This window comes from Pseudomonas veronii, assembly GCF_001439695.1.
GTDB lineage: Bacteria > Pseudomonadota > Gammaproteobacteria > Pseudomonadales > Pseudomonadaceae > Aquipseudomonas > Aquipseudomonas veronii.
The window spans coordinates 1-52,264 of sequence record NZ_JYLL01000039.1 but is presented as its reverse complement, the minus strand read 5'-3'; the positions used below and the strand labels follow the sequence as shown (position 1 = coordinate 52,264).

Here is a 52,264-nt window from a genome sequence, read left to right as displayed (position 1 = left end):
CGGCGGTAGCCAAGGCTGCGGAGGTCATGATGTCGAGGTTGCCAGCGTAGGCCGGCAGGTAATGGGCGGCGCCTTCGACTTCGAGGAACACCGAGGTTTTCAGGCCGGAGAATTTGCCCAGGCCAGGAATGTTCAGCGGCGCATCTGCCGGGATCACGTCGAACTGCACGTTTTGCTTGAGGCGATAGCCCGGCACATAAGCCTGCACGGCCGCCGCCATTTCGACGATGGAGGCTTCGACCAGCGCCTGATCCGCCGCTTCGGACAGCACAAACACTGTGTCGCGCATGATCAACGGCGGCTCGGCCGGGTTCATCACGATGATCGCCTTGCCCTTGGCCGCGCCGCCGATGACTTCGATGGCCTTGGACGTGGTTTCGGTGAATTCGTCGATGTTGGCGCGAGTGCCGGGCCCGGCGGATTTACTCGCGATCGAGGCGACGATTTCGGCGTAATGCACCTTGGCCACGCGCGACACCGCGGCGACCATCGGAATGGTCGCCTGGCCGCCGCAGGTGACCATGTTGACGTTGAGCTGATCGAGGTTCTGCTCCAGGTTCACCACCGGCACGCAGTACGGGCCGATGGCTGCCGGCGTCAGGTCGATCAGGCGGATGCCGGGCTTGATCGCGCGCAGGAACGCATCGTTCTGCACATGCGCGCCGGCCGAGGTGGCATCGAAGACGAAATCGATGTGCTGGAACACGTCCATGCGGGTCAGGCCTTCGACGCCTTCGTGGGTGGTAGCCACGCCCATGCGCTGGGCGCGGGCGAGGCCGTCGGAAGCCGGGTCGATGCCGACCATGACCGCCATTTCCAGATGTTTGGCGTTGCGCAGGATCTTGATCATCAGGTCGGTGCCGATGTTGCCGGAACCGATGATGGCGACTTTGAGTTTATTCATTGTTATTGCCTCATATGCACGCAAGTCGCCGATTACTCGGCGCGACTGTCTACCGAGAAGTTCACGCCGACCCGGCCGATGCCGTCGATCTCGGCCTCGAACCGATCACCGGCAGCGACCGCCACCATCGGCCCCAGCGCGCCGGTGAGAATGATGTCGCCGGCCCGCAGCGGATCGCCCAGGCGCGCCATGGCGCAGGCCAGCCAGACCGCCGCATTGAGCGGGTGACCAAGGCATTCGGCGCCACTGCCGCTGGACACTTCTTCAGCGTTGCGGGTCATCCGCATGCTGGCCTGGCGCAGGTCGAGCCCATCGAGACGTCGAGCCGGGCCACCGAGTACGAAGCAGCCGCTGGACGCGTTGTCAGCCACGGTATCGACGAAGCGGATGTTCCAGCCCTGGATGCGACTGCCGACGATTTCCAGGGCCGGCACGACCCAGCCGGTGGCCGCCATTACGTCGGCGAATGTGGTGTCGGCGCGGGGCAGGTCGCGTTCGAGGATCAGCGCGATTTCAGCCTCGATCTTCGGTTGCAGTACGCGGCCGCTCGGCACGGTGGCGTTGTCGCCGTAGCACATGTCGGCAAACAGGGTGCCGAAGTCCGGCTGGTCCACGCCCAGCTGGGCCTGGACCTTGGGGTTGGTCAGGCCGATCTTGCGCCCGACCACGCGGCGCCCGTTGGCCACGCCGTGGTCGACGTTGAGGCGCTGGATGGCATACGCGGCGGCGTTGTCTGCACCGATCCGCTCGCGCAGCGGCCCGATGGCTTCGCCGTGGTCTTCGGCCTGGCGCAGGTCGGCGGCGAGTTGTTGCAGGGTGTCTTGAGTCAGCGTCATGTCAGCCTCGATGATCAGTGGGTCAGGAAGTCCAGGACCATGCGGTTGAACTTCTCGGCGTGTTCCCACTGCGCCCAGTGGCCGCAACGGTTGAACACGTGCAACTGTGCCCGGGGCAGGCCGGCCAGCAGGCGCAAGCCGGTGTCCATCGGCACGAAGCGGTCCTCGCGGCCCCAGACGAGCAGGGTGTCGGCGCTGATTTCGTGCAGGCGGTGGCTGAAATCCGGAAATTGCTTGGGGTTGAGCGTGCTGCTCTTGACGAAGTTGTCCAGGTGATCGCGGCGCGACAGGATGTTGTCCAGGCGGGTCTGGAACAGCTCGTCGGTGAGGCCGCTGGCGTCGAAAACGAAGACATTCATCATCTTCTTCAGGTTCTCGATGGTCGGGTCGCGGTACAGCGCGCCGATCAGCTTGATGCCTTCGGTGGGCTGCGGCACGAAGGCACTCGGGCCGCCGGTGCCGCCGCCCATCAGGATCAGCTTGCCGATCCGCTCAGGGTATTCCAGGGCGAAGGCGACGGTGCTGTGGGCCCCCATCGAATTGCCGATGATGTGCACGCGCTCCAGCCCCAGCACATCGAGCAGGCCCTTGAGCGCTTGGGCATTGAGGTTCGAGCGCGAGCCTTCGCTGACGATCGTGTCGCTTTTGCTCCAGCCGGGGCAATCCATCAGGATCACGCGAAAACCGGCATTCACCAGCGGCTCGATATTGCGATTGAAGTTGGCCCAGCCGCTCGCGCCCGGCCCGGAGCCGTGCAGCATGACCACGGTGTCGGCGCCTTCGCCAAGGTCGTTGTAATGCAGTTGCAGGTCCAGGTCGCCTTCCTTGATACGGGCAAAGCGGCTGGTGGAGGCTTCACTGAAAGCAGTGGCAGTCATGGCAGAGTTCCTTGAATTCATGGGTGAGGGGGCAGCGGCTGTGCGCCAAGCGCACCGAAACCTGCGATCCACTCGGGAATCGGGCGGTAGTAGCGGCCTTCGGTCTGATACGGGCCGAAGGCACTCAGGGCCGCGAAGGCGGCGACCCAGGTTTTGACTTCATGGGTCGACTTGCCGGCCAGCGCCGACAACGCGTCATTGCCCAAGCTGTCGAGGTCGCGCATGCGGCCCTGTTCGAGGCTGTCGAGAAACTGCTGATCCCAGGCCGGGTTCAGCGGGTGCAGGCTGTTCGGGTCTTCGACGAAAGCGCGGGCGGCTTGAATCACCCGGTTCTGGCGGGCCTGTCGTTCATCGGCGGGGAGCTGACGCCCGCTGCCCATCAGACGGTCAGCCATGCGCGCGTCGACCTTGGCCAGTTCCGGTACCGGTGGCTGATGGGACAAACCACCGGAAGCGAGGAACAGCACACGTTTATCCAGCGCTTTGGCCCATTGGCCGATCGCTTCACCCAACAGTCGGGCGCGCTTGAAACTCGGCAGCGGCACCGCCACCGAGTTGATAAACACCGGAATCACCGGGCAGCGCTGCAAGCCGCCGAGCAACAGTTCCAACGGTTGCGCGAACCCATGGTCGACCTGCATGCGATACGACACCGCGGCATCGACACCGGCATCCAGCACCGCCTGGGCGCAGGATTCGGCCAGCGCTTTGGGCACGTCGAGCGGGCCGGCGGCGGTGTCGAAATCGCCAATCGCGTGGGCCGCCATGCCGATGCAAAAGGCCGGCATCACGTCGTAGAAAAAGCCGTTGTAATGGTCGGGAGCGAACAGCACCACCAGCTGCGGGTCGAAGCGGGCGATGCGCTCGCGCGCGGCGTCGATCACGCCGTCGACTTCAGCCAATACCTGCGGCGCCGGATCGACGTAGCCCACCAACGGCGTATGAGACAAACAATGCACAAAGGCGCTCATGTCACGCGACCTTGCTGACAACAGCGTTCGCCGAGGTCGGTGGCACGGCTTTGAGCGCCCGGGCCAGGTCATCGCAGGCCTGGCCGACGGTTTGCGGGATGGCCAGGCCGGCGAGGAAGCGGTCCGGACGCACCAGGGCGATGGACGAGGTGCCGAGCGCGAACCATTCTTTCAAGCGCCCGCTGCTGTCACCCACGCGGATCACGTCTTGGCCGGCATCGCTCGGTACTCGGAGCTGGACGTCCGGCAACACTTGGATGAAGCGCGTGCCCAGGGCTTTCCAATGGGCGATTTGCGTGGCCGACAGGCCCCAGGTCGGATCGCAGCCCCAGGCGATGATCGCAAAGTTGTCGCCAATCACTTCGTCCAGCAGCACGGTGGTGCCGGCGTCGGTCAAGACCTTTGGCTGAATGAACATCTTGCCCACCGGCGAGCCTTTTGCAGTCGGCACGATCAACGCGCCCCGGGTGTATTGCGGCATCGGTTTGAAGCGCATTTCGACGAAGTAACGCTTGACCGGCGGCAGGTAGTTGAGCAGCCACGACACCCCATCGCGCAGGGTGCCTTGCCAGCGTTTCGGCGGCGCCAATACGTGGCCGGCGAGTACGGAGAGGTTGATCATCGCCTTGGCGTGGTCGCGGCGTTCCTGTTCGTAGCTGTCGAGCAGGCTGTCGGCGGCCAGGCCCTTGATCACCAGCGCGAGTTTCCACGCCAGGTTCAAGGCATCGCGCATGCCGCTGTTGTAACCCTGGCCTTGCCATACCGGCATGATGTGCGCGGCATCGCCGGCCAGCAGCACCCGGCCCTGGCGGAACCGCCCGGCCAGACGCGCGTTATGGGTATAGACGCGGCTGCGGATCAGCTCGATGCGGTCGGGGTTGGGCAAGACTTTGCTCAGCAGCTTGCGCAGGTTCTCGGGCTTGCTCAGCTCGGTCTCGGTTTCGCCGGGCATCACCATGAACTCGAAACGACGCACGCCGTGGGGCAGGGCGGCGGACACGTAAGGACGCACCGGGTCGCAGCACAGATAGACATGGGGCGTGGCCAGCGGGTCGTTGGCGATGTCGACCACGATCCACTGATTGGGCGCGGTCTTGCCTTCGAAACTGATGTCCAGGCTGCGCCGCACCAGGCTGTTGCCACCGTCGCAACCGATCAGGTAACGGGCATTCAGGCGTTCGCTGCGGCCATGCTGATCCTTGAGGTTGAGCACCACCGCGCTGTCGCTTTGTTCAAAGCTGTCTAGCTCGCGACTGAACAGCACCTTGACGTTGCTGAAGCGCTGCAGGCCGTCGAACAGCACGCGGTCGGCCAAAGGTTGAATGAACGCGTTGCGACGGGACCAGCCGAACTCGTCGGTTTTCGGTTGGATATCGGCAAAGCAGCGACCCTTGGGCGTCAGGAAACGCATGGCGTGCCAGGGCGTGGTATGCGGCAGCACCTTGTCCGCCAGACCGACGGCCTGGAACGTGCGCAGGCTTTCATCGTCCAGGCCGATGGCGCGGGGGTAGTCGATCAGGGTGTCGAGCTTTTCCACCAAGGTGACGTTTACGCCACGTTGCCCCAGGTAATTGGCGATCATCAAGCCGACAGGGCCGGCGCCGACGATGGCAACGTCGGCGGTCAGCTCCAATGTGGAAGGAGCGGGTGCAAGACTCATGGGTATCTCCGTACAGCGTTTTTGGATTTCTTGTGGGGCGCAGTATGGAAATCACGAGGCTGGTGGACAACGAAAACCCCTGCTAGTGTGCACCAGGTGCACAGCGTTGATTTGAAACGATAATGGAGCGTCCATGAGCGAAACAGAATACAAAACCGTTCGTGGGCTGATGCGGGGTTTGGCCCTGATCAATGGCTTGAATCGTTTCGATGGCGGGGCCAGTACGGCGCAGTTGGCCGAGCAAAGCGGGCTGCACCGGACCACGGTTCGCCGGCTGCTGGAGACCTTGCAGGCCGAGGGTTACGTGCGCCGCAGCGAGTCGGATGACAGCTATCGCCTGACGCTGAAAGTCCGCGAACTGAGCGAGGGATTTCGCGACGAGCAATGGATTTCGTCGATTGCCGCACCGCTGCTCGGCGAGCTGCTGCAACAAGTGGTCTGGCCCACTGACCTGTGTACGCTGGACGGCGACGCCATGGTGATACGCGAGACCACGCATCGCTTCAGTCGCCTGTCGTTTCACCGCTCCATGGTCGGCCGGCGTTTACCCTTGCTCATGACCGCCATCGGGCGCGCGTACTTCGCGTTCTGCCCGCCGGCCGAGCGCGAAGAGCTGATCGAGTTGTTGATCAGCCGCGACGATGAACAGTCGGCGCTGGCGGCGGATCGCGGCTTTGTCGATCGGTTGGTCGAGCACACCCTTGGCAAGGGCTACGGCGAAAACAATTCCCACTGGGGCCTTGAGCGTAAAATCGCTGCGATTGCGATTCCGATCAGGCACGAGGAGCGGGTGATGGGCTGCCTGAATCTGGTCTACATCGCCAAGGCGATGTCAGTTGAGGAAGCCGCCCGCCGCTATCTGCCGGCCATGCAGGGCGTGGTGGAAAAAATCAGAACGCAATTGGCGGAGTGCTGATGCTTGGTTGTGTGGCGCTCTAATCGGCCGGCGAGGCTTTTTCCGCCGCCTCATTGATCAGCACCATACTCTGCGGCGAAGACAGCGCCACGCCGAGTTCGCGCAGGCGCCCGAGGACGGTGAACAGCAGGTCGCTGCGGGCTGTTCCCACCGAGCGCGGGCTGTTGACGTAACCGCTGACGCCGATGACCAATCCGTTGGCGGTCAGGTCCTTGAACGTCACCGACGGCGCCGGCGTGTCCAGCACGTCTTCGTGTTCGGTGAATGCCGTCAACAGCAGTTCGCGGATCTGCAGCACATCGGTTTCCAGCGGCAGGGTCAGGGTGATGCCGACCACGCCCAGCGCATTGCCCATGGTCACGTTGCGCACGTTCTGGGTGATGAACTGCGAGTTGGGCACGATCACCGTTGAGCGATCGGACATCTGGATTTCCGTGGCGCGCACGTTGATGCGGCGGATATCGCCTTCGACGCCCGCGAGGCTGACCCAATCGCCGACTTTGACCGGGCGTTCGGTGAGCAGGATCAGGCCGGAGATGAAGTTCTGCACGATCGCCTGCAGGCCGAAACCGATGCCCACCGACAGCGCACTGACCACCCAGGTCAAGTTGGTCAGGCTGATATTCAGCGTGGACATCACCACCACCGCGACCAGCACGAAGCCGATGTAACCCACCAGGGTCACCAGCGAGGCGCGCATGCCGGCGTCCATGTTGGTTTCCGGCAGCAGCCGTTCGCCGAGCCAGTTCTTGAGCACGCGCACGCCGAACAGGCCGATCGCGAGCAGGACAAGGGCCAGCAGAATATCGCCGGGGGCGATGTTCAGGTTGCCCAGCGGCTTGCTGCCCAGGTCGAGTTGCGTCAGCCCCGCCAGCAGCTCGCCCGGGCTGGAGCCGGAGGGCAGGAACGCCAACAGCACCGCGGTGAACATCAGCAGGGTGCGGCCCACGCCCGCGAGTATCGTGCTGGCCTGTGCCTGGTGGCGTTCGGACAGGCCCAAGGCCGAGCCGAGCGCCAGGCCGCCAGGCTGTTTCGGCGAGAGCAGGGTCTCGCAGAGGTCGCCGAAGCAGGCGATCAGCAGATAAGCCGTCGCCGCGACCACGCTCATCCACAGCAGTTTGACGGTGAGGAAGTAAGCCAGGGTCAGGTAGCCGCTCAACAGCGCCAGCAGGGCGATCCCGATCCAGGTCCCGGCGACAAACGGAATCAGCCCGGCGATGCCGCTCATGCGTTCAAGCGCGTATCGGCGGCGGGTGCGGCGGTAACGCAGCAGGCCGAAGAAGAACACCAGCGCGATGGCCAGCGCGGTCAGGCCGTTCACCGCCGCGGTCAGTGCCAGGCTGCTGGCGATGACGCTGTTGATGCGTTCCTGGGTGCCGATCAGCATCAAGGCCAGGCCCATCAGCACGGGGAAGGGGGCCAGGGCGACGGCGATCTGGTCGGGGATCTGGGGCAGGCGCCAGGACGGATGCGCGCGCATCAACAGGGCGCGACCGAGGCCGACAATGAAGGCGCAGAACACCACCAGGGTCTGCAATTGATCGAGCAGCGTGAGCATGTCGGCGCTGGGCACGGTGTCGCGTAGCACGCCCCAGCGCAGCAGCGTGGCGGCCAGGCTGATGGTCAGCACGGTGGCCAGCCCCACCGCCAGCGCCAGGGCACTGCGACGCAGGCGGCCTTCGGGGATCCAGCGCACCGTCAGCCGGACCAGCGTGTGCTCCAACACCCGTCGTCCCGTCACCCAGACCAGCAGCGCACCGAACAGCATGCTCACGAAAAACCAGCGGTTTCCCGGCGCCACGGCGGTGTCCATCACGCTGCGGACATCGGCGTACAGGCCGCGTAAACGGCTGAGATCGTCGTCGGTCGGGCGGATGATGTTGGACCAGAACACCACACTGATCGGGCTCGCCGAGCGGGTGCTGATCTGTGAGTCGAAGAGGCTGCGGCGCAGGCTGAAGATCTGCGCGGCCATGTCGCTGGCGGATTGGCTCAGGCTGCTGGCCTGGCGCTGCTCGTTGAGCAGGGTGTTCTTCTGCCGGGTCAATGCGCTGCGTTGTTGGGTCAGGCTGGGAGGCTCATTGACCTGTACCGGGCCAAGCACGTTGAGCTGGTCATCCAGGTGTTCAAGATCGAGGATTTGTTTGGCGGCCAGGGTGTCGGCCTGTTTTTGCACCTGCAAGGCGGCCTGGCGCAAGGTCGAGAGCAGGTCGTCGTTGGCGCTGCCCGTGACTTTCTGGCGGATCAGGTCGAGTTGGTCGTTGAGGTCTTGCACACTGGCGTCTTCAGCCAGCAGCGGCACACTGCGCGGGTCGCTGATCGGCGAAGGCGCAGCCTGCGCGAGGCTGGGCAACGTAGCGCACAGCATCAGCAGGGCGAACAGCCCGGTGAAAAAACGGCTCGTGGTGACTCGATGCATGCGCCTTGCCCTTTGACGGTTACCCAAATACCTAAGCGTCACCACTCTATGAGGCGAAGGCAAGCCATTCGTGCGAATTTTTTGGGGAGGCACGGCGGCAACGATGCGCGTGGTCAGGCGGCGGCACAAGATTGTTTAAACCTTCTGCCTCAGCGCTATGTCGATAGCTGGACATACTTCGCCAACTGAGGCAACGCCAATGATAGGAGTCGTGATACCCGCCCATAATGAAGAGCGGCAGATCAGCGAGTGCCTCGCTTCTGTGCGGCTCGCCAGTGAACATCCCGCGCTTGACGGCCGCCCGGTTGAGATACTCGTGGTTCTGGATGACTGCTCCGACCGCACCGACGCGTTGGCGGCGGCCCACGGTGCGGCGACACTCGACGTGCGTTTTCAGAATGTGGGCAAGGCCAGAGCCGTCGGCGCCGAGACGTTGCTCAAGCGCGGCGTGCAGTGGCTTGCCTTCACGGATGCAGACACGCGGGTTCCCCAGGATTGGCTGGTGCGCCAGCTCGGGTTTGGCGCTGACGCGGTGTGCGGCACCGTCGAGGTCGACAGCTGGAACGAGCACGGCGAACGGGTGTGCGCGCAATACCTGGAGCGCTATCGATTCATCGAAAACCACCGCCACATCCATGGGGCAAACCTTGGGTTGAGTGCCGAGGCCTATCGCACCGCCGGTGGGTTTCAGCACCTGGCCGCCGATGAAGACGTCCGCCTGGTGGCCGACCTTGAACGGACCGGCGCGCGGATCGCCTGGACGGCCACCATTCCGGTGATTACCAGCGCGCGTCGGGACTACAAGTGCCAGGGCGGGTTTGGCGAATACCTGGCTTCGCTGATCCCGCCATCCGCTCACGCCGAAGCCGATTCCCCCTGCACCTGAGCCCCGTGCGTGGGTTGCCTGGAAGCGATTGACGGAAAATACGCTAAAGTCCATTATGGATTTATAAGTACAAAAAACCTGCCTGACTTTTTCTTCAATCTTGCCAAATCGACAATAACTTGCGAGACCACGACCATGAAGAAACGCTCCCTCATCACCGCCCTGGCCCTGAGCCTGTTCGCTTGCGGCCACGCCCTGGCCGCCGAGAAAACCCTGCGCATCGGCATCGAGGCGGCTTACCCGCCGTTCGCATCGAAGACCCAGGAAGGCACAATCGTCGGGTTCGACTATGACATCGGCAACGCTTTGTGCGCGCAGATGAAAGTCAAGTGTGTGTGGGTCGAAGGCGAGTTCGATGGGCTGATTCCTTCGCTGAAAGTGAAGAAAATCGACATGGCCTTGTCGTCCATGACCATCAACGAAGACCGCAAGAAGTCGGTGGATTTCACCCACAAGTATTACTTCACCTCATCGCGTCTGGTGATGAAGGACGGCGCGGTGGTGGACGACCAGTACGCCAGCCTCAAAGGCAAGACCGTCGGCGTGCAGCGGGCCACGACTACCGACCGGTATGCCACCGAGGTGTTCGAACCCAAGGGCATCAACGTCAAGCGCTACAGCAATAACGAAGAAATCTACATGGACCTGGCGGCGGGGCGCCTGGATGCGATCTTTGCCGACACCATCCCCCTGAGTGACTTCCTGTCGCTGCCGCGAGGCCAGGGTTATGCGTTTGTCGGGCCGGAACTCAAAGACCCGAAATACGTGGGCGAGGGCGCCGGCATTGCGGTGCGCAAGGGCAATAGCGCGTTGGTCAGTGAGTTGAATGCGGCCATCGACGGCATCCGTGCCAATGGCGAGTACCAGAAGATTTCCGCGCAGTACTTCAAGTCCGATATCTACGGCGACTGATGCTGAATATGCACTTGAAAACGCTGTAGGTCAGTGTGAGAGCTGTCGAGCCCTGGCAAGCCCGCTCTCACATTTGATCGCGGCTGCCGGCTTCAGCCCTTCAGTTCCTTCAAGTGCTTGTAGACCGTTGCCCGCCCCATGCCCAACACATTGGCCACGTAGTTCGAGGCGCTCTTGCCCTTGAACGCACCTTCGGCGTGCAGCGCCAGCACCAGCTCGCGCTTGTGGTCGCGGGTCAGCAGGTTCAGGCTCAACTGGCGTTCGCGCAGCCAGGCGTGCAAGAAAGTGTTGATCCGTTCCTGCCAGTCATCGCGAAACAGTGAGTCCGGTTGCGGGATCAGCTTGCTGGGTGACAGAAACAGGTCCAGCGCCGCCTTGGCGTTTTCGAACAGCGAGATATTCAGGTTGATGCACAGCACGGCCAGCGGGCGACCCTTGTGGTCGCGCAGCACGGTGCTCAGGCTGCGGATTTTCTGACCGTCCCAGTTGAGCTTTTCGTAGGGGCCGATATTCACTTCGCGGATGTCGTCGCTCAGCATGTCTTCCAGCGCCGAATCGTCACCGATGGCCCGTTTCGACAGGTTGTTGGCGATGTAGTCGACCTTTTGCGTGCGCAGGTCGTGCAGCACCACTTCGGCGTGGGGGAAGAACAGCGTGGCGATCGCATCGGCGATCGCACGGAAGTTCTGCAGGACCTTGTCTTGTTCAGCGGTGTTCATCAATGCGGCTCCAGGCGTTCGGGGGAGAGCATACCAGCGTCCAGGCCGAACCGCGTCAGTGGCTCCGGTAGCGCCGCGCCGCGCACCAAGGCCGCGCTGGCCTGGCCCATCGCGGGCGAGGTCTGGATGCCATACCCGCCCTGTGCCGCCACCCAGAACAGCCCGGCCACCCGCGGATCGAAGCCGGACAGCAAATCACCGTCGTGGACAAAACTGCGCAGGCCGGCCCAGGTGCGGGTCGGGCGGCGGATGGTCAGGGTGGTGGCTTCTTCGATCTGGTGGATCCCCATGGCGATGTCCAGTTCTTCGGGCTGGATGTCCTGGGGTTCCACCGGGTCGGCGTTGGCCGGTGAACCGAGGAACATGCCGGCATCGGGTTTCATGTAGAACGCTTCGTCGAGGGCCACCAGCATCGGCCAGGCGTGGCTGTCCACGCCTTCGGGGCCGGCGAAGATGAACGCCGAACGACGCTTGGGTTGCAGGCCGACGGACGCGGCGCCGGCCAGCCCGCCGATATGGTCGGCCCACGCGCCGGCAGCGTTAATGATGATCGGCGCGGTGCAGGTTTCATGCTGGGTTTGTACGTGCCACAGGCCGTCGGCAGTGCGGCTCAGGCCCAGCACGTGGCTGTCGGTCCGCACTTCGCCGTGGTTGCGGCGGATGCCGCGCAGGTAGCCTTGGTGCAGGGCGTCGGTGTCGATGTCGCTGGCGGTCGGGTCGTAGATCGCCCCGTGGACTTTGTCGCGCCGCAGGATCGGCAAGCGTGCACAGGCTTCGTCGGCACTCAGTCGTTCGACCTGCGACACGGTGGCCTTGGCGCTGAGGTATTGCTTGTCCAGCTCGGCCGGGTCGCCGCTGAAGTCCACAGTCATCTCGCCCCGGGGCGTGAGCAACGGGTGTTCGCAGAAACCGGCGGGCGGGTTGTCGAAAAACGCCCGGCTGGCCAGGGTCAGTGCGCGTACTTGCGGGGTGCCATAGGCAGCGCTGTAGAGCGCGGCCGAACGCCCGGTCGAGTGATAGCCGGGGTGGGCCTCACGCTCCAGCACCAGTACCTTGCCGTGGGGCGACAGCCAGAAACCCGTGGACGCGCCGGCAATCCCGCCGCCGATGATGATGAAGTCTGCGTGGCTCATGAACATCTCCTGAAGGTGGGGTTAGCGCTGCAGCTGGTACAGCGCGTTAGCCAGCGCAATGTCTTCCAGCCCCAGCCCGATGGACCGGAAAAACACCGGGCGCTGGTAGTCCGGGCGCTGTGCCATGTCACTGAGTAGCTCGGGCAGGTCGCCCATCACCGCGCGTTTGTCCCAGCCGTGCTGTTCGCTGGCGATCAGCATTTCGCCGGCCGCGTCCGGAGTGGTCTGGCGATAGTCGCAGAATACCTGCATCGCGTTAAGGCTGTGGGGCGGCACTTCATGGGCGCGGGGCGCATTGGTGCTGATCGAAGTGATCAGCGCCGGTTTGCTCAGGTGCGCCGGGTCGAGCACCGGGCCGGCCGACGAGGTACACAGCATGATCACGTCGGCATCCGCCACGGCCGCCGCGCAGCTGTCAGCGATGCTCAGGCGCGGGTCGAGGCCGGTGAGCTGCGCGAGGGTGGCGGGGCTGGCGCTGGCCAGGCTCGGTGAAAACAGGCTGATGTGCTGCCAGTCCCGCAGGTTTTGCACGTAGCGCAAGTGCGCCTGGGCGACCTTGCCGCTGCCGATGATCGCCAGGCGCCGGGCGGCCAATGGCGCCAGGGCGTCCACCGCGAGGGCCGTGGTGGCGGCGGTGCGTGCGGTGGTCAGTTCATGGGCATCGCACAGCAGCAACGGTTGGCCGTTGTGCATCGACATCAACAGCGTCCAGGCCGTCACCAATGGCCCTTGCTCCCCTACGATGTACGGCGAAGTCTTGACCCCGTACACGCCGTCCTCGGCCAGCACGCCCAGGTAGTTGATGAAGTCGCCGGCGCCCTTCGGAAACGCCACTAACTGTTGCGCCGGTTGCACCGCCAGCCCGGCGGCGAGGTCGCGGAACAGCTTGTGCAGGATCTGGGGCACGTCGATCTGAGCGAGTAACTCGCGCGCTTGGGCCTGCTGGATGACATGGGGCGTGCTGGACATGGGGAACTCCGCTGTAAACTAATTTGTCCATTATGGACTTTTAGTCGTTGCGAGCAATATCCCGGCGAAAAAAATGCGCTCAAGCCGGCAGCCCCCACATCTATGTAGGTCACCTGTTCGCCACGCCTCAAGTACGTTTCGGCACCACCCCTGTTGCCACCCGGACGTTCGACCATGCTGACCCGCTGCATCTTCCCCCTCGTGTTACTGCTGTTGCCTTGCCTTACCGGCCACACCCACGCCAGAGACCTGGCCGAGGGACTGAACGATGACAGCGCCTCCCTGGCGCTGCAGAACCACGACCAGCGTTACGCGCTGTGGTCCGGTATCGGTTTGTTGAAAAATGCGATCGGCCAAACCTGCAACGCGGTGCTGCTGGACACCCGCAACCGCCAGAGCAAGGCCGTCGGCCCGGCGTATGTCTTGACCAGTGGGCATTGCGTGTACTTCAGCTTCGGCACGGCCCATGTCAACCAAGCCATCGAGGCGAGCATCACGTTCAATTATTTCCACGACACGCCGGCGCAACAGCGCACGTTTCGCATTAAAACGGCGCACTGGACCAGCATGGTCGGCACTGATCTGGCAGTGCTCGAACTGGATACCTCACTTGCCGGGCTGATCACCGACGGCATCATGCCGCTCAAGCTCGCCACCCATCAAAGTACCGGGGAACGTGAGGTCGTGAATGTCGGTTCGCCGAGCGGGTTTCGCCAGAAGGGCTTGCGTATGAGTGCCTGCAAGGAAACCGCGACCAACAGCTTTGTCGAGCATCCCGGGGTGTTTTCCGGTGCCCTGAAAAACCGCTGCAATGACCTGCAGTACGGCAGTTCCGGCAGCCCGATGCTGGACCGGCATACCAATGAAGTCACCGGCATTGTCAGCAAAGTCGCGGCGGTCATTAAAAAAGACATCCTCAACAACTGCCAGAACGTCTCGGCGTGTGAAGCGGCCAAGTTCAACTACAGCTATCCCGCCAACGACCTGCACCGTTGTTTTGTCGAGGGCCAATTCTCGAACGATACGCCTGCTTGCCAGCTCAAAGCCGTCGATATCCACCTTGAGGAACCCTGGAAGCTCAACCCCTATGTGCATATGCAACTGGGCGAATTCGGGCAGAGTGTGCAGCCCACCTGGAACATCAGGTTCTCGATCCAGGACCCGTTCTATCGCTTCAAGGCTGTGCGCAACGTCAATGAATGCAGGCTGCCCAATGGTTATCAACGTGCCATTGCGTCAACCCAGGGCTACATCAATCAGGCCATCGGCCCGGCGCTGGGGGCGTATGTGCTGTGCATCATCGGCGTTCAAACCCCCGACGAGCCGTTGACGCCGGCCTTGCTGCACAATGCGTTCACCCACTCGGTGTTCTTGACCGACCCGGCGCCGGTCCCGCGCATCGGCCTGAACTACAGCGTCAACTGGGACGACCCGCAAACCGTCTTCAGCCACCATTACTTCTATGTGGACACCTCGGCGGAAGCTGCCTGCCGTGACAATGACGACGTCCGCTACATCCTCGCCACGGGCGGAACGAGTTACCCGCTCTCGCAACTGCCCGTCACCCTGTGCAGCTTTGCGCGTAACCCGGCGGGGCAACCTTCGGCGGTACGCACGGATGTGATCGAGCGATCCGCCTACCTGCCGCCCACCCAAACGCGCCAGCCGGCAGCGTCTCAGCGATGAGGCGGTCAACCTGTGACACGAAAGCCTCCGGAGAGTTTTTCCTTCAGATAACCCACCAATGCACTTACGGACTTGGGTACATGGGGCGAGTAGGGCCGTATCAAGTAAATCTCATCGGCAAACGCGCCCTTGAGCGTCCAGCCCTTGAGCACCTGCACCAGCGTGCCGCCGGCCAGCGCCGCATGGGCGCTGAAATCCGGGAGCAGGGCGATGCCCAGGTGATTGAGCGCCGAGTCGCGCAAGGCTTCGCTGTTGTTGGTCGAGAAGCTCCCGGCGATCGGCACGGTGACCCGTTCGAGGGTTTTGCCGCCGCGCTCGAAGGTCCAGGCGGGCTGCTCGGTGCCGCGCGGGTAGTAGAGGCAGTTATGCGCGCTGAGCTCGCCGGGGGTGCGCGGTTCGCCGTGGCGTTGCAGGTAGTCGCGGGTGGCGACCAGCACCGAGGTGGTGTCGCACAGCTTCCATGCGACGTGGGTTTCCGGCACCTGAAAACCGTGGCGCACCGCCAGGTCGTAGCCTTCGGCGGCCAGTGAACTCAAGGCATCCGACACCTCCAACTGGACCCGCACCTGCGGGTACAGTTGCAGGAAGGCCGACAGGTGCGGCACCAGTTGCTGCCGGGCGAACGCGACCGGCGCGGTCAAGCGCACCAGGCCGCGGATTTCCCCGGCGGCGTCGCGCACCGAAGAAAAACTGCGGGCGATCTGTTCGTAGGCGCTGCGCACGTCCCGCGTCAGTGACTGCCCGGCGTCGGTCAGGCGCACGCTACGGGTGGTGCGGGTGACCAGGCGCGTGCCGGTGGCTTTTTCCAGGTCGCTGATGCGCTGGCTGACCGCCGACTTGCTCACCCCCAGGCGCGCCGCGGCGGCGGTGTAGGTGCCGTGTTCTTCCAGCACCGAGAGCCAGTGAATGTGGGTCCACAGCCCTTCGATCTCAGACTTTTCCATGAGATTATTGTTCGCCTATAAGGACAATAAGTTCTGGATTCTGCTCTGGTTCGGAACAAATCGAAAGCCTATCGTGTGTCCCAACGCTACCCACCTGGGACCTACTGCCATGACCAGCACCATCGAGCACTACATCAACGACCAGCGCGTGAGCCGCGATGATCGCTATCAGGACGTCTACAATCCGGCCACCGGCGCCGTGACCGGGCGCGTCGCCCTGGCCAGCCGCCAGACCGTCGGCGAAGCCGTCGCCGCTGCCCAAGCCGCCTTCGCCAGTTGGGCCGATACCCCGCCGATCCGCCGCGCCCGCGTATTGTTCGAATACCTGCACCTGCTGCGCGCACGCAAGGACGACCTGGCGCGCATCATCGTCGCCGAACACGGCAAGGTGTTTACCGATGCCCAGGGCGAAGTCGACCGTGGCATCGACATCCTCGAATTCGCCTGCGGCATTCCCAACCTGCTCAAGGGCGAACACTCCGACCAGGTCTCGCGAGGCATGGACAACTGGACGATGCGCCAGCCCCTGGGCGTGGTCGCTGGCGTCACGCCGTTCAACTTCCCGGTGATGGTGCCGATGTGGATGTACCCGATCGCCATCGCGGCGGGCAACACCTTCATCCTCAAGCCCAGCCCGACCGACCCGAGCGCCGCGCTGTTCATGGCTGAGCTTTTGCGTGAAGCCGGTTTGCCCAAAGGCGTGTTCAACGTGGTGCAGGGCGACAAGGAAGCGGTGGACGCGCTGATCGAACACCCGGACGTCAAGGCCGTGAGCTTTGTCGGCTCGACGCCGATCGCCCAATACATCTATGAAACCGGCGCACGCCACGGCAAGCGCGTCCAAGGCCTGGGCGGCGCGAAAAACCACATGGTGGTGATGCCCGACGCCGACATCGAACGCACCGTCGACGCACTGATGGGCGCGGCCTACGGCAGCGCTGGCGAACGCTGCATGGCGATCTCGGTGGCGGTGCTGGTGGGCGATGTCGGTGACAAAGTCATCGCCGCCCTGACCGAGCGGGCCAAGACATTGCGCATCACCGACGGCCGCGACCTCAAGGCCGAAATGGGCCCGATCGTCTCGCGCGCCGCACTGGAACGCATCAGCGGCTATATCGAACAAGGCGTCCAGGCCGGCGCGCAGCTGCTGCTCGACGGCCGCGATTACGTGCCGACCGAACCCGGCCTGGAAAACGGCTTCTGGCTCGGCGCGACCTTGTTCGACCATGTGACTCAAGAGATGAGCATCTACCGCGAAGAAATCTTCGGCCCAGTGCTGGCCTGCGTGCGCGTGAATGATTTTGCCGAAGCGGTGAAACTGGTCAACGACCACGAATTCGGCAACGGCGTCAGCTGCTTCACCCGCGACGGCAACATCGCCCGCGAATTCGCACGGCGTATCGAAGTGGGCATGGTCGGCATCAACGTACCGATCCCGGTGCCGATGGCCTGGCACGGCTTTGGCGGCTGGAAGAAGAGCCTGTTCGGCGATATGCATGCCTACGGCACCGAGGGGGTGCGCTTCTACACCAAGCAGAAGTCGATCATGCAGCGTTGGTCGGAGAGCATTGAGCAAGGTGCGGAGTTTGCGATGCCGGTGTCGAAGTAAGCACTGCCCCGACAACCATTCGCCCGAGTGGTTGTCGGGGCAATGGACAACTCATTGAGCGATCCAGACGCTGACGCACAACCCCCGTTGCGCCAGCGTATCGCTGAATGCCAACTGCACACGGCAACCGGTGCGCTCGCTGATCGCCTTGACGATCGACAACCCCAATCCGGAACCGGCTTCTTCCGAACCCAGGCTGCGATAAAACGCGTCGAACACCCGTGCCTGTTCCTTCACGGCAATGCCGGGGCCGGTGTCTTTGACTTGCAGCAGTACGGCGCCTTCTACCCACCCCACTGACAGATCGATCCGCCCGCCCTGCGGGGTGTAGCGAATCGCGTTGTCCACCAGGTTCTTGACCAGGGTGAACAGGTCCAGCGCGTTGAACACCACCTGTACGTCCTCGGTGCTGTCGACACCGATATCGATCTGCTTGCGCTCGGCCAGGGGCAATAAGTCTTCGAGTACCTGTCGATAGATGCCATGCACCGAGAGAGGGCCCTGTACCCGCACTGACGGCGACTGTGCCGCCGCCAGCGCCAACAGTTGGTCGATGAGTTTGCGGCCGCGCTCGATGCCCCGGGATAACGGCAAAAAACGCTCGCGGCTGGCGGGTGACAAGTCAGTGTCCGCAAGGCGTTCCGCTTGCAGGGACAAGGCGGTCATCGGCGAGCGCAGCTCATGGGCGGCATCGGCTACAAAGCGGCGCTGGCTGTCCATGGACTGGCCAACGCGGGCCAACAGTCGATTGATGGCGACCACGAACGGACGCACTTCCGTCGGCAGGTGCTGCTCATCAATCGGGTGCAGTTCTTGTTCGGCGCGCTGGTCGATTTCGGCGGCCAGCATGCCGATGGGACGAAACAGTTTGCGCACCAAGTCGCCCACCACCAGTAACAGCACGGGGAACAGGATCAGGAACGGCAACAGGCTGCGCCAGGCGCTTTCGCGGGCGTCCTTGTCGCGGACGTCCTGTTCCTGGGCCACGGCAATGCGCTCGCCGTGGGAGGTGGTGTGCACCAGCACACGAAAGGCTTCGCCGGCCACTTCAACCGTGGCGAGGCCATCGGCGAGCGTGGTGGGAAACGGCAGTGGCAACGCCTCGTCGTTGTTGCCCGTGGCGTGGCGGCCATCACCCAGGTGCTGGATGATCACCCGCGATTCTTCATCGTCGTCAATGGCCTGGCCCTGGGGGTAGTGCAGCGTCATCTGCTGGCGGTCGAACAGCATGGCCACCTGGCGCAAGGTGGCGTCCTGTTGTTCGTGGGCTTCCTCGAACGCCGAGACGAAGGCAAATACACTGGCCAGCAGCGCCACCAACAGAATCGCCAGGGACAGCGTCACCGACAGGCGCAGTTGCACCGACTCACTCAAACGTTTTTTGAAACCATCCATCCCATGCCCCTGACGTTCTTGATCACGTGACTTCCCAACTTGCGCCGCAAGGCGTGAATCAAGAACTCGATGGCGTTGCTTTCGACCTCATTGCCCCAGCCGTACAGACGGTCTTCCAATTCGCTGCGCGACAGGATGGCTCCCGGTCGGATCAGCAACGCCTGCAACAGCGCAAATTCACGGCTGGAAAGGGCCACGCCATGCAGCGCTTCGGTGCTGGCTTCTTTGGAGAGCAGGTCCAGCGATACCACGCCGTTGCCGAGCAACGACGAGGCGCTGCCGCCTTTGCGGCGCAGCACGGCGCGCATGCGGGCGAGCAGTTCGGGCATGTCGAAAGGCTTGAGTACGTAGTCGTCGGCACCGCCATCGAGGCCGCGCAGGCGGTCATCGAGGCTGTCACGGGCGGTGATGATCAGCAGCGGCACCGGGTTGTTGCCGGCGCGGATGATGTCCAGCACTTGCAGGCCGTCCTTGCCGGGCAGGCCGAGGTCCAACAGCACCAGGTCGTAGGAGTGGGTGTCGAGGGCAGCCAGGGCCGTGAGGCCGTTCTTGACCCAGTCGGCGGCGTAGCTTGCGTCGCTGAGCGCACGCTGGATCGCATCGCCAATCATGGGGTCGTCTTCGACCAGCAGTATCCGCATGTCGCTTCCCTAAAAAACCGACGCGACGAGAGTGTCGTCGCGTGTGTATTGAAGCACCTGGGCCGATGTTTGTCTGGTCTTAGCCTTTCATCGAGTCAAAGGCCTTGAGCATGTCGTCCATCGAGGCTTTGCAGTCGGCCTGGTTCGGGCTGCCTGCGCGCAAGGCATCCAGCGCGCGGTCGATGGCTTTATCCAGCACATGCCAGTCACTGGCGGCGCGGGGCTTGATCCCGGCTTCGGCTGCGTCCCAGCTGGTTTCCAGGTCTTTGATCCGGGCTTTGGCGGCAGGCAGGTCGTTCTTGGCGACGAGGGCCGATACGTCCACCGCGATGTTTTGGAATTCGGACAGATCGCCCAGTTTCGATGCCTGGTGTTGGCTGGTCGCTGGGCCGGTGCTGTCCTTGGGCTTATCGGCGGGTTTGGAGCAGCCGGTGGCGATGCTCAGCATGAAGATCGCTGAAACGATGGCGACGCGGCGGATCAGGTTTTGCACGGGGCGCATGAGGGGTTCCTTGAGTTGAGTCTTTATTGGGCGATGGTTTTGCGGTTGCCGACGCTTAATTGCGCCACGGCGACCAGCAGGACAATGACGCAGAGGAACAGTGCGCTGGTCCAACTGGCGCCCATGCCCAGGCCACCATAGGTCTTGGCTTGGGTCAGCAGGTCGCCGAGGGAGGCGCCGAACGGCCGGGTGAGGATGTAGGCGATCCAGAAGGTCAGCACGCTGTTGACGCCCAGGCGCCAGGCCAGCAGGGCGGCGGCGATCAGGCCGGCGAAGATCACGGCTCCGAGGGTAAAGCCCAGGCCCAGCGCTTCGGTGGCCAGGTCGCCGGCGGCGGTGCCGAGGGCAAAGGTGCAGAGCACCGTGGTCCAGTAGAACCATTCACGGCGCGGGGTGACGATGGCGCGGATCGACAGGCTGCGTTCGGTACGGAACCAGGCTATGAAGTTGAGACCCAGCAGCACCGAGAAAATCGCCGTGCTGGTGTACAGGCTCACGTCGAGTTTGTCGGTGAGGATGTCGGTGATCTGCGTGCCCACGATGCTCACCAGCACCACGGTCAACCAGTAGATCCACGGGGTGTAGGCCTTGGTGCGCAACTGCCAGAACAACGCGCACCCCAGCAGCACGGCCATGCCGAAGCTGGTCCAGCCAGCGCCGAAGCCGGCATCGACGGCGAGGTAATCCGCGCCGGTTTCGCCCACGGTGGTGGACAGGATTTTGATCACCCAGAATGACAGCGTCACCTCGGGTACTTTGTTCAGCCAACGGGCTGCTGTGGCATTCATCGGGTTACCTCTTCTCGACTGCGCGGTGGGCGCAGGAGAGAAGGTAGGCCCCGACACTTAGCTGAGACTGAGGGCCGCGGTTTTTTTCAGCACATGGGCCAGGCCCACCGTGGTGAGGTGTACCACGCTCCCCACGTTTGGCGCTTGCAGGCCCGAGCTGCGCACCGGGATGGCTTGGCCGGGCACGTCCTCATCCGCTTGCAACGCCACGGTCAGGGTGCAGGTATTGCCGCCGAATTCGCGTTCGGTGACCACGCCGCGGCAGCCGGAACCCTCGGTGCTACTCAGCAGCAGTTGCTCCGGACGCAGCATGATCCGTGTCGTACCTTGGTTGGCCTGGCTGTCGACCGGCACGCGACCCAGTGCGCAGTGGGCCCAACCGGCTTCGATCCTGGCGGGCATGACCACGGCTTCACCGAGAAACAACGCGGTCTGCTCATCGGCGGGGTACTGGTACAAGTCCATTGGACGGCCCGACTGCACCAGGCGCCCCTGGCGCATCACCGCCAACTGGTCGGCGAACGACAGCGCCTCGCTTTGATCATGGGTGACCAGGATCGTGGTGATGCCCGCGTCGCTCAACAACCGCGCGACCATCTTGCGCATGGCCGAGCGCAGGCCGGTGTCCAGCGCGGAAAACGGCTCATCCAGCAGCATCAACCGGGGCTGTTGAGCCAACGCCCGCGCCAGCGCCACCCGTTGCTGCTGGCCGCCCGACAGCTCGTGGGGCCAACGCCGGGCCATGTTGGCGTCGAGGGCCACGCTGTCCATCAGTTCGGCGATGCGTGCGTGTCGCGAGGTATGTTTGGCCGCCAGCCCGAAACCGATGTTGTCGGCCACGGTCATGTGCGGGAACAGCGCGCCGTCCTGCGGCACATAGCCGATCTGGCGTTGGTGCGCTGGTACGGCGTGGGTGGCGTCAACCAGCACCTGGCCGTTCAGGGTCAGGCTGCCGCTGTCGGGAAACTCGAAGCCAGCAATCATCCGCAGCAAGGTGGTCTTGCCGGAGCCGGAAGGCCCGACGATCACCATGCGGCTGCCGTTGGGCACCGCCAGGCTGACGTCGGCCAAGGCCTGTTGGGTGCCGAAGGTTTTGCAGAGTGCGGTGAGTTCGAGGGCGTTCATCGGCCGGCCGTGCGTTTGGATTGGTGGTAGAGGAGGCCGGTCAACGGCAGTGAGAGCAGAATCATGATCAACGCGTAGGGCGCCGCTGCGGCGTAGTCGATTTCGCTGGTCATCGCCCAGAACCCGGTGGCCAGGGTGCGCGTACCGTTCGGCGCCAGCAACAGGGTGGCGGTCAGTTCGTTGGTGATCGCGAGGAACACCAGCGCCGCGCCCGCTGCGGCAGCTGGCGCCGCCAGGCGCATTGTGATCAGCCACAGTGCCCGGCCCGGCGAGCGGCCCAGGCTGCGCGCCATGTTTTCCAGCTCCACCGGGGCCTGGGCGATACCCGCCCGCAGGCTGACCAGCGCCCGTGGCAGGAACATCAGCAGGTAGGCGAGCAGCACGGTGATCGTGGTCTGGTAGATCGGCCGGGCAAAGTGGATGGTCACCGTGACCAGCGCCAGTGCCACGACAATGCCGGGTAACGAACTGGTGATGTAGTTGCAGCTTTCCAGGATGCGCTGCAAGCGGCCCGGTGCGCGAATCGACAGCCAGGCGATCGGCACCGCCGCGCAGGTGGTCAGCACGGCGCCGGCAATACCCAACAGTACGGTTTGTTCCAGCGCCGGCAGCAACTCGCTGAATTGCCAGACCTCGCGGCCCCCGGCGATCAACCATTTGCCCAGGGTGAACAGCGGCACGCCCAGGGCCAACACACAGGTCACGGCTTGCAAACCGAGGGCGAGCACGGTGAGGAGGGGGCTCAGCCTGACGATGCGCTGCTCACGGGCGCTGCCGGAACCGACCCGCGCATAGCGTGCATGGCCACGTGCCGAGGCCTCAGCGGTGAGCATCGCCAGGCAACACAGGGCTAACACGGCCGCCAGCATATTCGCCGCCGGGCCATTAAAGGTGGATTTGAACTGATCGAAAATCGCCGTGGTGAAGGTGTCGAAGCGGATCATCGCGTACAGGCCGTATTCGGCCAGCAGATGCAGGCCGACCAGCAGCGCGCCGCCGCAGATCGCCAGGCGCAACTGGGGCAACACCACCCGCCAGAACACCGCCCAGGGCTTGAGGCCCAGGGATTCGGCCACGTCTTCAATCGCAGGATCAAGCCGGCGCAGGGTCGCCGCCACCGGCAGGTACAGAAAGGGGAAATAGGCAATCACTGACACCAGCACACCGGCCGGTAAGCCGTGGATCGACGGCACCAGGCTGACCCACGCGTAACTGTGTACAAACGCCGGCACCGCCAGCGGCGCGACCGCCAACAACGACCAGGCGCGGCGCCCCGGCAGATTGCTGCGCTCGGTCAACCACGCCAGTGCAATGCCCAGCGCCACGCACAACGGCAGGGTGAACAGGACCAGCAACACGGTGTTGACCAGCAGTTCACCGACGCGTGGGCGCCACACCAACGCTTCGATCTGTGCCCAGCCGATTTGCCAGGACACGCCGATCACAAACGCAATCGGCAGCAACGCCAACAACGAAACCAGGACCGACAAACTGGTGATCCACGTGCCCCCACGGCTTTTGAACAGTCCGTGGGGGCGTTTGCGTGGCTGCGCGTGGGCGATGCCGGGGATCGACGATTCAGGCAGCAATCAGAGCAGTCCGGCTTGGGTCATCAGCTCGACAGCCTTTTTGCTGTTGAGCTTCGACGCGTCGACCTTAGGTGCGTCCAATTGCGCCAGTGGGGTCAGCTTGGGGTTGGATGTGGCGTTCTGGCCGACCGCGTATTCGAACGAATTACCGTCCTTGAGGACCGCCTGGCCGTCTTTGCCGGTGATCCACTTCAGGAAGGCCTGGGCCTGTTCCTTGTGCTTGCTGGAAGCCAATACACCACCACCGGAAATGCTCACAAACGCGCCCGGATCCTGGTGCTTGAAGTAGTGCAGTTGAGTGTTTTTGCTGTTTTCGCCGGTCTTGGATTGGTCGACGAAGCTGTAATAGTGATAAATCACGCCGCTGTCGACCTGGCCGGCGTTGACGGCTTTGAGCACGGCGCTGTTGCCACGGTAGATGCTCGCGTTGGCTTTCATTGCCTTGAGCCAGTCGAGGGTCGCGGCCTCGCCCTTGAGCTCCAGCACGGCGGCGACGATGGCCTGGAAGTCGGCACCGGCCGGCGAGGCTGCCCAACGGCCTTTCCAGCTTGGTGAAGCCAGGTCCAGCAGGGATTTGGGCAGATCGCCTTCTTTCAATGTGCTCGGGTTGTACACAAACACCGTGGAGCGCGCGGCGATACCCACCCATTTGCCGTGGGCCGGACGGTAGGCGGCATCCACCTGTTCCAGGGTGCTTGGCGCGACTGGCGCGAACAAGCCGGCGTTGTCCACCAGCACCATGGCCGGGGAGTTCTCGGTGAGGAACACGTCCGCCGGAGAGGCGGCGCCTTCCTGCACGAGCTGGTTCCCCATCTCGGTGTCGTCGCCGTTGCGGATGGTCACCGGGATCCCGGTTTCCTGGGTGAACCCTTCGACCCACGCCTTGGTGAGGCTTTCGTGCTGGGCGTTGTAGACCACGATGCCGACCGGCTCGCTGGCGGCATAAACATGCCCGACGCTGACCAGAGCGGTGACCAGCAGGGCTTTTTTGACGAACGAAGGACGGCGGGTGGTCATGCGGTGAGCGCTCCGGGTTTTTATGGCTGCACGGGAAATCTGTTTGAGGTCGATTTAGATTAGATCAATAGGAATCATTTGCATATTGGGGTGCGGCGAATGTAGAGGTGGGCATGAGAAAAAAACGTCAAATAAACGTGATAAATGTCGTGGGTCGATGGCCTTTAACGTAACGCCTATCAACTGAGGGGGGCTTGGGCGGTGTTCATGAGAGTGGGGCTCACCGCCGACCTGCCCGGATACTCACATCTACCCACACCGCCGCTCAAACAATGAAATGCGCTCAATGTGGGAGGAGGCTTGCCTCCGATGGCGGAGTGGCAGTCGACAACGACTTGGCTGGCCCGCCGCCATCGGGGGCAAGCCCCCTCTCACAGGGGTTATGCGGTGTCGGTGAGAATGGGGCTCACTGCCGACCTGCCCGGGTACTCACATCTACCCACACCGCCGCTCAAACAATGAAATGCGGTCAATGTGGGAGGAGGCTTGCCTCCGATGGCGGAGTGTCAGTCGACAACGACTTGGCTGGCCCGCCGCCATCGGGGGCAAGCCCCCTCTCACAGGGGTTATGCGGTGTCGGTGAGAATGGGGCTCACCGCCGACCTGCCCGGGTACTCACATCTACCCACACCGCCAGCACCAACATGCTGCCCTTCACGATCATCTGCCAGGAACTGTCGATACACGACCAAATACCACTTACCCCGCCGATCAATCGGTGGAATACGGTCAATGTGGGAGGAGGCTTGCCCCCGATGGCGCAGTGGCAGTCACTGCATGAGTGCCTGAACCACCGCTATCGGGAGCAAGCTCCCTCCCACATTTTTTGTGCGTGGTCAGGCAGTGGTCTTCGTGGGCTTGAGGCATTCGATGGAGCGGTCAACCGTGGTTTTGGCGATTTCCAGCAAATGCCACACCGCGAGGATCTTCGCCCGCTCCGGTTTCTCCAGCAGCTCCCCGCAATCCAGCGCCGTCGCCGAAGCGCTGTCCAGCAGACTGGCGGTGTAGAGCAGGGCGTCTTCGAAGCTCAGGTCTTCGTTGACGGCGTGGAAACCTTGGGTGGGCAGGTAATGGTCGATGGCGCGGTTGAAGGCAGCGCGGTCTTTGGTGGGATCGATGGGTGGGTCGGGTAGGGCTTTGGTCATGGTGAAACTCCTGTCTGATCAAGGAGACGGCACTCTTCGCGACTAAACGAAGGTGGCGGCTGTACGCAGGTTAGTCGACCGGTCAGAACAGGAACCCGGCGCGCCTGAAGGCGCCCTGCGCACAGCCACCATTGAGCTTCATGGGACCATGCGCCTGTTCTGAATCCGGGCGACTAAACCCGATCACTGATTTGGCAGTGACGGACCGCAGACTAGCCATCGATTCCAACAGGCACAAGGCGGCGCAGATTGTCTAGGAAACGTCCTGCAATTTAAAGCGACCCGGCTTGCTGGCCCTTTAAAAACCATGACCAAATGCCACTAACGAACACGTGATGGTTTCTATCTGTAGGAAAGATCTGCCATGACGGAACTTGATGGCAGCGCTGACGACTTTTCGCTTTTTCAGGGTGTAGTGGGCCGAGTTAAATATCGACTCCAACTAACCTCCGTAAAGGATTGCGATGAACATAAACGTCAGTAATTTTCGCCAAGCAGTATCTAAAGTCAGGCGTTCCGCAGGTTTGGTCGATGAGTTGCGGGGCGCACAAACTGAACTTCGGGAGCCGCAGCCGATGCCTATCAGTAATCCTGAGGTTCTTGCTCTGATTTACACCGGAGCTAATGTAATAGTTGATTCCTCTTTTTTTTCGGCTTTGCAACGTAATAGTCAGGCTATAGCGGCACGAGACTCCAAGACCAAAATCACTTTCAGAAACGCAACAATGATTGACCATTTGGAACGGTTGGCTCAGTCGAAGAGTGCGCCCGGTGCTGTGTATTTCGACTTTTCTTGAGCTTTGTCCTGATGTGGCTTTCAAAGCCCAAGATTGAGAACAAGAGGTCAGACAGAGTGAACCAAACAATCGCAGCCCTTTGGCTTGCTACGCGAACCGTAACGTCCGCGTTTGTCTGAGTAATAGCCCTCTGCGCGGATGCGATTACGTAAATCTGAGCGCTTAGTCAGCTCCAACGCTTCCTCATCGAACACCTCCAGAAAAAGCCGAGCCCTCATGGACAACGCCAACATAGCCATCACCCTGGTCTTGATCTCCGCCTTCATGCACGCCACTTGGAATGCCGTTGTCCGTGCCGGCAGCAGCCGTTTCATGACCTTGGCCATGGTCGATGGCACCGCATTAGTGATCTGCCTGGCGGCGCTGCCGTTGGTCAACGTACCGAGCCTGGAGGTGTGGGGCTATGTGCTGATTTCTGTGATGCTCAATACGGTCTATCGATTGTTCCTGATCAAGGCTTATGAAACGGGCGACTTCGGCCAGGTCTACCCGGTGATGCGCGGCGTGCCGCCGGTGTTGGTTGCGGTGTTTTCCTACTTCCTTTTGCATGAACAGCTGTCGTTCCCGTCGATGGCGGGAGTGCTGCTGATTTGCGCGGGGATCATCAGCCTGACGTTTGTGCGCAGGATGACCGCGCAGATGTTCAAACCAATTCTGATGGCCGTGTGCGCGGGGGTGTTCATCGCGTCCTACACGGTGGTGGATGCTCAAGGTGTAAGAGCCAGTGAGACGGTGCTGCAGTACATCATCTACCTCACGCTGTTCCAGAGCATTCCGATTCCGATGCTGGCGTTTTTCAAGACGCGATCAGCACTCACCCAGGCTGTGCGCGACCACTGGCGAGTAGGTGCAATGGGCGGTGTTTTTTACTTGGCGTCCTACGGTTTGGTCCTGTTTGCGTTGTCGCTGGACGCAGTGGCCAAGGTCTCAGCCCTGCGGGAAACCAGTGTTATTATCGGCGCCATCATTGCTGCGCTGTTCTTCCGGGAGCGGTTCGGCTGGCGACGGATGCTTTCGGCGTTCGTTATTGTCTGCGGGATCATCCTGATCAAAGTGAGCACCTGATGGCCCAGCGCCCGCCACCCACTCCCATGCTTCAAGCCTTCGTCAGCGCCGCGCAAACGGGCAGTTTTGCGCGTGCTGCGTTCGAGTTGAACCTCACCGCCAGTGCCATCAGCCATCAAATTGCGGGCCTGGAAGAATGGTGGGGGGTGCAGTTGTTCGAGCGGCATTCGCGGGGGGTCAAACTCACGACAGCGGGGCAGGCCTTGTTGCCAGTGACCGATGGTTTTTTCAAAGAACTGGATACGGTGCTGCATTCGCTCAACCCGAGTAGATCCCAGCCACTTTACCTTTCATGCACCTCCTCTCTTTGTGCAACCTGGCTGATTCCCAGAATGCATGGTGCTCACGCCGAAGCGGCATTCAACCTTGATCTGGTGTTGACCAGCGCGGACATAAGCAGCGCCAGCTTAAGTGCTCACCCGTTCGATGTCGCGGTGGTGATGGGGTATGGCGACTACCCGGATCATCATGCCGAACTGCTGATGCGCGATGCGGTGTTCCCTGTGTGCTCGCCGGAATTCAAACGTGTGAATGGTGATATTGCGCTGGAGGAAATAGCGCGGTACCCGCTGATTCATCGCGTCGACGATCAGGTATGCCCAGGGTGGGAGAGCTGGTTTGCATTTCAAGGGCTAGAGGCACCGCCGTATCACCATGGGCCGCGCTTTCCAGATTCCAGCCTGGCCATCAGTTTGGCAGTGAAAGGCGGTGGGATTGCGCTGGGCAGGACGGCACTGGTGTATGACCAATTGAAAGACGGTGAATTGGTTGCGTTGGAGGCCCCCTTAATGATGTCGCCTGCTGCGTACTACATCATTTGTCGAAACGGACGACAATCAGAGCCCGATATCGCCCGTTTGCTTGATTGGCTCAAGGCCCAAGCGCATCAGTTTATGGGGGAGGTGCAGCGTTCCGGTAAATGACTCACCGGCGACCTGCCCGCGTACTCGCATCCACCCACACCGCCGCTCAAACAATGGAATGCGGTCAATGTGGGAGGGGCGGTGCGACGGTTCGACTTGCTCCCGATGGCGGTGGTTCAGGCACTCATGCAGTGACTGACCCACCGCCATCGGGCAAGCCCCCTCCCACATGGGAGAGTGGGGTTTATCGCCGACCCGCCCGCGTACTCACATCCACCCACACCGCCAGCACCAAAATGCTGCCCTTCACAATCATCTGCCAGTAACTGTCCACATCCAGCATCGACATGCCGTTATCCAGGCTGGTAATCACCAGCGCCCCGAGCAGCGCGCCATACACCGTGCCCGAGCCGCCGCGCATGGAGGTGCCGCCGATAAAGCAGGCGGCGATGGCGTCGAGTTCGCCCATGTTGCCCGCCGACGGTGAACCGGCGGCGAGGCGTGCGGTGTTGACCAGGCCGGCGAGGGCGCACATCACGCCCATGATGCCGAAGATCCACAGTTTGACGGCCTGCACGTTGATGCCCGACAGGCGCGTGGCTTCCATGTTGCTGCCCACCGCATACACGCGGCGGCCGAATACGGTCTGGCTGGTGACGTAGCTGAACACGCCGAGCAGTACCAGCAACAGCAGTACCGGCACCGGGATGCCGTCGTAGCTGTTGAGGATGGTGACGAACCCGGCCAGCACCGCGCCGATCACCGCCACGCGCAGCACGTCGCGAGTCAATGAGTGTGAGGCCAAGCCATGCAGTGCACGGTTGCGCCGTTGTTTCCAGGTCAAAAACAGGGTCAGGGCAAACAGCAAAATCCCGAGGCCGATGCCCACCGCATGCGGCAGATAGCCCTGGCCCACGTACACCAGCGACGGCGACACCGGCGCGATGGTGGTGCCGCCGGTGATGCCCAGCAGAATCCCGCGAAACGCCAGCATGCCGCCCAAACCGACGATAAACGACGGGATGCGCAGGTACGCGGTCATGTAGCCGTTGGCCAAACCGATCATCAACCCGCACAGCGCCACCAGGCTCAGGTTGGCCAGCAGCGGCAGGTGATAGACCACGTCCAGAATCGCCGCGAGCCCGCCCAACAAACCGAGCATCGAGCCCACCGACAAATCGATCTCGCCGCTGATGATCACCAGCACCATGCCGCAGGCCAGAATCCCGGTGATCGACATCTGCCGCAGCAAGTTGGACAGGTTGCGCGGGGTGAGGAAGCCGCCCTCGGTCTGCCAACTGAAAAACAGCCAGATGAACGCCACGGCGATCACCAACGCGAGCATTTTGTAGCGGGTAAACAGCTGTTTGAGCTGATTCATCTAAGCGGTCTTCCGATCATTATTATTTTGGCTGAGCGCAGCGGCGAGGACCTGTTCCTGGGTGAGGCCTTCGTTGATGAAATCCCCACGCAACTGGCCGTCGCCGATTACCAGCACGCGGTTGGACACGCCGAGCACCTCGGCCAGTTCCGAGGAGACCATGATGATCGCCACGCCTTCGGCCGCCAGCGCGCCCATCAGTTTGTAGATCCCATACTTGGCGCCCACATCCACCCCGCGCGTGGGCTCGTCGAGGATCAGCACCTTGGGCTTGGCCATGAGCATTTTCGCCAGCACGGCCTTTTGCTGATTGCCGCCGGACAGGCTGGTGATCGGCAAAAACGGGCTGGCGGTCTTGAGGTGCATGCGCGCGATCTGCCGGTCGATGCTGCCCAGTTCGGCCTCGGCGTCGATGCGCGTCAGGTGCGCGTAGGTGTCGAGTACCGCCAGGGTGATGTTCTGGCCCACGCCCAGGTCGGGAATGATGCCCTGGCGCTTGCGGTCCTCGGGCACCATGCACAGCCCGGCGCGGATCGATTTGAGTGGCGTGCGCGTGTCGATCAGTTGGCCATCGAGCCAGACTTCGGCGCTGTAGCGGCCGGGGTAGGCGCCGAACAAGGCCGAGACCAGCTCCGTGCGCCCGGCGCCGACCAGCCCGGCAATGCCGAGGATTTCCCCGCGCCTGAGTACGAAGGAGATGTCGTCCACGCGTTTGCGCTTGGGGTTGTCGACGTCGTAGCAGGTGACATGGCGCGCTTCGAACATCACCTCACCGATCTCATGCGGCTCGGTGGGGTAGAGGTTGCTCATTTCGCGCCCGACCATCTGCGTGATGATCCGGGGGATATCCATGTCGGCCATGGCGCTGGTCGCGATGTGCTGGCCGTCGCGGATCACCGTGATGGTGTCGCACACCGCCGCCACTTCATCGAGCTTGTGGGAGATGTACACGCAAGCCACGCCCTTGGCCTTGAGGCCCTTGATGATCTCCAGCAGCACCTCGATTTCCGAGCGGGTCAGGGCCGAGGAGGGCTCGTCGAGAATCAGCAGGCGCGCCTGTTTATTCAGGGCCTTGGCGATTTCCACCAGTTGCTGGTAGCCACCGCCATACTGCGACACCGGCAGCGCGACGTTCATGTCCGGCACCTTCAGCTCGCGCATCAACGCTTCGGCGCGGTGCAGCATCGCCGGGTAGTTCATGCGCCCGCCGGGCAGGGTCAGCTCGTGGCCCATGAAGATGTTCTCGGCCACCGACAGGTCCGGCACCAGGGTCAGTTCCTGGTGAATGATGACGATGCCGGCCGCCTCGGTTTCGCTGATCGACTGGGCCTTGAGCGGCTGGCCATCCCAGAGGATTTCGCCGTCCCAGGTGCCATGGGGATAGACCGCCGACAACACCTTCATCAAGGTGGATTTACCGGCACCGTTCTCGCCGCACAGGCCGACACATTCCCCCGGCCGCACCTTGATATCGATGCCGTTGAGCGCGTTGACACCGCCAAAGCGTTTGACGATGCCGTTCATTTGCAGCAGGTAGTGCGACATGGCGATGGCTCACACAAAAGGCCGAAGAAACGCGGTTTCCCGTAGGAGCGAGCTTGCTCGCGAAGAACCCTCAGGCAACGCGCACATCCAGGATGCCCGCGTCATCGTTGACGTTTTTCGCGGGCAAGCCCGCTCCTACAGGCCGATCTGCTCTTTGGTGTAGAAGCCGTCCTTCTCCAACAGGTCGATATTGGCCTTGGTCAGCGGGGTCGGGGTGAGCAGGATGGTGTCGACTTTCTTGCTGCCGTTGTCGTATTGCGAGCTGTAGGTGGGCTTTTCGTTGCGCGCCAGTTGCACCGAGAGCTTGGCGGCTTCGGTGGCGATCAGTTTGAGCGGCTTGTACACGGTCATGGTCTGGGTGCCGTCGATCACGCGCTTGACGGCGGCGAGGTCGGCGTCTTGCCCGGAGATCGGCACCTTGCCCGCCAGCTTCTGCGCGGCCAGGGCCTGGATCGCACCGCCGGCGGTGGCGTCGTTGGAGGCGACGATGGCATCGATCTTATTGTTGTTCCGGGTCAGGGCGTTTTCGACGATGCTCAGGGCTTCGGTCGGGTTCCATTCCTTGACCCACTGCTGGCCGACAATCTTGATGTCGCCCTTGTCGATGGCCGGTTGCAGCACCTTCATCTGGCCTTCGCGCAGGACCTTGGCATTGTTGTCGGTGGGCGCACCGCCGAGCAGGAAATAGTTGCCCTTGGGCGCCGCCTGCAGCACGCCATTGGCCTGCATCTCGCCGACCTTTTCGTTATCGAAGGAGATGTAGGCGTCGATATCCGCGTTGAGGATCAGGCGGTCATACGACACCACCTTGATCCCGGCCTTCTTGGCTTCGGCGATGGCGTTGGTCAGCACGGTGGCGTTGAACGGCACGATCACGATCACGTCGACGCCGCGGGAGATCAGGTTTTCGATCTGGGAAATCTGCTTTTGCTCGTTGGCATCGGCCGACTGCACAAACACCTTGGCATCGAGTTTTTCCGCCGCCGCGACGAAGTAGTCACGGTCGCGGGACCAGCGTTCCAGGCGCAGGTCGTCGATGGAAAAACCGATTTTCGGATGGGCCGGATCGGCCATGACCGGCAGGGCGAGCAGGGCCAGGGCAGAGGCGAGCAGGGTGCGTTTAAATGACTTCATGGTGGTGCGTCCTTTTATTGTTGTTGGAAAGACACAGCGTGATGCGGGTAGAACTGTAGAGCGTCCCTCGACGCTCTGTGCGTAGATTTGTCGCGCAAATGTCACCGCCGCCCCCTGTGTAGGAGCGAGCTTGCTCGCGAAAATCGCGAACTCGACACGTTTATCCAGGCATCACGCGTCATCGTTGACGTTTTTCGCGAGCAAGCTCGCTCCTACACAGAGGGCTGCGTGATCAGGTGTAGATAAACCGATTGACCACGCCTTCGAGCATCTCCTGCCGACCACTCACGGCCTGCGGGTTGAGCTCGTGGGCAAACGCATGTTCGGCCAGGGATTCCAGGCTGAATTCGCCGGCCAGTACCGCCTGGCCCAACGGTTGCTGCCAGCCGGCATAGCGCTGGTCCTTGAACTGCTGCAACCGATCGTTCTGCACCATCGCCGCCGCGCGTTCGAGCGCCAGGGCGAGCACATCCATGGCGGCGACGTGGCCGTGGAACAGGTCGATCTCGTCCAGGCTCTGGCGGCGCACCTTGGAATCGAAGTTGTAGCCGCCATTCTTGAAGCCGCCGGCCTTGAGGATTTCATACGTCGCGAGGGTCATCTCCTCGACGCTGTTGGGGAACTGGTCGGTGTCCCAGCCGTTCTGCGGGTCGCCGCGGTTGGCGTCGATGCTGCCGAAGATCCCGAGGGACACCGCGGTGGCGATCTCATGATGAAAGCTGTGCCCGGCCAGGGTCGCGTGGTTGGCCTCGATATTCACCTTGATCTCGTGTTCCAGGCCGTACTCATGCAGGAAGCCGAACACCGTGGCGCTGTCGTAATCGTATTGGTGCTTGGTCGGCTCCTGGGGCTTGGGTTCGATCAGCAGGTCGCCCTTGAAGCCGATCTTGTGCTTGTGCTCCACCACCATGTGCATAAAGCGCCCGAGCTGTTCGCGCTCGCGCTTGAGGTCGGTATTGAGCAGGGTTTCGTAACCTTCGCGGCCGCCCCACAGCACATAATTGGCGCCCTTGAGCCGCAGCGTGGCGTTCATCGCGCTGCACACCTGGGCGGCGGCGTAGGCGAACACCTCCGGGTCCGGGTTACTCGCGGCGCCGGCGGCAAAGCGCGGGTTGCTGAAGCAATTGGCGGTGCCCCACAGCAGTTTGACGCCGGTCTGTTCCTGGTGGCGTTCGAGGTGATCGACCATCTGCGCGAAGTGGTTGCGGTACTCCTTGAGCGAACTGCCTTCCGGCGCCACGTCGGTGTCGTGAAAGCTGTAGTAGTCGATGCCCAGCTTGGAGAAAAACTCAAAGGCCGCCTCGGCCTTGCCGATCGCCACTTCCATCGGCTCGCCGCTGCGCTGCCACGGGCGCTTGAAGGTGCCCATGCCAAACATATCCGCGCCGGGCCAGACGAAGGTGTGCCAATAACAGGCGGCCATGCGCAGGTGTTCGCGCATCGGTTTGCCGAGGATCAGTTTGTTGGCGTCGTAGTGGCGAAAGGCGAGGGGGGCGTCGCTGGCGGGGCCTTCGAAGCGAACCTTCTCGACACCGGGGAAGTACGTCATGGCGTGTTCCTTATTGTTCTTGGCGGTGTCTGGATACTAACAACGGCACTGGGCCCGGCGATTATGAAAATCGTCAAGGTGTAGTGCGATTTTGAGTGGCGGGGTCTAACCTGTGGCGACCGGCCTCAGGACAAAAACAATGAAAACCCTACCGCCCGTCCACCGCATCGCCTTGCTGTTCAACGGCAGCAAAATCTATGACCGCGGCATCATCACCGGCATCGGCAATTACCTGAGCAGCACCCGCGCGTCCTGGGATTTGTTCCTGGAGGAAGATTTTTTGTGCCGCCTCAAAGGCATCGAGCGCTGGCAGGGCGACGGCATCATTGCCGACTTCGACGACCCGCTGATCGGCGAGGCACTGGCCGATATCAAGCTGCCGGTGGTGGCGGTGGGCGGTTCCTATGAGGATGCGCGTGCCTACCCCAGGGGCATCCCCTACGTGGCCACCGACAACCATGCGCTGATGAAGCTGGCGTATGAGCATTTGATCGAGGCCGGACTGACCCGGTTTGCCTGTTTCAGCCTGCCGCCAGCCCAGGCCAATCGCTGGGCCCAGGAGCGCGAAAAGGCCTTCAAGCGCCTGCTGCAACGTGATGGTTTGCCGGTGGAGGTGTACCGCGGCCTGGGCACCAGCGCGCCGTTGTGGGACAGCGCGGTGGAGCAGCAGATCGCCTGGCTGCAAAGCCTGCCCAAGCCCATCGGCATCATCGCCGTCACCGACGCCCGCGCCCGGCAATTGCTGCAGGCCTGCCTCACTGCCGGTATCGCCGTGCCGGAGGAGGTGGCGTTGATCGGCATCGACAACGACCCGCTGACCCGCACCCTCACGCGGGTGCCGCTGAGTTCGGTGATCCAGGGCACGGAAACCATGGGCCGCACGGCCGCCGCGCTGCTGCATCAGATGCTGCACGGCAAACCCTGCACCGGCACGCAGATCCTGGTGCCACCGGATGCAATCAATGTGCAGGCTTCCAGCTTGCATCAGCCGTTGGGCAATCCGTATGTGATGCAGGCGCTGCTGTTCATCCGCCAGTACGCCTGCCAGGGCATCAAGACCGCCCAGGTCGCGGCGTATGTCGGTGTATCGCGTTCATCCCTGGAATCGCACTTTCGCAAGACACGCGGGTGCAGCGTGCATGACGAGATCCTGCGCTTCAAACTCGCCGCCGCCGCCAAGGGCCTGGAAAACCACGCCCTGGCGATTGCCGATGTGGCGCAGCAGTGTGGCTTCAAGTCGGCGCAGTACCTGCATACGGTGTTTCGCCGTGAGTTTGGCTGTACGCCGCGGGAATACCAGCAAGGCGCGGCCTAGAAAAAAGCCGCTTGCTCCGTGAAGAGGCAAGCGGCTTGGTCATTCACCGATCAACGAAACGCTGGCACGACCTGCTCGATAAACAGCGCCAGGGACTTTTTCTTCTCGGCATGGGGCAGGCTGTTGTCGCACCAGAAGCTGAACTCATCCACGCCCAGTTCCTGGTAGTACTTGATGCGCGGGATGATTTCTGCGGCGGTGCCGATCATCGCGGTCTTGTGCAGGCTGTCCAGCTCGAACTCCGGGCGGCCGGCGAATTTTTCTTCCGGGCTTGGCGCCAGGAAGCCATTGACCGGCACTTCCTTGTTGCCGAACCAGGCATCGAAGGTGCGATAGAACTTGGAGATCGCCTTGGCCCCGACTTTCCAGCCTTCCGGGTCGTCGGCGGCGTGTACGTGGGTGTGGCGCAGCACCATCAATTGCGGGCGCGGCACGCCGGGGTTGTTGTCGAGGGCGGTCTGGAATTTGTTTTTCAGGTCCAGGACTTCTTCATCGCCCTTCATCAGCGGCGTGACCATCACGTTGCAGCCGTTGGCCACCGCGAAGTTGTGGGAGTCCGGGTCGCGGGCGGCGATCCACATCGGCGGGTTGGGCTTCTGTACGGGCTTGGGCACGCTGGTGGAGGTGGGGAATTTCCAGATGTCGCCGTCGTGGGCGTAGTCGCCTTGCCACAACGCGCGCACCACCGGGACCATTTCGCGCAACGCCTGGCCGCCGCTGGAAGCGGGCATGCCGCCGGCCATGCGGTCGAACTCAACCTGGTAGGCGCCACGGGCCAGGCCGACTTCCATGCGGCCGTTGCTGATCACGTCGAGCAAGGCGCATTCACCCGCCACCCGCAGCGGGTGCCAGAACGGCGCGATGATGGTGCCGGCGCCCAGGTGAATGGTGGTGGTCTTGGCCGCGAGGTAAGCCAGCAACGGCATCGGGCTTGGCGAGATGGTGTATTCCATGGCGTGGTGTTCGCCAATCCATACGGTGCTGAAGCCACCGGCTTCGGCCATCAAGGTCAATTCGGTCAAGTCTTCGAACAACTGGCGGTGGCTGATGCTCTCGTCCCAACGTTCCATGTGTACGAACAGGGAAAACTTCATGACGCGTACCTCGGATCTATTGTGATCGGCCTGTCGACCGCGGGCCCTTAAGTGCTCTCGCCGTTGTAACGCTTGCCGGGGATAACGGCTGTTCGGCGGATTGATTGTTGGTATACCATAATATGGAATATCCACAAAACTTTTCTCTCCAACGGTTACACCCTCACCTCACAAGGAAGGCGAGCCCGATGAACATAAAACAAAAACTGATCCTGGCCTTTGCGGTGATTGCCAGCCTACCGGTGATTCTGGTGGCTGTGCTGATCATCCTCAACGTGCATGAGGTTCTTCACCGAGCCGACCATGATCGCGTGGTCTCACGCCACTGGGAGGGGCTGACACCCCGCAATCAAACTGTGGGAGGGGGCTTGCCCCCGATGGCGGAGGAACAGCCAGCTTATCTGTAGCTGACCCACCGCTATCGGGGGCAAGCCCCCTCCCACAAAGTTTTGTGTGTGGCTTAAGCCGGCATGGGCAATGCGCCCATCTTGCCGTGGCAATACACCAGTGGCGCGGCGTTCTGCTGGGGCACGATGAGGTTCTTCACCGAGCCGACCATGATCGCGTGGTCGCCGCCTTCGTACTCGCGCCACAGCTCGCATTCGATCACCGCCGTGGCATTCGCCAGGATCGGATTGCCCCGCTCGCTGAGCGTCCATTCGAGGCCTTGGGCCTTGTCTTTGCCCTTGCGCGCAAAGGCATACGCTTCGGTTTGCTGGCCGCCGGAGAGCACATGGATGGCAAAGCGTTTGTTCTTGATCAACACCGGGTACGAGTCGGAGCTGTAGTTGGGGCAGAACAGCACCAGCGCCGGGTCCATCGACAACGAGCTGAAAGCACTGGCGGTCAGCCCGACGATTTGCCCGTCGTCATCGAGCGTGGTGATCACGGTGACCCCGGACGGAAACGAACCCATCACTTGTTTGTAGATAGCGGCATCGATCATGGGACGGTCCTCGGCGGTGGAGCGGTTTTTATAGGTTTGTAGGTATTATGGTATACCGTAATACAAAGCATGCAACTGCTTTTTCAAGCGCCCGATGAACGTCAATTTTTGGTCTTGTATCCAATAAATACTGGGGTAAAGGCGATAAATGGCTATTGGCCATGCGGCACATTAGCCGATCAGATTAGCGCCAGAGCTACGGATCAGTCGTGTAAAAAACTGGGGGGCGTGTGGCGCTGTCGAGCGTGATCCTCATCGATTGCTGCCTGGCGACGCGTCAGTACACGCAGGCGGTCAGGGCGGGGCGGTTGGGGTATACCAACTGAACAGGTTTTTCTGGCGAGAGCGCGGCGTTAATCCTGGCTTACCGCGTCATCGTTAACGACCCTCGCGGGCAAGCTCCGCTCCTACGGTGACGGGGTCATCTGTAGGAGCGAGCTTGCTCGCGAAAAACCTGAGGCCGCTGCGTTAATCCTGGCTTACCGCGTCATCGTTAACGATCCTCGCGGGCAAGCTCCGCTCCTACGGTGACGGGGTCATCTGTAGGAGCGAGCTTGCTCGCGAAAAACCCGAGAGCGCCACGTTGACCCCGGCTTACCGCGTCATCGTTAACGATCCTCGCGGGCAAGCTCCGCTCCTACGGTGACGGGGTCATCTGTAGGAGCGAGCTTGCTCGCGAAAAACCCGAGAGCGCCACGTTGACCCTGGCTTACCGCGTCATCGTTAACGACCCTCGCGGGCAAGCTCCGCTCCTACGGTGACGGGGTCATCTGTAGGAGCGAGCTTGCTCGCGAAAAACCTGAGGCCGCTGCGTTAATCCTGGCTAACCGCGTCATCGTTAACGATCCTCGCGGGCAAGCTCCGCTCCTACGGTGACGGGGTCATCTGTAGGAGCGAGCTTGCTCGCGAAAAACCCGAGAGCGCTGCGTTAATCCTGGCTTACCACGTCATCGTTAACGACCCTCGCGGGCAAGCTCCGCTCCTACGGTGACGGGGTCATCTGTAGGAGCGAGCTTGCTCGCGAAAACCCCGAGAGCGCCGCGTTGACCCTGGTTTTACGCGCGATCGGCAAGCCCCACCCCGCCAAACTCCTCCAACGCATCCCGCAACGCGCCGTCGAAGTAGTCCTTCGAGGCGCGGTCCCAGAGGATGTGGAACGCTGGCGCTTCCACGCTTCCCGAGTGGATGACGATCACATTGATCCGCGCCGCCGCCGTCTGCGCCACCGCTCCCGGCTTGAAGGCCGGAAAACTGAGATCGACGCCGCACAGCTTGGCCATCACCTGGGCAATCACCGTGCCGCTGAGCAGCACGCAAGCATGACTGTCCTGGCGCGGCAGCAGGTAGTGGGCGCGGTGGTCGAGTTCCCAGCGCGCTTCTTCATCGGCGATGCGCTGGCCTTGATCCGCCGGGCTGCCCAGCAGCAGGTATTCGTTCTGTGACAGGCGCGCCACCCAGCTGCCGTCCGCCTGCGCGGTCGCTCGGTTGGGCGCGTCGGGCAGGGTGAAACCGCGGGCCGTGAGGTACTCGGCGCTGTGTGCGCCGCGAAAGCCGACCCGGGGCAGGTCGGTCTGGTCGATCAGGCGGCAGGGCGGCGTGAGCAATTCGTGGGCTTTCAGACTGGTCATGGCTTAACCCTCCTGGCGTTGGTTGGTGGGGTCGAAGAACGGTAGCTGCACCACTTCGGCCTGGACGACGATGCCGCCTTCGACGCGAATCGGAATGCATTGCCCCGGTGTGCTCTGGTCGATCCCGGCGTAGGCCAGGCCGATGATCCGGCCCAGGCTGGCGGAGTATTCACACGAGGTGACGTTGCCGCTGATGTCCGGGCCGTTGAGCACCAGGTGGCCTTCCAGCGGCTGCACGCTGCCCTTGGGCAAGCTGAAGCCGACCAGTTTGCGTTTCAGCGGCTGGGCTTCAAGGATGTCCACCGAGCGGCGGCCGACGAAGAACGGTTTGTTGCGGCTGACCGCCCAGCCCATGTCGATTTCCGCCGGGTGGGTCATGCCGTCGGTGTCCTGGCTGATGATCACGTGGCCTTTTTCCAGGCGCAGCAGGCGCTGGGTTTCGACGCCGAAGGGACGAATGTCGAAGGCTTTGCCGGCGGCCATCAACGCATCCCACAATGCCAGGCCATGACGTGCGGCAACGTGGATTTCATAACCCAGTTCGCCGACGAAACCGACCCGCAGCAGCCGCGCCTTGATCCCGGCCACCGTGCCCTGGCGCACGCCCAGGTAAGGGAAACCCTCGGCGCTCAGGTCGAGGTCGCTGCACAGTTGTTCCAGCACCTTGCGCGAATCCGGCCCGGCCACGTTCACCGCACAGATCGCGGCGGTGACGTTGGCCACATCCACGTCCAGGCGCCATTGCGCGTTCCACTTGAGCATCTGCTGGTAGATGCGGTCGACGCCGCTGGTGGTGGCGGTGACGTAGAAGTGCTTGTCGGCCAGCCGCGCGCACACGCCGTCGTCGATCACCACCCCGTGTTCATTGGTCATCAGCGCATAACGCGAACGGCCCACTGGCTGCTTGAGAAACGCGAAGGTGTACATCCGGTTGAGCAGTTCGGCGGCATCCGGGCCGCGCACGTCCAGGCCGCCGAGGGTGGACACATCGATCAGCCCGACCTTGTTGCGCACATGCAGGGCTTCGGCCTGCATGCACGCGTCGCGGTCCTCGGCCTTGCCGTAATAAGCCGGGCGCTGCCAGATGCCGGCGGGCATCATCTTCGCCCCGGCCTGCAGGTGCCGCGCATGCATCGGCGTTTGCCGGTAGGGGTCGAAGGCGCGCCCGGCGACGTGGGCGAGTTTCTCCGCCACGAACGGCGGCCGTGCGGTGGTGACCCCGGTTTCGCTGATATTGCGCTGGGTCGCCCAGGCCACCAGGCGCGCGGTCGGCAACGCCGAGTGGCGGCCCTGGGACGGGCCCATGCCGACGGTGGAGTAGCGTTTCACCAACTGCACATCGCGGTAGCCGATGCGGGTGGCGTTGACGATATCCGCCACTTGCAGGTCTTCGTCGAAGTCGACGAAATCCTTGCCCTTGGGGTGCGGGAAGATCGGCCAGTTGAAGTTGACCTGGGCTTCGCTGCGCAGCGGGGTACGCGCTGCGGCAGGGCTCAAGCCGAGGGCGAGGGCGATGTCGTGGGCGGCGTTGCTCGCGTCCGCCAGCACATTGTCCAGTTGGTGCCGACCGTGGACCGAACCGGCCACATTCAGGTTCTGCGGCAGGCCGCTGAGGCTGAACTCCGCACGCGAGTCCTCATAGGCCAATTTGCCGCCGGCCTGGCACAGCAGTTGGTACACCGGCATATAGCCGGCCGACATGCACAGCAGGTCGCAGTCGATCACCTGCCCCTTGTCACTGACCTGGCCCTGAGCGGTGATCTGGCGCACATCGACACCCTTCACATGGCGCAGGCCTTTTTCATGCAAGGCCTCGAACACCGTGCTGTTAGTCAGGCAACGGATCTTGCGCTGCGCCAGCGCGCCGGCCAGGGCCTGGTCGGCGGGGGCGTGGCGCAGGTCGACCACGGCGGCGACGTCCACGCCCTGGTCATGCAGGTCGAGGGCAGCGAGGTAACCGTCATCGTTGCCGGTGAGCACCACCGCGCGTTTGCCGGGCTTGACGGCGTAGAGCTTGATCAGGCGTTGCGCGGCACTGGTCAGCATCACCCCTGGCAGGTCGTTGTTGCGAAAGATCACCGGCTGGTCGAACGAGCCGCTGCACACCAGGCACTGCTGCGCGCGCACCTTGTACAGGCGCTTGCCCTGGATCACCGGCAGGTAGTTGTCGGTGAACCAGGCGTTGCAGGTGGCCTCGGTGAGCACCTGGATATTCGCGTGTTGCTGCACCGCGCTGAGCAATTCGCGGCGCAGGTTGTCGGCGCGGGTGCCGGCGATATCGAAACGCGCATAAGTGAGCGAACCGCCGAGGATCGGCTGCTGCTCGATCAGCAGCACCTTCGCCCCGGCATCCGCGGCGGTCAGCGCCGCCTGCAAGCCGGCGGGGCCGGCGCCGATGACGGCGAGGTCGGTGAACAGGTAGGCCTTGTCGTAGTACTCGGGCTGGAAGTTCAGGTCGAGCACGCCCAGGCCGGCTTTTTTACGGATGATCGGCTCCCACACTTTCCACATGCCCTTGGGCTTGTAGAACGAGCGGTAGTAGAAACCCACCGGCATGAATTTGGAGAACTTGCCCATATAGGCATCGCGGTCGTGGTCCAGCGTGCCGTTGACGTTCTGCGCGGTCACCGCCAGGCCGTTGCTCAGCGCGTGGGCATCGGCCAGCACATTGGGTTCCTGGGGCAATTGCACCAGGCTGTTGGCGTCCTGGCCGGCCATGCTCAGCGGCCCGCGTGGGCGGTGGTATTTGAACGAGCGCGACATCAGAAAGCGCCCGTTGGCGAGCAGGGCGCTGGCGATGCTGTCGCCCTGCAGGCCCTGGTAGGGGTGGCCGTCGAAACTGAAATCGAGTGGCTGATCGCGTTGGATCAGCAGGCCCATGGGGGCGGGGAGGCGGTTCATCCGGCGATCTCCTGGGGGGTGTTGAAGTCGACGCGGTGGGTGAACAGTTCCTTGGGATCGAAGGTGCGCAGGATCTCGTCGGTGACGGTGTGGCGCTCGGCGAGGAACCAGTAGCTGGACGGCGTGTGCATCCACCATTCACGCACTACACCGGCGAGGTTGTCGGTGTTGAACACGTAGTCGGCCCATTCGGCGTCGCTGCAGTTGACCGGATCGGGCATGGGCTTGAACTCGCCGCCGTAGGTGAACTCGCTGATATTGCGCGGCCCGTTGAGCGGGCACATCATGATTTTCATAGTCCGCTCTCCATCAGTGACTGGCCGCCGTGGCGCCCATCTCATTGACTTGCTGGAAGGTCGAGAAACGTTCGAGGCCAAAGGGTTTGATCAGCTCCGGCACCTTGCCGCCGCTGGCGACCAGCTCGGCCATGGTCTTGCCGCAGATCGGCGTGGCCTTGAAACCCCAGGTGCCCCAACCGGCGTCGAGGTAGTAATTCTTCACCGGCGACAGGCCCATGATCGGGCTGTAGTCCGGGGTCATGTCGGTGATCCCGGCCCACTGGCGCATCAACTTGGCGTTGGCCAGGAACGGGAACATCTCGATGGCATGGGCCAGCAGGCTTTCCTTGAGGTCCAGGGTCGAGCGTGTGTTGAACAGCGGGTAGGGGTCGGAACCGCCGCCGAACACCACTTCGCCGCGACTGGTTTGCTGCACGTAGCAGTGCAGGGCCGAGGAACTCACCAGCGGGTCGAGGAACGGCTTGAACGGCTGGGTGACCATGGCCTGCAGCGGGAAGGTCTGGATCGGCGAGCGGATGCCGGCCTTGGCCATCAACAGTGAGCTGTGCCCGGCAATCGCCTGCACCGCGCAGCCGCACCGGATGGTGCCGCGATTGGTTTTCACCGCGGTGATGGTGCCGTTTTCAATGATCAGGTCTTGCACTTCAGTGAGCTGATGGATTTCCACGCCGCGCTTGGCCGCCTGCTTGGCGTAGCCCCAGGCCACGGCATCGTGGCGCGCGGTGGCGCCGTCGATGTGCCAGAGCCCGGCGAGCACCGGCAGGTGGCCGGGGTCGAGGTTGAGGCTGGGCACCAGTTCGCGGATCTGCTGGCGGTCGATCATCTCGGTGCGCCCGCCGAAGTGCTTGTTGACCTCGGCGCGCTGGCGAAACGAACGCACGGTGGCGTCGGTGTGGGCCAGGGTCAGTTGGCCGCGCTCGGAATACATGATGTTGAAATCGAATTCGTTGGACAGCGCCTGGAACATTTTCACTGACTCGGCGTAGAAGCGCACCCCTTCGCTGGTCAGGTAGTTGGAGCGGATCACCGCTGTGTTACGCGCGGTGTTGCCGCCGCCCAGATAGGACTTTTCCAGCACGGCAATGTTGCTGATGCCGTGGTACTTGGCCAGGTAGTAGGCGGTCGCCAGGCCGTGGCCGCCGGCACCGATGATCACCACGTCGTAACTCGACTTGAGTTCTTTGGGCGGCGGCAGATCCACCTCCACCGGGTACTCCGAACTCAGCCCGTATTTCAATAGATTGAATGGCATACGGCCTCCGATTGGCTGCGTAGGGCGTGATGTTGCGCAAGGGCGGCGGTCACGGTGTTTTTCATCAGGAAGGCAATGGTCATCGGGCCGACACCGCCGGGGACCGGGGTGATGGCGGCGACGTGGGGCAGGGCGGCGTCGAAGTCGACATCGCCCACCAGGCGGCTGCGGCCGTCGTCATCGATACGGTTGATGCCGACGTCGATCACCACCGCGCCCGGTTTGAGCCAGCTGGCATCGATCAAGCGTGGGCGGCCCACGGCGGCGATCACGATGTCGGCCTGGCGGCACAGGGCCTGGGCGTTGTGGCTGCGCGAGTGCAACACCGTCACCGAGCAATCGGCCTTGAGCAGCAGCGCCGCCATGGGCTTGCCGACGATGTTCGAGCGGCCGACCACCACCGCGTGTTTACCGCGCAGGTCGCCACAGGTTTGCTCCAGCAGGTACAGGCAACCGCTGGGAGTGCAGGGCGTGAGCACGGCGCGCCCCTGGCTGAGGCCGCCGACGTTCTGGCTGTGGAAACCGTCGACGTCTTTCTGCGGCGCGATGGCTTCCAGGGCGCGCAGTTCGTCCATCTGCTTGGGCAGCGGCAATTGCAGGAGAATGCCGTGGATCGCCGGGTCGGCATTCAACTGAGCGATCAGGATCAACAGTTGTTCGGTGCTGGTGTCGCTGGGCAGCCGATGCTCCACGGAGCGGATGCCCACTTCTTCGGCGCGCAGGATCTTGTTGCGCACATACACCTGGCTGGCGGCGTCGTTGCCCACCAGGATCACCGCCAGGGCCGGTTGAATGGCTTGCTCGTGTAGGCGCGCCACGTCTTCGCGCACTTGCAGCAGCACCCGTGCGGCGACCGCTTTGCCGTCGATCAGTTTGGGCGCGCTCACCGGAACACCACCGTTCTGTCCTGGTTGAGGAACACCCGATGCTCCAGGTGGTACTTGACCGCCTTGGACAGGGCCACGGTTTCGGTGTCGCGGCCGATGGCGACGAGGTCGTCGGGCTTGTACACGTGGTCCACGCGCTGCACTTCCTGCTCGATGATCGGGCCCTCATCCAGGTCGCTGGTCACATAATGCGCGGTGGCGCCGATCAACTTCACGCCACGCTGATAGGCCTGGTGATAGGGCTTGGCGCCTTTGAAACCGGGCAGGAACGAATGGTGGATATTGATCGCGCGCCCCGACAGTTGCCGGCACAGGTCGTCGGAGAGGATCTGCATGTAGCGCGCCAACACCACCAGTTCGGTGCGGGTGTCGTCGACGATCTTCATCAGCTCGGCTTCCTGCGCGGCCTTGGTGTCCTTGGTCACGGGCAGGTAGATAAAGCGGATGCCCTCGCGCTCGGCCATGGGCCGCAGGTCGAGGTGGTTGGAGACGATGGCGGTGATGGTCATGTCCATCTCGCCCTTGTGGTAGCGGTAGAGCAGGTCGGTGAGGCAGTGGTCGAACTTGCTCACCATCAGCAGCACGCGCATCGGCTCGCGGGTGTCGTACAGCGCCCACTGCATGTCGAAGGCCTGGGCGACGTCGGCGAAACCGGCGCGGATCTGTTCCAGGTCGCCGGCGTGCCCATCGTTGAAACGGAACACGGCACGCATGAAGAAGCGACCGCTGAAGTCATCATCGAACTGCGCCATCTCCCCGATGTAGCACGCGTTGTCCGCCAGGTACGTGGTGACGGCAGCGACAATGCCGGACACCGCGGGACAAGTGACCTTGATGATGAAATGGTTTTTTTCGTGTTGCATGACACGTCCTCGGGATGATGGCGGCAGCTCATCGCATAGCGAAAAAACGTCAGAGGACAGCAGGCTCATTCCGTGAGCGCATTTTCTTGTTAGGAATAAAATATTCCTGAAGTGGCTTTATAGGGGAATGGACGCAGGGCGTCTAGGGGTTTTGGGAAAGTTTTTTAACTGAGAGGAAATTTTCCACAGGCCCAGTGGCATCGAACGCTGTTGAAAATGTGGGAGGGGGCTTGCCCCCCTCCCACAATTGGATCTCTGTGCTTCAGGTGTATCGCGAGTCCGGATTATTCTTTGTCGTTGCCGTAATTCATGATCGACAGCAGGCGAATCGGCACCCGCACCAATTCCTCCGGCCCATGGGGAATCTCGCCCTCGAACGTCAGGCTGTCGCCGGCTTCCATCCGATACAGCTGATTCCCATGCCGATAAATCAGCTCCCCTTCCAACAAGTGCAGAAACTCGGTCCCAGGGTGGGCAAAGGTTGGGAACTCCTCGCTGGCGTCGTCCATGCTGACCATGTACGCCTCGAAGCTCTTCTTCGGCCCCCGGGTATGGTTGAGCAGATGGTAGGTATGCCCCTTTTCCGTCCCGCGGCGCACCACTTCCATGCCTTGGTCGGCCTTGACCAGCAAGGCACTGCCGTCCTGTTGATCGTATTCGGCGAACAATTTCGACAACGGCAGCCCAAGCACATCGCACAGGCGGCTGAGGGTGTCGAGGCTGGTGGAGACCTGGGCGTTTTCGATCTTGCTCAACATGCCCTGGCTGATATCGGCAATCTTCGCCACGTCGGACAGCTTCAGGTCCTGGGCCTGGCGCTGGCGTTTGATCTGCAAACCCAGGTATTGCTCGAGTTTGAGGCGGGGGGCGGTTTCGGTGGACATAGTCATCAGATCCTGCACGCTTTCCGTTCAGTAATATTAGTTTCGCACTAGGAAAGTGCAAGCAGCGGCGCTTGGCGGCCGTGCCCAGGCACGTATTCCCACGGAGAAAACAATTTTCCCATATATACAGCACAAAAGCGCTTTCACCGGCACTTCGATCGGCCGCTCGCGAATCTGGCAAGGGTATTGCATTCCTGTGGAGAAACTAACTTTCTTTTTAGGAATAAAGAGACAGTCCAGGCCCACCCACACGGTTTTGCCTTTCGCGAGGAGTGACACGCAATGTTGCCAGCAGAAACCCAGCGCATCATCGACAAGTACGGCATCAAGTACGTGCTTGCGCAGTTTGTGGATATACACGGTGCGGCCAAGACCAAGTCGGTGCCGATTTGCGGGCTCAAGACGGTGGCCGAAGAGGGCGCCGGGTTTGCCGGGTTTGCCATCAGCGGCATGGGCATGGAACCCCACGGCCCGGACTTCATGGCGCGGGGTGACCTGTCCACGCTGACCCCGGTGCCCTGGCAGCCGGGTTACGGGCGCGTGGTGTGCGTCGGGCATGTCGACGGCAAGCCCCATCCCTTTGATAGCCGCTACGTGCTGCAGCAGCAGGTGCAGCGCCTGCAGGACAAGGGCTGGACGCTGAACACCGGCCTGGAACCCGAATTCAACCTGATGCGCCGCGACGAGCAGGGCAAGCTGCAACTGGTCGACCCCAGCGACAACCTCGACAAGCCCTGCTACGACTACAAGGGCCTGTCGCGCTCGCGGGTATTCCTGGAGCGCCTGACCGAAGCCTTGCAGGCGGTGGATTTCGAGGTCTATCAGATCGACCACGAAGACGCCAACGGCCAGTTCGAGATCAACTACACCTACAGCGACGCCCTGACCTCGGCCGACCGTTTCACCTTCTTCCGCATGGCTGCCGGCGAGATCGCCAATGACCTGGGCATGATCTGTTCCTTCATGCCCAAGCCCGACCCGAAACGCGCCGGCAACGGCATGCACTTTCATCTGTCGATCAGCAGCGCCGAGAACAAGAACCTGTTCCACGACGCCAGCGACCCGAGCGGCATGGGCCTGTCGAAGCTGGCCTATCACTTCGCCGCCGGCCTGCTCGCCCATGGCCCGGCGCTGTGTGCGTTCGCCGCGCCCACCGTCAACTCCTACAAGCGCCTGGTGGTGGGCCACTCGCTGTCCGGCGCCACCTGGGCCCCGGCCTTTATCGCGTTTGGCGCCAACAACCGTTCGGCCATGGTGCGCGTGCCTTACGGCCGCCTGGAGTTCCGCCTGCCGGATGCCGGCTGCAACCCTTACCTGGTCAGCGCCGCAATCATCGCGGCGGGCCTGGACGGTATCGATCGCCAGCTGGAAATCGACCACGTCTGCAATGAAAACCTCTACAGCCTGAGCCTGGAACAGATCGCCGAGCGCGGCATCAAGACCTTGCCGCAATCCCTCAAGGAAGCCTGCGACGCGCTGGAAGCCGACCCGCTGTTCGCCGAGGTGCTCGGCCCGCAGATCGTGGGTGAGTTCATCAAACTCAAGCGCATGGAGTGGGTGGAATACAGCCGCCATGTGAGCGACTGGGAAGTCCAGCGCTATACCGAATTTTTCTGACACCGTGTGACGGAGACTTGATATGTGTGGAATCGTAGGTCTGTACCTGAAAAACCCCCGGCTGGAACCCCAACTCGGCCAGCTGTTTGAACCGATGTTGCAGGCCATGACCGACCGTGGCCCGGACAGTGCGGGCTTTGCCATCTACGGTGATGAAGTCGCCGATGGCTGGGTCAAGCTGACCCTGCAAGCGACCACCGAGGCCTTCGACTGGAAAGCCCTGATGGGCGAGCTGGAAGGGCGCCTGGGCTGTTCGCTGGACTGGTTTCAGAACGCCAGCGCCGCCGTGTTGAAGGTCCACGCCGACGAAGCCCCGGTACGCCTGGCCCTGGCCGAACTGGCGCCGAGCGTGCGGGTCATGAGCGCCGGGCAGAGCATCGAGATCCTCAAGGGCATGGGCCTGCCCCAGGAGATTTCCCAGCGCTTCGGCCTGGCGAGCATGCAGGGCAGCCACATCATCGGCCACACCCGCATGGCCACCGAAAGCGCGGTGACCATGGAAGGCAGCCACCCGTTTTCCACCGGTGCCGACCTGTGCCTGGTGCATAACGGTTCGCTGTCGAACCACTTCCGCCTGCGCCAGGAACTCAAGCGCGAAGGCATCCATTTCGAAACCGACAACGACACCGAAGTCGCCGCCGGCTACCTGACCTGGCGCCTGCAACAGGGCGACTCGCTCAAAGACGCGCTGGACCACGCCCTGGAAGACCTCGACGGCTTCTTCACCTTCGCCATCGGCACGCGCAACGGTTTTGCGGTGATCCGCGATCCGATCGCGTGCAAGCCGGCGATCCTCGCCGAGACCGACGACTACGTCGCCATGGCCTCCGAGTACCAGGCGCTGTCGAGCCTGCCAGGCATCGAGAATGCCCGCATCTGGGAGCCCGCACCGGCCACTTTGTACATCTGGGAACGCCAGTCAGCTTAAGGAGCGCACACATGAAAACCATCGACCTTTCCACCGCCACCGTGCGTGACCTCAACCAGGCGCTGCACGCCCAGGCCATCGACAACGAGTGGCGCGTCACCCACTCCAACGGCAAGCACAACCTTGCGGTGGGGGTGAATCAGGCGGTGTCCATCGATATCGAAGGCCACGCCGGCTACTACTGCGCGGGCATGAACCAACAGGCGTCGATCACCGTACACGGCAACGTCGGCGTGGGCTGCGCCGAGAACATGATGTCCGGTTCGGTGCGCGTCAAAGGCAGCGCGTCCCAGGCGGCCGGGGCCACGGCCCATGGCGGCTTGCTGGTGATCGAAGGCGACGCGGGGGCGCGTTGCGGGATTTCCATGAAAGGCATCGACATCGTGGTCGGCGGCAGCATCGGCCACATGAGCTGCTTCATGGGCCAGGCCGGGCGTCTGGTCGTCTGCGGCGATGCCGGCGATGCGCTGGGCGATTCGCTGTACGAGACCCACATCTACGTGAAGGGCACGGTCGAGTCGCTGGGCTCCGATTGCGTCGAAAAAGAGATGCGCAGCGAGCACCTGCAAGAGCTGCAGGAGCTGCTCGATCGCGCCGGTTTCGCCCACCGCGCGGCGGATTTCAAGCGCTACGGCTCGGCCCGCCAGCTGTACAACTTCAAAGTCGACAACGCCTCCGCGTACTGAACCAGGAGCTACACCATGAGTGAAAAAACCCCTCCAGTGTTGCGCGAGTCGGCCACCTTCGACCGCCTGACCATCCAGGAAATCCAGCGTGCCGCCGAAACCGGCATCTACGACATTCGCGGCGGCGGTACCAAGCGCAAGTTGCCGCACTTCGATGACTTGCTGCTGCTGGGCGCCAGCGTGTCGCGTTACCCGCTGGAAGGCTATCGCGAGAAGTGCGGCACCGATGTGATCCTCGGCAACCGCTTCGCCAAGAAGCCGATCCACCTGAAGATCCCGGTGACCATCGCCGGCATGAGTTTCGGTGCGTTGTCGGCCAACGCCAAGGAAGCCCTGGGCCGTGGCGCGAGCATCGCCGGCACCAGCACCACCACCGGTGACGGCGGCATGACCCCGGAAGAGCGCGGCCAGTCGCGGCATCTGGTGTACCAGTACCTGCCGTCGCGCTACGGCATGAACCCCGATGACCTGCGCAAGGCCGACGCCATCGAGATCGTCCTCGGCCAGGGCGCCAAGCCCGGCGGTGGCGGCATGTTGCTGGGCATGAAGGTCACCGAACGCGTGGCCGGCATGCGTACCTTGCCGATCGGCGTGGACCAGCGCAGCGCCTGCCGCCACCCGGACTGGACCGGCCCGGACGACCTGGCGATCAAGATTGCCGAGTTGCGCGAAATCACCGATTGGGAAAAACCGATCTACGTGAAAATCGGCGCCAGCCGGCCGTATTACGACGTGAAGCTGGCGGTCAAGGCCGGTGCCGATGTGATCGTACTCGACGGCATGCAGGGTGGCACCGCGGCGACCCAGGAAGTGTTTATCGAACACGTCGGCATCCCGATTTTGTCGGCGATCCCGCAAGCGGTACAGGCTTTGCAAGAGATGGGCATGCACCGCAAGGTCCAGTTGATTGTGTCGGGCGGGATTCGCAACGGCGCCGATGTGGCCAAGGCCATGGCGATGGGCGCGGATGCGGTGGCCATCGGCACGGCGGCGCTGATTGCCCTGGGCGACAACCACCCACGGCTGGACGCTGAACTGAAAAAGATCGGCTCGGCCGCCGGCTTCTACGACGACTGGCAGAACGGCCGCGACCCGGCCGGCATCACCACCCAGGACCCGGAGCTGTCGAAACGCCTGGACCCGGTGGAAGGCGGGCGTCGTTTGGCCAACTACCTGCGGGTGATGGTGTTGGAGGCCCAGACCATGGCCCGTGCGTGCGGCAAGTCGCACCTGCACAACCTCGACCCCGAGGACCTGGTGGCGCTGACGGTGGAGTCGGCCGCCATGGCCCGGGTGCCGTTGGCGGGGACCCGTTGGATACCGGGTTCCGGTTACTGAGTGACGAGCCGGCTTGCCGGCTGCTACGGCGTTCCACCCCTGTAGGAGCGAGCCTGCTCGCGAAGGTCGTTAACGATAACGCGGGCATCCTGGATGACCGCGTTGCCTGGACGTTTTTCGCGAGCAAGAACTAGGCGTCCCCCTCGCTCCTACATGCATCTCCCCTATCTTTTGCAGGAGCTTTGAACATGATCAATCGTCTTCTCGGCAAATCCCTCTTCGGCTTATTGGCCGCCTGTGCCTTCGCCCCCTTGGCCCAGGCCGCCGATGCGCCCACCTTGAACACCGGCAGCACCGCCTGGATGGTCACCGCCGCGGTGCTGGTGCTGTTCATGTGCCTGCCGGGGCTCGCGCTGTTCTACGGCGGGCTGGTCCGGGCGAAAAACATGCTCTCGCTGTTCACCCAGTGTTTTGGCGTCGCCGGGCTGGTGGGCGTGCTGTGGGTGATCTACGGCTACAGCATGGTGGTGGACACCACGGGCATGGTCGAAGGGCAGGTGACCTTCAACAGTTTTGTCGGCGGCCTGAGCCGCGCGTTCCTGGCGGGGATGACCCCCGAGAGCTTGGTGGGGGATATTCCGGAAGGCGTGTTCGTGACCTTCCAGATGACCTTCGCAATCATCACCCCGGCGCTGATCGCTGGCGCCTTCGCCGAACGCATGAAGTTCTCGGCGGCGCTGCTGTTCATGGCCATCTGGTTCACCCTGGTGTATGCACCGGTGGCGCATATGGTCTGGGGCGGTTCGGGGGCCTTGATGCATAACTGGGGCGTGCTCGACTTTGCCGGCGGCACCGCCGTACACATCAACGCAGGTGTGGCCGCGCTCGCCGCATGCCTGATCCTCGGCAAGCGCAAGGGCTACCAGAACACGCCGATGCCCGCGCATAACCTGAGCCTGACCATGGCCGGTGCGGCGATGCTCTGGGTCGGCTGGTTCGGCTTCAATATCGGCTCCGGCGGCGGCCTCAACGGCACCTCGGGGATCGTCATGCTCAACACCCAACTGGGCGCGTGTGCGGGGATTCTTGGCTGGATGTTCACCGAGTGGTTCAAGGTCGGCAAACCCAGCGCCCTGGGCCTGGCCAGCGGTGCATTGGCCGGTCTGGTGGGGATCACCCCGGCGTGCGCCTATGTCGGCGTCGGCGGCGCGTTGGCCATCGGCTTGCTGTGCGGGGTGTTCTGCTACTTGAGCGTGACCGTGTTGAAGCGTCGCTTCGGCTACGACGACAGCCTCGACGTATTCGGCTTGCACGGCATCGGCGGCATGATCGGCGCGGTGCTCACCGGGGTGTTCTGCGTGCCGTCCATGGGCGGCCTGGTGGAAGGCGTGACCATGGGCGGCCAAGTCGTCGCCCAGATCAAGGGGGTGTTGCTGACCACGGTGTACTGCTTCGTGGTCAGCTGGATCATCCTCAAGGTGGTCAATGCCCTGGTCGGCCTGCGTGCCCATGAGTCGGTGGAAGAGATGGGCCTGGACCTGGCCGAGCACAACGAGCGCGCCTACAACCACTAACGGCCCACTGTAGGAGCGAGCTTGCTCGCGAAGGTCGTTAACGATAGCGCGGGCATCCTGGATGACCGCGTTGCCTGGGCGTTTTTCGCGAGCAAGCTCGCTCCTACAGGTGCGGCGCCAGCGCTCGGGGCAGG

46 protein-coding genes are annotated in these 52,264 nt (G+C 62.8%); 15 read left to right on the top strand and 31 right to left on the bottom strand.

What is annotated here, in order from left to right; translation table 11 throughout:
• The 5 genes from TU80_RS28440 to TU80_RS28420 all read right to left on the bottom strand — a co-directional run.
• Positions 1–904 (bottom strand): acetaldehyde dehydrogenase (acetylating) (locus tag TU80_RS28440; protein ID WP_057005928.1); only part of this gene is annotated, 904 nt, incomplete at its 3' end.
• Positions 905–936: 32 nt separating this feature from the next.
• Complete coding sequence (gene mhpD / locus TU80_RS28435; RefSeq protein ID WP_017847921.1) at positions 937–1,740, bottom strand: 2-keto-4-pentenoate hydratase; 804 nt, start codon at positions 1,738–1,740, stop codon at positions 937–939.
• A 14-nt stretch (positions 1,741–1,754) separates the two neighbouring features.
• Positions 1,755–2,618 carry an alpha/beta fold hydrolase gene (locus tag TU80_RS28430; protein WP_017847920.1) on the bottom strand — a complete coding sequence of 288 codons (864 nt, stop codon included), beginning with the start codon at positions 2,616–2,618 and terminating at the stop codon, positions 1,755–1,757.
• A 17-nt stretch (positions 2,619–2,635) separates the two neighbouring features.
• The gene (mhpB, locus tag TU80_RS28425; protein WP_046484029.1) at positions 2,636–3,589 is read right to left on the bottom strand and encodes a 3-carboxyethylcatechol 2,3-dioxygenase; all 954 of its coding nucleotides are present in this window, start codon (positions 3,587–3,589) and stop codon (positions 2,636–2,638) included.
• 1 nt (position 3,590) lies between these two features.
• Positions 3,591–5,249, bottom strand: a complete 1,659-nt coding sequence (locus TU80_RS28420) for a bifunctional 3-(3-hydroxy-phenyl)propionate/3-hydroxycinnamic acid hydroxylase (protein WP_057005927.1) — start codon at positions 5,247–5,249, stop codon at positions 3,591–3,593.
• A gap of 133 nt (positions 5,250–5,382) precedes the next feature.
• Between TU80_RS28420 and TU80_RS28415 the strand changes: the two genes are divergently transcribed.
• Positions 5,383–6,165, top strand: coding sequence for a DNA-binding transcriptional regulator (locus TU80_RS28415; protein WP_017847917.1), 783 nt, complete (start codon positions 5,383–5,385; stop codon positions 6,163–6,165).
• 19 nt (positions 6,166–6,184) lie between these two features.
• Here TU80_RS28415 and TU80_RS28410 read toward each other — a convergent pair whose 3' ends face one another.
• Positions 6,185–8,584: a DUF3772 domain-containing protein gene (locus TU80_RS28410; RefSeq protein WP_057005926.1), complete on the bottom strand. Its 2,400-nt coding sequence runs from the start codon at positions 8,582–8,584 to the stop codon at positions 6,185–6,187.
• A 199-nt stretch (positions 8,585–8,783) separates the two neighbouring features.
• Here TU80_RS28410 and TU80_RS28405 point away from each other — a divergent pair, with 199 nt between their 5' ends.
• Both TU80_RS28405 and TU80_RS28400 read left to right on the top strand, forming a co-directional pair.
• Positions 8,784–9,470, top strand: coding sequence for a glycosyltransferase family 2 protein (locus TU80_RS28405; protein WP_057005925.1), 687 nt, complete (start codon positions 8,784–8,786; stop codon positions 9,468–9,470).
• A 135-nt stretch (positions 9,471–9,605) separates the two neighbouring features.
• On the top strand, positions 9,606–10,382 hold the full coding sequence (locus TU80_RS28400; protein WP_017847914.1) for an ABC transporter substrate-binding protein: 777 nt from the start codon (positions 9,606–9,608) through the stop codon (positions 10,380–10,382).
• Positions 10,383–10,474: 92 nt separating this feature from the next.
• On the opposite strand, the gene TU80_RS28395 is transcribed toward TU80_RS28400, so the two are convergent.
• Genes TU80_RS28395 through TU80_RS28385 form a run of 3 tightly spaced genes read right to left on the bottom strand, consistent with a single transcriptional unit; the run spans position 10,475 to position 13,203 of the window.
• Entirely contained in the window at positions 10,475–11,101 is a 627-nt protein-coding gene (locus TU80_RS28395; RefSeq protein ID WP_017847913.1) for a helix-turn-helix transcriptional regulator, read from the bottom strand.
• A complete protein-coding gene (locus TU80_RS28390; RefSeq protein ID WP_057005924.1) occupies positions 11,101–12,234 on the bottom strand; it encodes an NAD(P)/FAD-dependent oxidoreductase in 1,134 nt (377 codons plus the stop codon). The genes TU80_RS28395 and TU80_RS28390 overlap by 1 nt, the downstream gene beginning before the upstream one ends.
• A 21-nt stretch (positions 12,235–12,255) precedes the next feature.
• The gene (locus TU80_RS28385; RefSeq protein WP_057005923.1) at positions 12,256–13,203 is read right to left on the bottom strand and encodes an ornithine cyclodeaminase family protein; all 948 of its coding nucleotides are present in this window, start codon (positions 13,201–13,203) and stop codon (positions 12,256–12,258) included.
• 174 nt (positions 13,204–13,377) lie between these two features.
• Between TU80_RS28385 and TU80_RS28380 the strand changes: the two genes are divergently transcribed.
• Positions 13,378–14,889 (top strand): trypsin-like serine peptidase, encoded by a 1,512-nt coding sequence (locus TU80_RS28380; RefSeq protein ID WP_057005922.1) that lies wholly within the window; start codon positions 13,378–13,380, stop codon positions 14,887–14,889.
• A gap of 5 nt (positions 14,890–14,894) precedes the next feature.
• On the opposite strand, the gene TU80_RS28375 is transcribed toward TU80_RS28380, so the two are convergent.
• On the bottom strand, positions 14,895–15,833 hold the full coding sequence (locus tag TU80_RS28375; RefSeq protein ID WP_057005921.1) for a LysR family transcriptional regulator: 939 nt from the start codon (positions 15,831–15,833) through the stop codon (positions 14,895–14,897).
• Positions 15,834–15,942: 109 nt separating this feature from the next.
• Between TU80_RS28375 and TU80_RS28370 the strand changes: the two genes are divergently transcribed.
• Entirely contained in the window at positions 15,943–17,442 is a 1,500-nt protein-coding gene (locus tag TU80_RS28370; protein WP_057005920.1) for a CoA-acylating methylmalonate-semialdehyde dehydrogenase, read from the top strand.
• 51 nt (positions 17,443–17,493) lie between these two features.
• On the opposite strand, the gene TU80_RS28365 is transcribed toward TU80_RS28370, so the two are convergent.
• From TU80_RS28365 to TU80_RS28330, 8 genes are all read right to left on the bottom strand, one after another.
• Positions 17,494–18,837, bottom strand: coding sequence for an ATP-binding protein (locus TU80_RS28365; protein WP_057005919.1), 1,344 nt, complete (start codon positions 18,835–18,837; stop codon positions 17,494–17,496).
• Positions 18,813–19,478: a response regulator transcription factor gene (locus tag TU80_RS28360; protein WP_057005918.1), complete on the bottom strand. Its 666-nt coding sequence runs from the start codon at positions 19,476–19,478 to the stop codon at positions 18,813–18,815. Before TU80_RS28360 ends, TU80_RS28365 begins: the two co-directional genes overlap by 25 nt.
• A gap of 79 nt (positions 19,479–19,557) precedes the next feature.
• Entirely contained in the window at positions 19,558–19,980 is a 423-nt protein-coding gene (locus TU80_RS28355; protein WP_057005917.1) for a hypothetical protein, read from the bottom strand.
• Between the two features lie 23 nt (positions 19,981–20,003).
• On the bottom strand, positions 20,004–20,768 hold the full coding sequence (locus TU80_RS28350; protein ID WP_057005916.1) for a COG4705 family protein: 765 nt from the start codon (positions 20,766–20,768) through the stop codon (positions 20,004–20,006).
• A 57-nt stretch (positions 20,769–20,825) separates the two neighbouring features.
• The gene (locus TU80_RS28345; RefSeq protein ID WP_057005915.1) at positions 20,826–21,893 is read right to left on the bottom strand and encodes an ABC transporter ATP-binding protein; all 1,068 of its coding nucleotides are present in this window, start codon (positions 21,891–21,893) and stop codon (positions 20,826–20,828) included.
• Positions 21,890–23,464, bottom strand: coding sequence for an ABC transporter permease (locus TU80_RS28340; RefSeq protein ID WP_082643911.1), 1,575 nt, complete (start codon positions 23,462–23,464; stop codon positions 21,890–21,892). The genes TU80_RS28345 and TU80_RS28340 overlap by 4 nt, the downstream gene beginning before the upstream one ends.
• 18 nt (positions 23,465–23,482) lie before the next feature.
• Positions 23,483–24,499: an iron ABC transporter substrate-binding protein gene (locus TU80_RS28335; RefSeq protein WP_057005913.1), complete on the bottom strand. Its 1,017-nt coding sequence runs from the start codon at positions 24,497–24,499 to the stop codon at positions 23,483–23,485.
• An 836-nt stretch (positions 24,500–25,335) separates the two neighbouring features.
• Positions 25,336–25,644 carry a DUF6124 family protein gene (locus TU80_RS28330; protein ID WP_057005912.1) on the bottom strand — a complete coding sequence of 103 codons (309 nt, stop codon included), beginning with the start codon at positions 25,642–25,644 and terminating at the stop codon, positions 25,336–25,338.
• 464 nt (positions 25,645–26,108) lie between these two features.
• On the opposite strand from TU80_RS28330, the gene TU80_RS32865 reads away from it, so the two are divergent.
• The 3 genes from TU80_RS32865 (at position 26,109) to TU80_RS28320 (ending at position 28,429) form a co-directional block, all read left to right on the top strand.
• Positions 26,109–26,441: a hypothetical protein gene (locus tag TU80_RS32865; protein WP_143041279.1), complete on the top strand. Its 333-nt coding sequence runs from the start codon at positions 26,109–26,111 to the stop codon at positions 26,439–26,441.
• 216 nt (positions 26,442–26,657) lie between these two features.
• Positions 26,658–27,506 carry an EamA family transporter gene (locus tag TU80_RS28325; protein WP_057005911.1) on the top strand — a complete coding sequence of 283 codons (849 nt, stop codon included), beginning with the start codon at positions 26,658–26,660 and terminating at the stop codon, positions 27,504–27,506.
• Positions 27,506–28,429 carry a LysR substrate-binding domain-containing protein gene (locus TU80_RS28320; RefSeq protein ID WP_017847903.1) on the top strand — a complete coding sequence of 308 codons (924 nt, stop codon included), beginning with the start codon at positions 27,506–27,508 and terminating at the stop codon, positions 28,427–28,429. The genes TU80_RS28325 and TU80_RS28320 overlap by 1 nt, the downstream gene beginning before the upstream one ends.
• A 184-nt stretch (positions 28,430–28,613) precedes the next feature.
• Here TU80_RS28320 and TU80_RS28315 read toward each other — a convergent pair whose 3' ends face one another.
• The 4 genes from TU80_RS28315 to xylA all read right to left on the bottom strand — a co-directional run bounded on the left by TU80_RS28315 (position 28,614) and on the right by xylA (position 33,978).
• Complete coding sequence (locus tag TU80_RS28315) at positions 28,614–29,750, bottom strand: sugar ABC transporter permease (RefSeq protein WP_057005910.1); 1,137 nt, start codon at positions 29,748–29,750, stop codon at positions 28,614–28,616.
• A complete protein-coding gene (xylG, locus tag TU80_RS28310; RefSeq protein WP_057005909.1) occupies positions 29,751–31,295 on the bottom strand; it encodes a D-xylose ABC transporter ATP-binding protein in 1,545 nt (514 codons plus the stop codon).
• 135 nt (positions 31,296–31,430) lie between these two features.
• Positions 31,431–32,429, bottom strand: a complete 999-nt coding sequence (gene xylF, locus TU80_RS28305) for a D-xylose ABC transporter substrate-binding protein (protein WP_017847900.1) — start codon at positions 32,427–32,429, stop codon at positions 31,431–31,433.
• Between the two features lie 232 nt (positions 32,430–32,661).
• On the bottom strand, positions 32,662–33,978 hold the full coding sequence (xylA, locus tag TU80_RS28300; RefSeq protein WP_046383928.1) for a xylose isomerase: 1,317 nt from the start codon (positions 33,976–33,978) through the stop codon (positions 32,662–32,664).
• Between the two features lie 139 nt (positions 33,979–34,117).
• Here xylA and TU80_RS28295 point away from each other — a divergent pair, with 139 nt between their 5' ends.
• Complete coding sequence (locus TU80_RS28295; protein WP_046383927.1) at positions 34,118–35,293, top strand: XylR family transcriptional regulator; 1,176 nt, start codon at positions 34,118–34,120, stop codon at positions 35,291–35,293.
• A 50-nt stretch (positions 35,294–35,343) separates the two neighbouring features.
• Here TU80_RS28295 and TU80_RS28290 read toward each other — a convergent pair whose 3' ends face one another.
• Positions 35,344–36,387 (bottom strand): LLM class flavin-dependent oxidoreductase, encoded by a 1,044-nt coding sequence (locus TU80_RS28290; RefSeq protein WP_046383926.1) that lies wholly within the window; start codon positions 36,385–36,387, stop codon positions 35,344–35,346.
• 188 nt (positions 36,388–36,575) lie between these two features.
• On the opposite strand from TU80_RS28290, the gene TU80_RS28285 reads away from it, so the two are divergent.
• Positions 36,576–36,794 (top strand): hypothetical protein, encoded by a 219-nt coding sequence (locus TU80_RS28285; protein ID WP_046383925.1) that lies wholly within the window; start codon positions 36,576–36,578, stop codon positions 36,792–36,794.
• 53 nt (positions 36,795–36,847) lie between these two features.
• On the opposite strand, the gene TU80_RS28280 is transcribed toward TU80_RS28285, so the two are convergent.
• The 8 genes from TU80_RS28280 to TU80_RS28245 all read right to left on the bottom strand — a co-directional run bounded on the left by TU80_RS28280 (position 36,848) and on the right by TU80_RS28245 (position 46,047).
• Complete coding sequence (locus TU80_RS28280) at positions 36,848–37,333, bottom strand: flavin reductase family protein (protein ID WP_057005908.1); 486 nt, start codon at positions 37,331–37,333, stop codon at positions 36,848–36,850.
• A 1,055-nt stretch (positions 37,334–38,388) separates the two neighbouring features.
• Positions 38,389–38,961, bottom strand: coding sequence for a sarcosine oxidase subunit gamma (locus TU80_RS28275; RefSeq protein ID WP_057005907.1), 573 nt, complete (start codon positions 38,959–38,961; stop codon positions 38,389–38,391).
• 3 nt (positions 38,962–38,964) lie between these two features.
• Entirely contained in the window at positions 38,965–41,862 is a 2,898-nt protein-coding gene (locus TU80_RS28270; RefSeq protein WP_057005906.1) for a 2Fe-2S iron-sulfur cluster-binding protein, read from the bottom strand.
• Positions 41,859–42,158: a sarcosine oxidase subunit delta gene (locus TU80_RS28265; RefSeq protein WP_057005905.1), complete on the bottom strand. Its 300-nt coding sequence runs from the start codon at positions 42,156–42,158 to the stop codon at positions 41,859–41,861. The genes TU80_RS28270 and TU80_RS28265 overlap by 4 nt, the downstream gene beginning before the upstream one ends.
• A 13-nt stretch (positions 42,159–42,171) precedes the next feature.
• Positions 42,172–43,413, bottom strand: a complete 1,242-nt coding sequence (locus tag TU80_RS28260; protein ID WP_057005904.1) for an FAD-dependent oxidoreductase — start codon at positions 43,411–43,413, stop codon at positions 42,172–42,174.
• Entirely contained in the window at positions 43,395–44,300 is a 906-nt protein-coding gene (gene folD / locus TU80_RS28255) for a bifunctional methylenetetrahydrofolate dehydrogenase/methenyltetrahydrofolate cyclohydrolase FolD (RefSeq protein ID WP_057005903.1), read from the bottom strand. Before folD ends, TU80_RS28260 begins: the two co-directional genes overlap by 19 nt.
• Positions 44,297–45,163, bottom strand: coding sequence for a formyltetrahydrofolate deformylase (gene purU / locus TU80_RS28250; RefSeq protein ID WP_046383918.1), 867 nt, complete (start codon positions 45,161–45,163; stop codon positions 44,297–44,299). The genes folD and purU overlap by 4 nt, the downstream gene beginning before the upstream one ends.
• A 284-nt stretch (positions 45,164–45,447) precedes the next feature.
• Positions 45,448–46,047: a helix-turn-helix domain-containing protein gene (locus tag TU80_RS28245; RefSeq protein WP_046383917.1), complete on the bottom strand. Its 600-nt coding sequence runs from the start codon at positions 46,045–46,047 to the stop codon at positions 45,448–45,450.
• 282 nt (positions 46,048–46,329) lie between these two features.
• On the opposite strand from TU80_RS28245, the gene glnT reads away from it, so the two are divergent.
• The 5 genes from glnT (at position 46,330) to TU80_RS28220 (ending at position 52,130) form a co-directional block, all read left to right on the top strand.
• Entirely contained in the window at positions 46,330–47,664 is a 1,335-nt protein-coding gene (glnT, locus tag TU80_RS28240; RefSeq protein WP_057005902.1) for a type III glutamate--ammonia ligase, read from the top strand.
• 22 nt (positions 47,665–47,686) lie between these two features.
• Positions 47,687–48,592, top strand: a complete 906-nt coding sequence (locus TU80_RS28235; protein WP_046383915.1) for a class II glutamine amidotransferase — start codon at positions 47,687–47,689, stop codon at positions 48,590–48,592.
• A gap of 11 nt (positions 48,593–48,603) precedes the next feature.
• Positions 48,604–49,278 (top strand): GltB/FmdC/FwdC-like GXGXG domain-containing protein, encoded by a 675-nt coding sequence (locus TU80_RS28230; RefSeq protein WP_046383914.1) that lies wholly within the window; start codon positions 48,604–48,606, stop codon positions 49,276–49,278.
• Between the two features lie 15 nt (positions 49,279–49,293).
• The gene (locus TU80_RS28225; protein ID WP_046383913.1) at positions 49,294–50,616 is read left to right on the top strand and encodes an FMN-binding glutamate synthase family protein; all 1,323 of its coding nucleotides are present in this window, start codon (positions 49,294–49,296) and stop codon (positions 50,614–50,616) included.
• 188 nt (positions 50,617–50,804) lie between these two features.
• Positions 50,805–52,130 carry an ammonium transporter gene (locus TU80_RS28220; protein ID WP_046383912.1) on the top strand — a complete coding sequence of 442 codons (1,326 nt, stop codon included), beginning with the start codon at positions 50,805–50,807 and terminating at the stop codon, positions 52,128–52,130.
• Positions 52,131–52,264: the final 134 nt, after the last annotated feature.

Coding starts and splice junctions, on each gene's coding strand:
- mhpD (WP_017847921.1), bottom strand. CDS start 1,740: ATGACGCTGACTCAAGACACCCTGCAACAACTCGCCGCCGACCTGCGC.
- TU80_RS28430 (WP_017847920.1), bottom strand. CDS start 2,618: ATGACTGCCACTGCTTTCAGTGAAGCCTCCACCAGCCGCTTTGCCCGT.
- mhpB (WP_046484029.1), bottom strand. CDS start 3,589: ATGAGCGCCTTTGTGCATTGTTTGTCTCATACGCCGTTGGTGGGCTAC.
- TU80_RS28420 (WP_057005927.1), bottom strand. CDS start 5,249: ATGAGTCTTGCACCCGCTCCTTCCACATTGGAGCTGACCGCCGACGTT.
- TU80_RS28415 (WP_017847917.1), top strand. CDS start 5,383: ATGAGCGAAACAGAATACAAAACCGTTCGTGGGCTGATGCGGGGTTTG.
- TU80_RS28410 (WP_057005926.1), bottom strand. CDS start 8,584: ATGCATCGAGTCACCACGAGCCGTTTTTTCACCGGGCTGTTCGCCCTG.
- TU80_RS28405 (WP_057005925.1), top strand. CDS start 8,784: ATGATAGGAGTCGTGATACCCGCCCATAATGAAGAGCGGCAGATCAGC.
- TU80_RS28400 (WP_017847914.1), top strand. CDS start 9,606: ATGAAGAAACGCTCCCTCATCACCGCCCTGGCCCTGAGCCTGTTCGCT.
- TU80_RS28395 (WP_017847913.1), bottom strand. CDS start 11,101: ATGAACACCGCTGAACAAGACAAGGTCCTGCAGAACTTCCGTGCGATC.
- TU80_RS28390 (WP_057005924.1), bottom strand. CDS start 12,234: ATGAGCCACGCAGACTTCATCATCATCGGCGGCGGGATTGCCGGCGCG.
- TU80_RS28385 (WP_057005923.1), bottom strand. CDS start 13,203: ATGTCCAGCACGCCCCATGTCATCCAGCAGGCCCAAGCGCGCGAGTTA.
- TU80_RS28380 (WP_057005922.1), top strand. CDS start 13,378: ATGCTGACCCGCTGCATCTTCCCCCTCGTGTTACTGCTGTTGCCTTGC.
- TU80_RS28375 (WP_057005921.1), bottom strand. CDS start 15,833: ATGGAAAAGTCTGAGATCGAAGGGCTGTGGACCCACATTCACTGGCTC.
- TU80_RS28370 (WP_057005920.1), top strand. CDS start 15,943: ATGACCAGCACCATCGAGCACTACATCAACGACCAGCGCGTGAGCCGC.
- TU80_RS28365 (WP_057005919.1), bottom strand. CDS start 18,837: ATGGATGGTTTCAAAAAACGTTTGAGTGAGTCGGTGCAACTGCGCCTG.
- TU80_RS28360 (WP_057005918.1), bottom strand. CDS start 19,478: ATGCGGATACTGCTGGTCGAAGACGACCCCATGATTGGCGATGCGATC.
- TU80_RS28355 (WP_057005917.1), bottom strand. CDS start 19,980: ATGCGCCCCGTGCAAAACCTGATCCGCCGCGTCGCCATCGTTTCAGCG.
- TU80_RS28350 (WP_057005916.1), bottom strand. CDS start 20,768: ATGAATGCCACAGCAGCCCGTTGGCTGAACAAAGTACCCGAGGTGACG.
- TU80_RS28345 (WP_057005915.1), bottom strand. CDS start 21,893: ATGAACGCCCTCGAACTCACCGCACTCTGCAAAACCTTCGGCACCCAA.
- TU80_RS28335 (WP_057005913.1), bottom strand. CDS start 24,499: ATGACCACCCGCCGTCCTTCGTTCGTCAAAAAAGCCCTGCTGGTCACC.
- TU80_RS28330 (WP_057005912.1), bottom strand. CDS start 25,644: ATGACCAAAGCCCTACCCGACCCACCCATCGATCCCACCAAAGACCGC.
- TU80_RS32865 (WP_143041279.1), top strand. CDS start 26,109: ATGAACATAAACGTCAGTAATTTTCGCCAAGCAGTATCTAAAGTCAGG.
- TU80_RS28325 (WP_057005911.1), top strand. CDS start 26,658: ATGGACAACGCCAACATAGCCATCACCCTGGTCTTGATCTCCGCCTTC.
- TU80_RS28320 (WP_017847903.1), top strand. CDS start 27,506: ATGGCCCAGCGCCCGCCACCCACTCCCATGCTTCAAGCCTTCGTCAGC.
- TU80_RS28315 (WP_057005910.1), bottom strand. CDS start 29,750: ATGAATCAGCTCAAACAGCTGTTTACCCGCTACAAAATGCTCGCGTTG.
- xylG (WP_057005909.1), bottom strand. CDS start 31,295: ATGTCGCACTACCTGCTGCAAATGAACGGCATCGTCAAACGCTTTGGC.
- xylF (WP_017847900.1), bottom strand. CDS start 32,429: ATGAAGTCATTTAAACGCACCCTGCTCGCCTCTGCCCTGGCCCTGCTC.
- xylA (WP_046383928.1), bottom strand. CDS start 33,978: ATGACGTACTTCCCCGGTGTCGAGAAGGTTCGCTTCGAAGGCCCCGCC.
- TU80_RS28295 (WP_046383927.1), top strand. CDS start 34,118: ATGAAAACCCTACCGCCCGTCCACCGCATCGCCTTGCTGTTCAACGGC.
- TU80_RS28290 (WP_046383926.1), bottom strand. CDS start 36,387: ATGAAGTTTTCCCTGTTCGTACACATGGAACGTTGGGACGAGAGCATC.
- TU80_RS28285 (WP_046383925.1), top strand. CDS start 36,576: ATGAACATAAAACAAAAACTGATCCTGGCCTTTGCGGTGATTGCCAGC.
- TU80_RS28280 (WP_057005908.1), bottom strand. CDS start 37,333: ATGATCGATGCCGCTATCTACAAACAAGTGATGGGTTCGTTTCCGTCC.
- TU80_RS28275 (WP_057005907.1), bottom strand. CDS start 38,961: ATGACCAGTCTGAAAGCCCACGAATTGCTCACGCCGCCCTGCCGCCTG.
- TU80_RS28270 (WP_057005906.1), bottom strand. CDS start 41,862: ATGAACCGCCTCCCCGCCCCCATGGGCCTGCTGATCCAACGCGATCAG.
- TU80_RS28265 (WP_057005905.1), bottom strand. CDS start 42,158: ATGAAAATCATGATGTGCCCGCTCAACGGGCCGCGCAATATCAGCGAG.
- TU80_RS28260 (WP_057005904.1), bottom strand. CDS start 43,413: ATGCCATTCAATCTATTGAAATACGGGCTGAGTTCGGAGTACCCGGTG.
- purU (WP_046383918.1), bottom strand. CDS start 45,163: ATGCAACACGAAAAAAACCATTTCATCATCAAGGTCACTTGTCCCGCG.
- TU80_RS28245 (WP_046383917.1), bottom strand. CDS start 46,047: ATGTCCACCGAAACCGCCCCCCGCCTCAAACTCGAGCAATACCTGGGT.
- glnT (WP_057005902.1), top strand. CDS start 46,330: ATGTTGCCAGCAGAAACCCAGCGCATCATCGACAAGTACGGCATCAAG.
- TU80_RS28235 (WP_046383915.1), top strand. CDS start 47,687: ATGTGTGGAATCGTAGGTCTGTACCTGAAAAACCCCCGGCTGGAACCC.
- TU80_RS28230 (WP_046383914.1), top strand. CDS start 48,604: ATGAAAACCATCGACCTTTCCACCGCCACCGTGCGTGACCTCAACCAG.
- TU80_RS28225 (WP_046383913.1), top strand. CDS start 49,294: ATGAGTGAAAAAACCCCTCCAGTGTTGCGCGAGTCGGCCACCTTCGAC.
- TU80_RS28220 (WP_046383912.1), top strand. CDS start 50,805: ATGATCAATCGTCTTCTCGGCAAATCCCTCTTCGGCTTATTGGCCGCC.